General features: G+C 67.5%; 55 protein-coding genes and 2 tRNA genes (2 of these 57 running past the window's edge). 52 read left to right on the top strand and 5 right to left on the bottom strand.

All coding sequences use genetic code 11. The features are described from left to right. The 4 genes from KF709_00820 to KF709_00805 form a co-directional block, all read right to left on the bottom strand. A protein-coding gene (locus tag KF709_00820; GenBank protein ID MBX3172930.1) for a protein kinase crosses the window boundary here: on the bottom strand, positions 1-299 show its beginning. It extends 2,074 nt beyond the left edge of the window; only the first 299 of its 2,373 coding nucleotides appear in the window; its start codon is at positions 297-299; the stop codon falls past the left edge of the window. A 142-nt stretch (positions 300-441) separates the two neighbouring features. Next, a tRNA-Leu gene (locus KF709_00815) sits at positions 442-526 on the bottom strand. Between the two features lie 88 nt (positions 527-614). Beyond that, a tRNA-Gly gene (locus tag KF709_00810) sits at positions 615-687 on the bottom strand. A 98-nt stretch (positions 688-785) separates the two neighbouring features. Then, the gene (locus tag KF709_00805; protein MBX3172929.1) at positions 786-1,298 is read right to left on the bottom strand and encodes a hypothetical protein; all 513 of its coding nucleotides are present in this window, start codon (positions 1,296-1,298) and stop codon (positions 786-788) included. A 77-nt stretch (positions 1,299-1,375) separates the two neighbouring features. Between KF709_00805 and KF709_00800 the strand changes: the two genes are divergently transcribed. From KF709_00800 to KF709_00755, 10 genes are all read left to right on the top strand, one after another. Next, positions 1,376-2,377, top strand: a complete 1,002-nt coding sequence (locus KF709_00800) for a M20/M25/M40 family metallo-hydrolase (protein ID MBX3172928.1) — start codon at positions 1,376-1,378, stop codon at positions 2,375-2,377. Continuing rightward, positions 2,374-3,450, top strand: coding sequence for an aspartate-semialdehyde dehydrogenase (gene asd, locus KF709_00795; GenBank protein ID MBX3172927.1), 1,077 nt, complete (start codon positions 2,374-2,376; stop codon positions 3,448-3,450). The genes KF709_00800 and asd overlap by 4 nt, the downstream gene beginning before the upstream one ends. Further along, on the top strand, positions 3,447-4,817 hold the full coding sequence (gene lysC, locus KF709_00790; protein MBX3172926.1) for a lysine-sensitive aspartokinase 3: 1,371 nt from the start codon (positions 3,447-3,449) through the stop codon (positions 4,815-4,817). Before asd ends, lysC begins: the two co-directional genes overlap by 4 nt. A 38-nt stretch (positions 4,818-4,855) precedes the next feature. Next, positions 4,856-5,548 carry a hypothetical protein gene (locus KF709_00785; GenBank protein ID MBX3172925.1) on the top strand — a complete coding sequence of 231 codons (693 nt, stop codon included), beginning with the start codon at positions 4,856-4,858 and terminating at the stop codon, positions 5,546-5,548. Further along, entirely contained in the window at positions 5,548-6,435 is an 888-nt protein-coding gene (gene dapA / locus KF709_00780; GenBank protein ID MBX3172924.1) for a 4-hydroxy-tetrahydrodipicolinate synthase, read from the top strand. The genes KF709_00785 and dapA overlap by 1 nt, the downstream gene beginning before the upstream one ends. After that, positions 6,432-7,286 carry a 2,3,4,5-tetrahydropyridine-2,6-dicarboxylate N-succinyltransferase gene (locus KF709_00775; protein ID MBX3172923.1) on the top strand — a complete coding sequence of 285 codons (855 nt, stop codon included), beginning with the start codon at positions 6,432-6,434 and terminating at the stop codon, positions 7,284-7,286. The genes dapA and KF709_00775 overlap by 4 nt, the downstream gene beginning before the upstream one ends. A 41-nt stretch (positions 7,287-7,327) precedes the next feature. After that, a complete protein-coding gene (aroA, locus tag KF709_00770) occupies positions 7,328-8,617 on the top strand; it encodes a 3-phosphoshikimate 1-carboxyvinyltransferase (protein ID MBX3172922.1) in 1,290 nt (429 codons plus the stop codon). Between the two features lie 20 nt (positions 8,618-8,637). Next, positions 8,638-9,336: a (d)CMP kinase gene (cmk, locus tag KF709_00765; protein ID MBX3172921.1), complete on the top strand. Its 699-nt coding sequence runs from the start codon at positions 8,638-8,640 to the stop codon at positions 9,334-9,336. Between the two features lie 106 nt (positions 9,337-9,442). Then, a complete protein-coding gene (locus KF709_00760) occupies positions 9,443-9,835 on the top strand; it encodes a hypothetical protein (protein ID MBX3172920.1) in 393 nt (130 codons plus the stop codon). Continuing rightward, positions 9,832-10,965: a hypothetical protein gene (locus tag KF709_00755; protein MBX3172919.1), complete on the top strand. Its 1,134-nt coding sequence runs from the start codon at positions 9,832-9,834 to the stop codon at positions 10,963-10,965. Before KF709_00760 ends, KF709_00755 begins: the two co-directional genes overlap by 4 nt. Before the next feature lie 20 nt (positions 10,966-10,985). On the opposite strand, the gene KF709_00750 is transcribed toward KF709_00755, so the two are convergent. Further along, positions 10,986-12,332: a chloride channel protein gene (locus KF709_00750; protein ID MBX3172918.1), complete on the bottom strand. Its 1,347-nt coding sequence runs from the start codon at positions 12,330-12,332 to the stop codon at positions 10,986-10,988. A gap of 295 nt (positions 12,333-12,627) precedes the next feature. Between KF709_00750 and KF709_00745 the strand changes: the two genes are divergently transcribed. The 42 genes from KF709_00745 to hisS form a co-directional block, all read left to right on the top strand. Beyond that, positions 12,628-14,430, top strand: coding sequence for a 30S ribosomal protein S1 (locus tag KF709_00745; protein ID MBX3172917.1), 1,803 nt, complete (start codon positions 12,628-12,630; stop codon positions 14,428-14,430). Positions 14,431-14,605: 175 nt separating this feature from the next. Next, a complete protein-coding gene (locus tag KF709_00740) occupies positions 14,606-16,270 on the top strand; it encodes a S8 family peptidase (GenBank protein ID MBX3172916.1) in 1,665 nt (554 codons plus the stop codon). A gap of 28 nt (positions 16,271-16,298) precedes the next feature. Next, positions 16,299-18,236, top strand: coding sequence for a hypothetical protein (locus tag KF709_00735; protein ID MBX3172915.1), 1,938 nt, complete (start codon positions 16,299-16,301; stop codon positions 18,234-18,236). A 58-nt stretch (positions 18,237-18,294) separates the two neighbouring features. Then, a complete protein-coding gene (locus KF709_00730; GenBank protein ID MBX3172914.1) occupies positions 18,295-18,840 on the top strand; it encodes a hypothetical protein in 546 nt (181 codons plus the stop codon). 72 nt (positions 18,841-18,912) lie between these two features. Next, entirely contained in the window at positions 18,913-19,254 is a 342-nt protein-coding gene (locus KF709_00725; protein MBX3172913.1) for a PadR family transcriptional regulator, read from the top strand. Next, on the top strand, positions 19,254-21,950 hold the full coding sequence (locus KF709_00720; protein MBX3172912.1) for an ABC transporter permease: 2,697 nt from the start codon (positions 19,254-19,256) through the stop codon (positions 21,948-21,950). Before KF709_00725 ends, KF709_00720 begins: the two co-directional genes overlap by 1 nt. 114 nt (positions 21,951-22,064) lie before the next feature. Next, positions 22,065-23,615: an acyl-CoA carboxylase subunit beta gene (locus tag KF709_00715; protein ID MBX3172911.1), complete on the top strand. Its 1,551-nt coding sequence runs from the start codon at positions 22,065-22,067 to the stop codon at positions 23,613-23,615. Positions 23,616-23,623: 8 nt separating this feature from the next. Beyond that, the gene (locus KF709_00710) at positions 23,624-25,180 is read left to right on the top strand and encodes an acetyl-CoA carboxylase biotin carboxylase subunit (GenBank protein ID MBX3172910.1); all 1,557 of its coding nucleotides are present in this window, start codon (positions 23,624-23,626) and stop codon (positions 25,178-25,180) included. A 2-nt stretch (positions 25,181-25,182) separates the two neighbouring features. After that, positions 25,183-26,517 (top strand): class I SAM-dependent RNA methyltransferase, encoded by a 1,335-nt coding sequence (locus tag KF709_00705; protein ID MBX3172909.1) that lies wholly within the window; start codon positions 25,183-25,185, stop codon positions 26,515-26,517. A gap of 194 nt (positions 26,518-26,711) precedes the next feature. Further along, positions 26,712-26,969: a hypothetical protein gene (locus tag KF709_00700; GenBank protein MBX3172908.1), complete on the top strand. Its 258-nt coding sequence runs from the start codon at positions 26,712-26,714 to the stop codon at positions 26,967-26,969. Further along, positions 26,956-27,534: a hypothetical protein gene (locus KF709_00695; protein ID MBX3172907.1), complete on the top strand. Its 579-nt coding sequence runs from the start codon at positions 26,956-26,958 to the stop codon at positions 27,532-27,534. The genes KF709_00700 and KF709_00695 overlap by 14 nt, the downstream gene beginning before the upstream one ends. A gap of 56 nt (positions 27,535-27,590) precedes the next feature. Next, positions 27,591-28,241: a DsbA family protein gene (locus KF709_00690; GenBank protein ID MBX3172906.1), complete on the top strand. Its 651-nt coding sequence runs from the start codon at positions 27,591-27,593 to the stop codon at positions 28,239-28,241. An 11-nt stretch (positions 28,242-28,252) separates the two neighbouring features. Beyond that, a complete protein-coding gene (locus KF709_00685; protein ID MBX3172905.1) occupies positions 28,253-29,407 on the top strand; it encodes a hypothetical protein in 1,155 nt (384 codons plus the stop codon). A 60-nt stretch (positions 29,408-29,467) separates the two neighbouring features. Next, positions 29,468-29,845, top strand: a complete 378-nt coding sequence (locus tag KF709_00680; protein ID MBX3172904.1) for a hypothetical protein — start codon at positions 29,468-29,470, stop codon at positions 29,843-29,845. Between the two features lie 93 nt (positions 29,846-29,938). After that, on the top strand, positions 29,939-30,439 hold the full coding sequence (locus KF709_00675; protein MBX3172903.1) for a hypothetical protein: 501 nt from the start codon (positions 29,939-29,941) through the stop codon (positions 30,437-30,439). A gap of 132 nt (positions 30,440-30,571) precedes the next feature. After that, positions 30,572-31,687 carry a hypothetical protein gene (locus KF709_00670; protein MBX3172902.1) on the top strand — a complete coding sequence of 372 codons (1,116 nt, stop codon included), beginning with the start codon at positions 30,572-30,574 and terminating at the stop codon, positions 31,685-31,687. Between the two features lie 238 nt (positions 31,688-31,925). Continuing rightward, complete coding sequence (rplM, locus tag KF709_00665) at positions 31,926-32,378, top strand: 50S ribosomal protein L13 (GenBank protein MBX3172901.1); 453 nt, start codon at positions 31,926-31,928, stop codon at positions 32,376-32,378. Positions 32,379-32,381: 3 nt separating this feature from the next. After that, positions 32,382-32,774 (top strand): 30S ribosomal protein S9, encoded by a 393-nt coding sequence (gene rpsI / locus KF709_00660; GenBank protein MBX3172900.1) that lies wholly within the window; start codon positions 32,382-32,384, stop codon positions 32,772-32,774. Between the two features lie 196 nt (positions 32,775-32,970). Next, a complete protein-coding gene (gene rpsB, locus KF709_00655; GenBank protein ID MBX3172899.1) occupies positions 32,971-33,879 on the top strand; it encodes a 30S ribosomal protein S2 in 909 nt (302 codons plus the stop codon). Between the two features lie 122 nt (positions 33,880-34,001). Next, positions 34,002-34,901: a translation elongation factor Ts gene (gene tsf, locus KF709_00650; GenBank protein MBX3172898.1), complete on the top strand. Its 900-nt coding sequence runs from the start codon at positions 34,002-34,004 to the stop codon at positions 34,899-34,901. Positions 34,902-34,915: 14 nt separating this feature from the next. After that, on the top strand, positions 34,916-35,626 hold the full coding sequence (pyrH, locus tag KF709_00645; protein MBX3172897.1) for a UMP kinase: 711 nt from the start codon (positions 34,916-34,918) through the stop codon (positions 35,624-35,626). Beyond that, positions 35,623-36,177 carry a ribosome recycling factor gene (frr, locus tag KF709_00640; GenBank protein ID MBX3172896.1) on the top strand — a complete coding sequence of 185 codons (555 nt, stop codon included), beginning with the start codon at positions 35,623-35,625 and terminating at the stop codon, positions 36,175-36,177. The genes pyrH and frr overlap by 4 nt, the downstream gene beginning before the upstream one ends. 22 nt (positions 36,178-36,199) lie before the next feature. Beyond that, positions 36,200-36,943, top strand: coding sequence for an isoprenyl transferase (locus KF709_00635; GenBank protein MBX3172895.1), 744 nt, complete (start codon positions 36,200-36,202; stop codon positions 36,941-36,943). A gap of 10 nt (positions 36,944-36,953) precedes the next feature. Beyond that, positions 36,954-37,808 (top strand): phosphatidate cytidylyltransferase, encoded by an 855-nt coding sequence (locus tag KF709_00630; protein ID MBX3172894.1) that lies wholly within the window; start codon positions 36,954-36,956, stop codon positions 37,806-37,808. Continuing rightward, complete coding sequence (gene dxr, locus KF709_00625) at positions 37,805-39,046, top strand: 1-deoxy-D-xylulose-5-phosphate reductoisomerase (GenBank protein ID MBX3172893.1); 1,242 nt, start codon at positions 37,805-37,807, stop codon at positions 39,044-39,046. The genes KF709_00630 and dxr overlap by 4 nt, the downstream gene beginning before the upstream one ends. Then, positions 39,046-40,221, top strand: a complete 1,176-nt coding sequence (rseP, locus tag KF709_00620) for an RIP metalloprotease RseP (protein MBX3172892.1) — start codon at positions 39,046-39,048, stop codon at positions 40,219-40,221. Before dxr ends, rseP begins: the two co-directional genes overlap by 1 nt. A gap of 150 nt (positions 40,222-40,371) precedes the next feature. Then, positions 40,372-42,081 (top strand): FG-GAP repeat protein, encoded by a 1,710-nt coding sequence (locus KF709_00615; GenBank protein ID MBX3172891.1) that lies wholly within the window; start codon positions 40,372-40,374, stop codon positions 42,079-42,081. A 181-nt stretch (positions 42,082-42,262) separates the two neighbouring features. Further along, entirely contained in the window at positions 42,263-43,102 is an 840-nt protein-coding gene (locus tag KF709_00610) for a helix-turn-helix transcriptional regulator (protein MBX3172890.1), read from the top strand. 75 nt (positions 43,103-43,177) lie between these two features. Further along, positions 43,178-43,384 carry an AbrB/MazE/SpoVT family DNA-binding domain-containing protein gene (locus KF709_00605; protein ID MBX3172889.1) on the top strand — a complete coding sequence of 69 codons (207 nt, stop codon included), beginning with the start codon at positions 43,178-43,180 and terminating at the stop codon, positions 43,382-43,384. Beyond that, positions 43,381-43,755 carry a type II toxin-antitoxin system VapC family toxin gene (locus tag KF709_00600; GenBank protein ID MBX3172888.1) on the top strand — a complete coding sequence of 125 codons (375 nt, stop codon included), beginning with the start codon at positions 43,381-43,383 and terminating at the stop codon, positions 43,753-43,755. Before KF709_00605 ends, KF709_00600 begins: the two co-directional genes overlap by 4 nt. A 144-nt stretch (positions 43,756-43,899) precedes the next feature. Continuing rightward, positions 43,900-44,160 carry a 30S ribosomal protein S15 gene (gene rpsO, locus KF709_00595; protein ID MBX3172887.1) on the top strand — a complete coding sequence of 87 codons (261 nt, stop codon included), beginning with the start codon at positions 43,900-43,902 and terminating at the stop codon, positions 44,158-44,160. A gap of 78 nt (positions 44,161-44,238) precedes the next feature. Continuing rightward, a complete protein-coding gene (locus KF709_00590; GenBank protein ID MBX3172886.1) occupies positions 44,239-46,464 on the top strand; it encodes a polyribonucleotide nucleotidyltransferase in 2,226 nt (741 codons plus the stop codon). Between the two features lie 11 nt (positions 46,465-46,475). Further along, the gene (locus KF709_00585) at positions 46,476-47,729 is read left to right on the top strand and encodes an insulinase family protein (protein ID MBX3172885.1); all 1,254 of its coding nucleotides are present in this window, start codon (positions 46,476-46,478) and stop codon (positions 47,727-47,729) included. 147 nt (positions 47,730-47,876) lie between these two features. Then, a complete protein-coding gene (ald, locus tag KF709_00580) occupies positions 47,877-48,992 on the top strand; it encodes an alanine dehydrogenase (protein MBX3172884.1) in 1,116 nt (371 codons plus the stop codon). 350 nt (positions 48,993-49,342) lie between these two features. After that, entirely contained in the window at positions 49,343-50,347 is a 1,005-nt protein-coding gene (locus KF709_00575; protein MBX3172883.1) for a rod shape-determining protein, read from the top strand. Positions 50,348-50,362: 15 nt separating this feature from the next. Then, entirely contained in the window at positions 50,363-51,376 is a 1,014-nt protein-coding gene (locus tag KF709_00570; GenBank protein ID MBX3172882.1) for a rod shape-determining protein MreC, read from the top strand. After that, positions 51,373-51,864, top strand: coding sequence for a rod shape-determining protein MreD (gene mreD, locus KF709_00565; protein ID MBX3172881.1), 492 nt, complete (start codon positions 51,373-51,375; stop codon positions 51,862-51,864). The genes KF709_00570 and mreD overlap by 4 nt, the downstream gene beginning before the upstream one ends. Beyond that, complete coding sequence (gene mrdA, locus KF709_00560; GenBank protein ID MBX3172880.1) at positions 51,861-53,636, top strand: penicillin-binding protein 2; 1,776 nt, start codon at positions 51,861-51,863, stop codon at positions 53,634-53,636. Before mreD ends, mrdA begins: the two co-directional genes overlap by 4 nt. Further along, positions 53,636-54,910 carry a rod shape-determining protein RodA gene (gene rodA / locus KF709_00555; GenBank protein MBX3172879.1) on the top strand — a complete coding sequence of 425 codons (1,275 nt, stop codon included), beginning with the start codon at positions 53,636-53,638 and terminating at the stop codon, positions 54,908-54,910. The genes mrdA and rodA overlap by 1 nt, the downstream gene beginning before the upstream one ends. Before the next feature lie 24 nt (positions 54,911-54,934). Further along, entirely contained in the window at positions 54,935-55,798 is an 864-nt protein-coding gene (accD, locus tag KF709_00550) for an acetyl-CoA carboxylase, carboxyltransferase subunit beta (GenBank protein MBX3172878.1), read from the top strand. Positions 55,799-55,805: 7 nt separating this feature from the next. Then, complete coding sequence (locus KF709_00545) at positions 55,806-57,089, top strand: bifunctional folylpolyglutamate synthase/dihydrofolate synthase (GenBank protein ID MBX3172877.1); 1,284 nt, start codon at positions 55,806-55,808, stop codon at positions 57,087-57,089. An 8-nt stretch (positions 57,090-57,097) separates the two neighbouring features. Then, a protein-coding gene (gene hisS, locus KF709_00540) for a histidine--tRNA ligase (protein ID MBX3172876.1) crosses the window boundary here: on the top strand, positions 57,098-57,671 show its 5' end (the start). 794 nt of this gene lie beyond the right edge of the window; the window shows 574 of its 1,368 coding nt (coding positions 1-574); the start codon lies at positions 57,098-57,100; its stop codon lies beyond the right edge, outside the window.

Here is a 57,671-nt window from a genome sequence, read left to right as displayed (position 1 = left end):
AGCGACTCGCCCGCGATGTACGGCATCACGTAGTAGCGGAGGTCGCCGGCCGCGCCCGCGGCATACACCGGCACGACCTGCGGATGCTGCAGCAGCGCCGAGGTCTGGATCTCCTGCTGGAAGCGCTCGGCGTCGATGTCGCGTCCGAGTTCGGGGGCCAGCACCTTGATCACGACCTGCCGGTTGAGCGAGCGCTCGATGGCGAGGAACACGCGCGACATCCCGCCGCCGCCCAGCTCGCGCTGGATGTCGTAGCGGTCGCCAAGGTGTGAGGCGAGTTGCTCCCGGACGTCGCTCACCGGCAGGGGGTCGAGGGGTGGGACACGGCCATATCCACTATGACCGACTTTCGGGGGCGAGAGTTTCGTGGTCCGGGACGAATCGTGCCGTGGGCGACGTGGTCCGCGTGTCGGCCGCGCCCGCGCGCTGGATGAGCTGCGATGCCGGGGGTGGGAATCGAACCCACACGGGGTTGCCCCCAAGGGATTTTAAGTCCCTCGCGTCTCGCCACTTTCGCCACCCCGGCCCAACACTACGACGACTCACCCACCAAGAAACGCAAACGGGAGTGGCCGTCTAGGCCACTCCCGTAATGCTACTGCCGGTGCATCCAGAGCGGGAAACGGGACTCGAACCCGCGACCCCAACCTTGGCAAGGTTGTGCTCTACCAACTGAGCTATTCCCGCGTGACACGAAGGTTAGGCAGGGCAGGCGGTCGGAGCAAGCGGCGGCCGGCCGTCGCGGGCACCTGAATCGCGCCAGCGGTACCGACGCCAGCGACACGCTACAGGTAGCGCGCGACCGCCATCCCCAAGGTTGCCAGTACCAAGAGACCGACCGCGCCCGTCGTGGCCCAGGCCGCGCGCTGCTGCAAGCCCTTGAGCCGCTCCCGCGCCGCCGCCTGCGCGCTGGCCTCGAGGCCGCCGATGGTCGCCGCCAGTTGCGCCGCGGCAACCGACGCCGGCCGCGAGATGAACATCGCCAACAGAAACCCGATCACGCTGGCGATCGCCGCCACGAGGTAGGTCGCACCCATCGGCCGAGCGAAGTAGGCCGGGTCGAAACCGCCGGAGACGATCTGCAGCATCCGAAGACCGGTCAGCATCGTGATCAGCGCGGCCAGCGGCAGAACGGTGAACAGCTTCCGCCGCTGCAGCTCGGCCATGATCGGTCCCGCTGCCGGCCCGGCAACGGCGAGGGACGGCATCACGAAGACGGTCGAATAGATCCCGCCGCCGACCCAGAACACGCCGGCGAGGATGTGGAGACTGCGGAGGACGAGGAGTTCGGCGGCCACGGGGAGTTGGCAGGAGGAGACGGCGTCGGCGGGGGACCGCTCTGCAAGACGCTCTATGGTGGCGCTAAGTTTCTGGAATGTCCACGCCCGTTGACGTCGTCGCCCTTGCCGCCGAACTGCTTGCCATCCACTCCACCACCCGCGACGAAGGCGCGGCCGTGGACTTCGTCGCGCGCTGGCTGGTGCAGCGCGACTGGAATGTGATGGTGCAGGAAGTCACACCGGGCCGCGGCAATGTGTGGGCATCGCGAAAGGGCGGGGGCGTCACCCTCTCGACGCATCTCGACACTGTGCCGCCCTACGTGCCACCTCGGCGCGAGAACGGCCGCCTCTACGGTCGCGGCGCCTGCGACGCCAAGGGCATCGCCGCCGCGATGATGGTCGCCGGTGACCAGCTCGTGCAAATGGGCGAGGAGCGCGTGGATCTGCTCTTCGTCGTCGGCGAGGAGCGCGGATCCGATGGCGCGCGCATGGCCAACCAGCTACCGGCCACGAGCAAGTGGCTGATCAACGGCGAGCCCACGGAGAGCGTGCTGGCCTCGGGTTGCAAGGGCGCGCTGCGCGTCATCGCCCGCACCAAGGGCAAGGAAGCCCATTCGGCCTACCCACAGCTCGGTGAGTCGGCGATCACGCCGATGCTCACGCTGCTGCAGGAGTTGCAGCAGCTAAAGCTGCCGGTGGACAAGGTGCTGGGGCCCAGCACGGTGAACGTCGGGCTGATCAAGGGCGGCACCGAGGCGAATATCATCCCAGGCGCCTGCGAGGCGGAGATGATGCTGCGCCTCGTCGGTGACGTCGGCGACGTGAAGCGGATCCTCGACCGCTGGGCCAAGGGCCGCGCCGAGCTCGAGTACGGCTCAATGATCCCCGCGCAGCACTTCCACACCGTGCCGGGCTTCAAGACCGCGCCGATGGCCTACACCAGCGACATCCCGCTGCTCACCAACTGGGGCAAGCCGCTGCTTTTCGGGCCTGGCTCAATCCACGTCGCGCACACGCCCGACGAGTACATCGAGGAAGCCGAGCTGCGCGCCAGCGTGGACTCCTACATCACGATGGTGCAGGGGCTGCTCGCGTGAAGCTCCCGGTTGCCATCCTGGGCGCCACGGGCGCCGTTGGACAGACCTTCATTCGCCTCCTCGCCGACCACCCTTGGTTCCGCGTGGCCGAAGTCGCCGCCTCCGACCGCTCGGCGGGCAAGCGCTACGCCGACGCCACGAAGTGGATCGAAGGCGCGATGCCCGAGTCCGTGAAGGACCTGGTCGTCACCACCTGCGATCCGTCGCAGGTGCAGTCCAAGGTTGTGTTCAGCGCAATGGACGCGGCGGCGTCGGAGGAGATCGAGCCCGCGTTCGCCAAGGCCGGCCGCTTCGTGCTCTCAAACACGAAGACGTTCCGGATGACGGACGACGTGCCCTTGGTGATTCCGGAGGTGAACGCCAGCCATCTCGCGTTGCTCGACGCGCAGAAGGCCAAGGGCTGGAGCGGCGGCGTGATCACCAATGCGAACTGCGCGGCCACGGTGGCGGCGATGGCCTTGGCGCCGCTGCACGAGCGCTTCGGCCTCACCGAGTTGTTCATGGCCACGATGCAGGCCGTCAGCGGCGCGGGATATCCGGGCGTGCCGTCGCTCGACATCCTCGGCAACGTCGTGCCCTACATCGGCGACGAGGAGCCCAAGCTCGAGCGCGAGATGCAGAAGATGCTCGGCACGGTCGAGGGCAAGCACATCGCGTTTGCGCCGTTCGTGGTCAGCGCGCACGCCAACCGCGTGGCGGTGGAGCACGGGCACACGGTCGTGATCTCCGCCAAGTTCCGCTCGAGGCCCAGCGTTGCCGAGGCGCTGGCGACGCTACGTGGTTGGACGGGTGATCCCATCGTGCGCGGACTGCCCAGCGCACCCGCACAGCCGCTGGTCGTGACCGAGGATCCCGCACGTCCGCAGCCGCGCCGTGATGTGATGGCGGGGAATGGGATGACGGTCACCGTCGGCCGCGTGCGCGAGGACTCGATCTTCCATCTCAAGCTCGTGGCGATGGGGCACAACACGATCCGCGGCGCCGCGGGCGGCTCAGTGCTCAACGCCGAGGTGCTGGTCGCCACGGGCCGCCTCGGTTGGATGCCCCCCAGCCTGCAGGTCGCGCGCGGATGATCGTCGTCAAGTTCGGCGGGACGTCGGTTCAGGACTCGGAGGCGATCGCGCGCACGGCGGCGATCATCCAGGGTCGCCTGGAGCGGCAGCCCGTGGTCGTCGTCTCCGCGCTCGCCGGCACGACAAACCGCTTGATCGAGATCGCCGAGCACTCGGCGAAGGGCGAGCTGATTGTCGCGCTTGCCATTCTCGAGGAGCTGCGCACGCGGCACTTCGCGACGATCAGCGAGTTGCTCGGTGGGCACGAGACGGAATCCGATGTCGCCGCCGAGGTGGGCGCGATGTTCGACGAACTCGCGCATCTCGCCGAGGCGCTGTCGGTGCTCGGCGACCTCACCAATCGTTCGCACGATGCCGTGGCCTCAATGGGCGAGCGGCTCTCGGCGCCGATCGTCACGGCGGCGATGCAGCGCGCCGGGCTGCCGGCCGAGTTCGTGGATTCGCGCGACGTGATGATCACCGGCGACGACTACGGTCGCGCCACGCCGCTGCCCGACGACATCGCGATCGCCTGCCGCGAGCATCTCGCGCCGCTGCTGCGTGAGGGCAAGGTGCCGGTGATGGGCGGATACATCGGCTCCACGCGCGGAGGCGTGACCACCACGCTTGGGCGCGGTGGATCGGACTTCTCGGCATCGCTCTTTGGTGCGGCGATGGAAGCCGAGGCCATCGAGATCTGGACGGACGTGGATGGCATGCTCACCGCCGATCCGCGCGTCGTGCCCGACGCGCAGCTGATCGGACACATCCGCTTCGACGAGGCGGCCGAGCTCGCGAACTTCGGCGCCAAGGTGCTGCACCCCAGCACCATCACGCCGGCCGTGAAGCGCGGGATTCCCGTGTTCATCTTCAACTCGCGGCGCCCGGAAGGCACGGGCACGCGGATCACCTTCGATGCGCCGCGCGCGCCGGTGCGCGCCATCGCGGGCAAGACGCGCACGGTGGTGGTGAAGATCCGCTCGCCGCGGATGCTGGCGACACCTGGCGCCCTGCGCGCCATCTTCGAGGTGTTCGAGCGCAACCGAACCTCGGTGGACGTGGTGGCGACCTCGGAAGTCAGCGTGAGCGTCACGCTGGATGACGACCAGCATCTCGAGGCGGTGGTCGCGCAACTCTCCACCTTCGGCGATGTCTCGGTGGAGCGGCATCGCGGCATCGTCGCGCTGGTTGGTGCGGGGCTTGGCGAAAGCACGGAGACGATGGCGCGCGCGCTCAAGGCGCTCGGCGAGCTCAGGCTCTACATGGTCTCGCTCTCGGCCACCGGCATCAACCTCACGCTGATCGTCGATGGCGACCAGGTGAACGAAGCGATGCGCCGACTGCACACGGAATTCTTCGGCGCGGCCGCCGCCGTCAGCGCCGCGTAAGCGATGACACTCGCGACCCTACCACTTGGAGCCAGGCGTTGACCCGTATCGCGATTCTCGGTGCAGGGAAGATGGGCTCGTTGCTTGCCTCGTTGGCGCCAAGCAGCGGTTGCGAGGTCGTGGCCCAGTTGGACGCGCCCGACACCGCGCAGGGCCTCAACCGCGAGCAGCTGAAGGGCGCCGAGGTGGCCATTGAGTTCACCGTTCCGAAGGCGGCGGCCGCGCTGGTGCGCGGCTGCGCCGAGCTCGGCGTGCCGGTGGTGAGCGGGACCACGGGCTGGGACGCCGAACGCGCGATCGTCGAGACCTTCGTGCGTAGCTCGAATGGTGCGCTTCTCTGGGCGCCGAACTTTGCCTTGGGCGTGCACCTGTTCGCCAAGGTGGTGGAGGAGGCTGCGCGTCGGTTCGCGCACGAGCGGGCGGGCTTCGACGCGGCGCTGGTCGAGACCCATCACAAGCAGAAGCTCGACGCGCCAAGTGGCACCGGACGGCTGCTGGCGGACATCGCGCAGCGTGCGCGTGGGAAGGAGGTGCCCGTGACGAGCATCCGCACCGGCCACGTGCCGGGCACGCACGAGTTGGTGTTCGACGCCGCCTTCGAGCAGGTGCGCCTAGTGCACGAGGCGCGCGACCGCCGCGTGTTCGCCGCGGGCGCGCTGGCCGCCGCCCGCTGGCTGGCCGGCAAGCGCGGCGTTTTCACGCTGGATGACTTCCTGGGAGACGTGACCTGATGACTGCGATGCTCAAGGGTGCCATCACCGCCATCGTCACGCCGTTCAAGGCGGACGGCTCGGTGGACGAGGCCGCGCTGGGCGCCTTCGTCGACTGGCAGATCGCTGAGGGGATTCACGGCATCGTGCCGGTGGGCTCGACGGGCGAGGCCGTGACGCTGTCGCCGGCTGAGCGCGAGCGCGTGGTGCGAGTCACGGCGGAGCGCGCAAACGGTCGCGTGCCGGTGATCGCCGGCGCGGGCTCGAACGACACGGCGGCCGCCATTGAGGCCTCGATACTGCTGGGCAAGGCGGGCGCCACGCACCTGCTGCACGTCTCGCCGATGTACAACAAGCCTCCACAGCGCGGCATCGTGGCGCACTTCACGGCCATCGCCGACGCGTCGCCGCTGCCGGTGGTCCTCTACAACGTGCCGGGCCGAACGGGCAGCAACATGACGGCCGAGACGACGTTGGAGCTGGCTGAGCACCCGAACATCGTGGCGATGAAGGAGGCCTCGGGGAACACGGGGCAGATCGACGCGATTCTGCGCGGACGGCCCGAAGGCTTCAGCGTACTGTCCGGCGACGACGGACTCACGCTCGCCGTGATGGCTGCGGGCGGCGATGGCGTGATCTCCGTGATCTCGAATGCGGTGCCGGGGTTGATCGCGCAGCTGACGGATGCGCTGGCCAAGAGCGATCTTAAGACCGCCGGGCTGATCCATCACCGGCTCTCGCCGCTGGTGGACGCGGCGTTCATCGAGAGCAACCCGATCCCCATCAAGGCGGCGATGTCGATGATGGGCAAGATGCAGAACGTGCTGCGCCTGCCGTTGGTGGCGATGGACAGCAAGCACGAGGCGCGGATGAGCGCTGCGCTGCGCATCGCGGGGGTGTCGCTGTGAGCGCGGTGACGGCGCAACAGTTGGAGCAGCAGGTCGAGCAGCTGTTCGCGATGCCGGCGGATCAGCTCCCGAAGGACGCCGAGGCTACGGTGACGAGCCTGCTCGAGGCCTTGGAAGCTGGCGAAGTCCGCTCCGCCGTGCGCGGCGAGGACGGTCAGTGGCGCGCCGTGCCCTGGGTGAAGCGCGGCATCCTGCTCGGCTTCCGTGTCGGCAAGCTGGTCGAGATGTCGGGCAAGGACTCGCCCTTCCAGTTCTTCGACAAGCACACGTATCCCACGCAACGCTTCGACACGGGGCGCAACCTGCGCATCGTGCCCGGTGGGTCATCAATCCGTCGAGGGGCTTACATCGCGCCTGGCGTGGTCGTGATGCCGCCGGCCTACGTGAATGTCGGCACCTGGGTCGGTGCGGGCACAATGATTGACTCGCACGCGCTGGTGGGCTCCTGCGCGCAGATCGGCGCGCGCGTGCACCTGAGCGCGGCGGCACAGATCGGTGGGGTGCTGGAGCCCATCCATGCCTCGCCTGTGGTCATCGAGGACGACGTGATCGTAGGCGGCAACTGCGGCGTGTACGAAGGCACCGTGGTGCGTGAGAAGGCCGTGCTGGCGGCGGGGCTGGTGCTCACGCGCGGCACGCCGGTCTTCGACCTCGTACAGGAGCGCGTGATTCGTGGCAACGCCGAGCAGCCGTTGGAGATTCCGGCGGGCGCGGTGGTGGTGCCGGGCGCGCGGGCGGTGAAGGGCGGCTTCGGCGAGTCGCAGGGGCTGTCGCTGCAGACGCCAGTGATCGTGAAGTACCGCGACGAGAAGACCGATCTGGCCACGGCGCTCGAGTCGTGGTTGCGCTGACGCAGGCTTCGCGGCGCTAGCCCGATCGCCGCGTGCCGTCGATGCGAGTCCCGGGCGACAAGTCCATCTCCCACCGCGCGCTGATGCTTGCGGCGCTGGGGCGCGGGCATTCGCGCGTGCGCGGCCTGCTGCAAAGCGCCGACGTGCACTCAACTGCTGCAGTGCTTCGCGCGATGGGCGTGTCGATCCCCGACCTGGACGGGCCCGAACTCGTAATTGAAGGCGTCGGTCTGCGCGGGCTCACGCAACCGCACGCCGACCTCGACTGCGGCAATAGCGGCACCACGGCGCGATTGATGTCCGGCATCGTCGCCGGTGCTCAAGTCGAGGCGCGGTTCATCGGTGACGATAGCCTGAGCCGTCGGCCGATGCGCCGTGTCGCGGCGCCGCTGTCTGCGATGGGTGCGCAGGTTGACCTGCCGGAACACGGCGGCCTCCCGATGACCATCCGCGGCGCTTCGTTGCAGGGCATCACCTGGCACGCCGAGGTGGCCAGCGCGCAGGTGAAGAGCGCCATCCTGCTCGCCGGGCTTGTCGGCGATGTGCCGGTGGAGGTGCACGAGCCAGCTGCCACGCGTGATCACACGGAGCGTATGCTGCGGGCGCGAGGTGTCGACCTGCGCACGGAAGGCAACGTGGTGTCGCTCAACCCGTCGGCGCGTCTTGACGCGCTCGACACCGAGGTGCCGGGCGATCCCTCGTCAGCAGCGTTCGTGGCGGGGCTCGTTGCTATCGGTGGAGCCGTCAGCGGCAACGCTGGCGGCGCTTCGGCCGGCGGCAGGGACGCGTCTCTCGTTCGCGTCGAAAACGTCGGTATCAACCCAGCACGCATCGGCGCCTTCCAGGTGCTCCGTCGCATGGGTGCGGCCATCGAGTTCGCCAACGTCGCGGATCAGGGCGGCGAACCTGTCGCCATGATCGTGTGTCGTGCGGGCGAGCTGCGAGGCGTGACGGTATCGCCTGATGAAGTCCCAAGCCTCATCGACGAGTTGCCGTTGATTGCCTGCGTCGCGACGCGCGCCGTCGGCGAGACGCGCGTCACCGGCGCTGCCGAGCTGCGCGTGAAGGAAAGCGATCGCATCCGGGCGGTGGTCGAGAACCTTCGTGCGATCGGAGCCGAGGCCGAGGAACTGCCAGATGGGTTCGTGGTGCAGGGCAGCGATCGACCGCTCAAGGGTCGTGTGGTGACGCACGGCGACCATCGCATCGCGATGGCCTTTGGCGTGCTCGGCGCGTTGGGTGGCAACGCAATCGAGATCGATGACCCTTCGTGTTGCGCCGTCAGTTGGCCAAGTTTCTGGGATGACCTGCGCTCCTTGTCCCGTGGCTGACCGTTTCCGTTGGAGCGGCGATGCCGAGTGATCGTCGTCGACCGCTGGTGGTGGCCATCGACGGCCCCGCCGCGTCAGGAAAATCGTCGACCGCCAAGTGGGTCGCGCGAGAGCTCGGCTTGCGACACGTGGACTCCGGTTCGCTGTATCGCGCGGCGACGGCGGCGATGTTGCGGCGCGACGCCGACGCCGGGGCTTGGACCGAGAAGGAAGTGCTCGATGCCTCGGGTGAGATTCATCTCGAACCAGGCGACACCACCTTCCATCCGTACCTCGGCGGCACCGACCTTGAGGAAGAGCTGCGAGGCAAGGCGGTCACGGCCAACGTGTCGCTGGTCGCGAAGATGCCGAAGGTTCGGGCCTGGGTGAACGCGCAGGTGCAGAAAGCCGCCGAGGGCCATCCCATCGTCGTTGATGGTCGCGACATGGGTACCGCCGTGTTTCCCAAGGCGCGCGTGAAGGTCTTCCTGATCGCGGATTCCTGGGAACGCGCGCGGCGCCGATTGATCCAGCGCCTGCAGCGCGCGCCGGAGGATGCGGAGATCGCGGCCGAGGTGGACGCGTTAGTGCAACGCGACCTCAAGGACGAGGCACAGACCCAGCAGGCGCCGGATGCGGTGCTGATCGACACGACGTACTTGACGCAGGAAGAACAGGTCGAGCGTATCGTCGCCCTGGCGCGGCAGGCGTTGGGGGGGCGGCGGTCGAAGGATCGCTAGGCCGCCCTAGGCTCAGACTGACTTCATCACCATTTAATGTGCCGTCCACACGCTTCTAATGCGTGTGCGCGACAATGGACGCCTCGCTCTCCAACGAGGTCAATCAATGCGCTCGCGTGTGCTCGTCTCAGTTGTCGCCATTGCGTGGATTGGGTTCATGATGCCGGGTATCGCAATGGGGCAGGGTGTCGTGCGGCGAGTGGACAACCCTCCACCCATCGAGGAGGTCTCCGCATCGCTCTTGAAGCGACTCTTCGATGGAATCACGCTCTCGCCTGAGCAGCAGCGGCGTGCGCTCGCGATCATCGTCGAGGAGCACACGGCGCAACGTGCCCTCAAGGCCGGCGACCCAGAGATCTGGAACAAGCGGAAGCGCCTCAACTTCGTTCGCGATTCGACGCTTCGGATGTTGTTGACCACGCCCGCTGATCGCGAACGATTCGAACGGCAGGCTGCTCCTCTGCGCCCCCAAGGCGACCTGCCGAGGCGAAACCCGTGAGTCATCGTCTCCCGGTGGCGCGGCGCCGTCACGTGCGAATGGGGATTGCGCTTCTGGTGCCGACCCTGTGGGCCTGCGCGGACGCTCCCGGAGATCCGAACGCGCTGAACGTACAGGCGGTCGACGGCCCACTCGCGGCCGCTCCTCGCCTCTCGCTCGAGCTCCATCCGCTTCAACGCTTCGGCGGCCTGCGCGACGATCCTGACCGCGAACTCAATGCGCGGAACGGGATGCTCGAGGGGTTGCTCACACGCAATGGAGGCCTGGTGGCCATCGACGGACACCGCCTCTTCCGCTTTGAACCGGATGGCTCCCTGCGCTCCGTGAACGGCGTGCTCGGCAGCGGTCCCGGCGAGAGCCGCCTACTGAGCGCCGTGTGCCTCGTTCGAGGCGACTCCGTTCTGACGTTCGACGTCGCGCTGCGACGCGCCAGCGTCACGGGACCAGATGGAGGGCCAGCGCGTCAGTTCTCGGCTCCGGCGCGTGGAATCATGCCGAAGGGGGGCTGTCTGACCGATGGGAGCTTTCTCGTCGCGATCGTTGGAAGTGACCCTGCGGCCCCTGGGGCCGGCCACCTGCGCCGCCTGTCCCTGGAGGGAGACTCGCTTGGCGACTCGGAGGCGTTCCCTTTGATGTCGCCCGTCGCCAGCACCAGCATTGCGGTCGCGGGCACTCGCTACTGGATCGCAAATCCGCAGTCGCGTGACATCGGGCGATACACCGCGACTGGTGAACTCGACCTCTCGCTCCGGCTGGCGGAAGAGCTCATGCCGATGGATGCACAGGAGGCCGAGGCGTCGCAGGTGGTGGTGCCGGCGCAGGGCAGTCCTGCGAAGCGCACATCGCCCCTCGGCACCGGGCAGCCCGCACCGCTATTTCAGCGTGCTCTCGCGGATGGGCCCGAGCGACTATGGCTGCAGTTGGCGACGGGTGACTGGCGACTGCCGGAGCGGTGGGTCGCCGTGAGTGCGAGTGGCACGCTGACTGGCCAACTGGAACTCCCCCCGTCGGAGGGATATGCACCGCGGCGCGCACTGCAGTTTCAGGGAGATCGCGTGCTTGTGCTCGATCGAGACGCCGAAGGTGTCGCGTGGTTCGAGGTCTACCGAATCATCGGACTCCGTCCATAGCCGGCGCAGTGACGGTTGCGCTACGCAATCTCCTCGCGATTCAAATCGAGGTCGTGGCGCCTGAGCCAGCCCGAGTACAGCGAGTCCTTCTCATAGCGCCGCATCACAAGCTTGGTCATCACCACCGCCAGCATCAGCGGTAGCACGAGCTCAAAGTCGTGCGTCATCTCGAACACGAGCAGGATGCCGGTGATCGGCGCACCAGTCGCGCCGGCAACCATCGCGCCCATACCGGCGAGTGAGTAGAGCGCCGGGTCGATCTGCGCCCCCGGCACCGCCGCCTGCACGAGCGCGCCGTACGCACCACCCGTCGCCGCGCCGACGAACAGCGCGGGCGTGAACACGCCGCCCGATCCACCCGTGGTCAGCGTCAGCGATGTCGCGAAGATCTTCCCAGCCGCCAGCGCGATCAGGATCCACCAGGGCAGTCGTCCGAACAGATCCAACGGCGCGTTGAGATGCCCATCGCCCGCCACGGCGCCTTGCGTGGCGAAGACAATCAGCCCCACCATCGCCCCGCCGATCCACGGCGTCCACTTGGGATTCAAGCGGCCGCTGCGCACGATGCCTTCGAGCCCGAAGTAGGTGCGCACGAACAGCGTCGCCATAAGCGCGCAGACAACGCCGAGCGCGGGAATGAGCACGGCCGCTTCGAAGCCGCTCAGCTCACCGAGTTCACCGGGCACGGGGAAGGCGGGGCCGCTGCCGAAGAGACCGCGCGCGACAACCGCGGCCACGACCGCGGCGACAACCACGGGCGAGAAGTAGCCGCCGGCGAAGGTGCCGAGGATTTCCTCCAGCGCGAAGAAGGCACCCGCAAGCGGCGCATTGAACGCGGCGGCGATCGCGCCCGCGGCACCGCAGGCAACGAGCGTACGCAGTCGGCCGGGCCGGAAGCGGAACATGCGGCCGAGCCAGGAGCCCAGTGTCGCGCCGATCACGACCACCGGTCCCTCGGCGCCCGCCGATCCGCCGCCGCCGATGGTGACCGCGCTGGCTAGCGTGCGCCCGAGGGCCGGGCGGGGCGGAATCCGCCCCCCGCGGTGCTCCACGGCGGCCTGGATGTCGGGAACGTTCATCCCATCGTGGTCGCGCCCAATCACGCGCATCGTCCACGAGGCGGCGGCGAAGGTCACGCCGGTGACTATCGGGCGGAACGCCAGCAGCCCCATCTCGGGCAGTAGGAGGGCAGGGTAGGTGACCAGCGCCGCGTGGGCGAGCGCCACGCCCTTGTAGAACCCGAGCACCCCAAGCGCCGACCCGACGCCGATGACCACCGCGAAGCCCACCAGCGTCGGCTCGGCGCCGATCCGCAGGGCCAGAAACTGGTCGACGAGAAAGTCCCGGCCGGAGCGCAGCAGGTGCATGAACCCGCGGATCGAGACCCGCCGGCGGCGGCCGCGAATCCTGATGGTGGCACGGGGTGTGGGCCGACTCGGCCTCACCTGGGGGGGAGGTGGCGGAGGCTGCTCGGGCTCGGCGGTCGGCGTACCCATCGCGGAGCAATCTAACCCATTGCTGGACAATCCCTTCCAGTTGACCGGAAGCCCCGATTCCCCTATCCTTAAAGGCTCCCCCGCACCGCTGGGGAGTTTTCGTCCTTCGTCCTACCACCTTTATCCTCGCTCGCGGCGAGCCGAACCCCCCGCGAACCCACTGCAGATGACCGTCGCTGAACAGGAATCTACCGAGCTGACCCCAGAGGAAATCGCGCGCCAGAAGCGCGATGCCCAGCGCGCGCAGCTCCGCCCGCTCGCCAACCGCCGCCCGGAGCTCTACGACGAGGATGAACTCTCGTCCGACGAGTTCGAGGCGATGATGGAGATGTACAACGGGACCCTCGCCTCGATCGAAGAGGGCGAGATCGTCAAGTCCACCGTCCTTGAGATTCGCGAGAACCTCGTCGTCCTCGACATCGGCTTCAAGTCCGAGGGCACGATCCCGCTCGAAGAGTTCAAGGACATGCCGGAGCTCAAGGTCGGGGACGAGGTCGAAGTCCTGCTTGAGCACCTCGAGGACTCCGAAGGCTCCGTTGTCCTGTCGAAGAAGAAGGCCGACTTCATGCGCGTGTGGGAGCGGATCCGCGTCGCGTACGAGTCCGACCAGCCGGTCACCGGCACGCTCGTCAAGAAGATCAAGGGCGGCGTGGTCGTCGACCTCATGGGCGTCGACGCCTTCCTCCCGGGTTCGCAGATCGCGCTGCGTCGCGTCCCGAACATCGACGAGCTCCTGGGCCAGACCTACGAGTTCAAGATCATCAAGCTCAACAAGCGCCGCCGCAACATCGTCGTGTCTCGCCGCGTGATCCTCGAGACCGAGCGTGCCGGCAAGCGCGAGAAGCTGATGAAGGAGCTCAACAAGGACCAGGTGCGGAAGGGCGTGGTGAAGAACATCACGGACTTCGGCGCCTTCATCGACCTCGGCGGCGTGGACGGCCTGCTCCACATCACCGACATGTCCTGGGGCCGCATCTCGCATCCGAGCGAGATGGTCCAGATCGGCATGGAGCTCGAGGTCAAGGTCCTGGACATCGATTGGGAGCGCGAGCGCATCTCGCTCGGCCTCAAGCAGCTCCAGGCCTACCCGTGGAAGGATGTCGCCGAGAAGTTCCCGGTCGGCACCCGCGTCTCGGGCAAGGTCGTCAGCATCACGAACTACGGCGCCTTCATCGAGCTCGAGCCGGGCATCGAGGGCCTCGTGCACATCTCCGAGATGAGCTGGACGCGCAACGTCCGTCATCCCTCGAAGCTCGTCTCCATCGGCGAGTCGATCGAGGCGGTGGTGCTCAAGGTCGATCCGAACGAGGAGAAGATCTCACTCGGAATGAAGCAGACCGAGCAGGATCCGTGGATGGTGCTGCCGCTCAAGTACCCGGTGGGCACGCGCCTCAACGGGAAGGTCCGCAACCTGACCTCGTTCGGCGCGTTTGTTGAGATCGAGCCGGGCATCGACGGCCTCATCCACATCTCCGATATGTCCTGGACCAAGCGCGTCCAGCACCCGTCGGAGGTCGTGAAGAAGGGCGACGCGGTGGACGTGGTGATCCTCAACATCGACGCCGAGAACAAGCGCATCTCGCTGGGCCTCAAGCAGGCGTCCGAGGATCCCTGGCTGCGCATCGGCGAGACCTTCCCCGTGGGCACGGAGCTCCCGGGCAAGGTGGCCCGCCTGATGGACAAGGGCGTGGTCGTGGACATCGGCAACGACATCGAGGGCTTCGTGCCGCTCTCGCATCTCAACCTGACCGGCCAGCAGGTGAACAGCTCGGCTGACGTGGCCTGGGAAGGGATGGCGATGAACGTGCGCATCCTCGAGGTGGACCCGATTCACCGTCGCATCGTGCTCGGCGTGGTGGACATCCCCGAGGGCCAGGAGCGCCCGGCGGAGCCGTCCAAGGTGCACACCGAGGAGGAAGAGAACGCGCCGATCCCGGCGGACCTCGATTCGATGGCGGACGAGGAGTAAGGCTGGGACGGAGGGTGTAGGACGAAGGATGGAAGTGAACGGCGCCCCGGTCGAGCTTGGCTCGGCCGGGGCGCTGTGCATCCGGGTGTGGTTGAACGCCGCCCTCGCCCTCGGGTTGCGAACGGCGGTTCCGGGCGATTGCGTACACGGACGCCACCCTTCTTCCCAAGGTCCGATGCCTTCCAGGTCCGCTGCCGCCCGGCTGTCCACGCTCTTCGCTGCGTTCCTCCTCAGTGCCTGCGCGGGCTCCGCCGCCTCCACGGCGACGACCGCACCGCGCCCGGAAGCCGCTGCGCCCATCGCAGCTGACGTTCCGAGCTTCGCCGGTGAGACGCCGCCCGACTCATGGCACCTTCTCGACCTAGAGGCGGACGGCGTCGCGGGCATCAGCGCGAACCGCGCCGTCCGCGAACTGCTGGCGAACCGCCGCCCGAGCCGCGAGATCGTCGTCGCCATCATCGACGGCGGCGTCGACACCGCGCACGCCGCGCTCGCGCCGGCGCTGTGGCGGAACGCGCGCGAGACCGCCCGCAACGCCCGCGATGACGACCGGAACGGCTACACGGACGACATCAACGGCTGGAACTTCATCGGCGGGGCCGACGGGCAGAACGTGCACCGCGACACCTACGAGGCCGTTCGCGTCGACGTCAGCTGCCGCCGCCGTGCCGCTGCGGGGAGCGCATCGGCGCTGTCGTCCGCCGAGCGGGCCGAGTGCACGCGCGCCGCAGAGTACGTACAGAAGGAACGGCAGGAGATGACGCAGTACCAGCGCACCGTGCAGCAGGCCGATCAGGTGCTGACGATGGCGGTCGGGGCGCTGAAGACGGCCTTGGGCACCGACTCCCTCACCGACGCGGCGGTCGCGGGCCTGCAGCCAGCGACGCCGGAGGTCGCGCGGGCCCGTTCGATCTATCAGCAGCTCGCCGCGCAGGGCATCACGCCCGAGGTGATCAAGAAGGCGAAGAACGACGTCAGCAGCCGCCTCAACTTCGGCCTGGACTCGGCGTTCAACCCGCGGCCGATCGTCGGCGACGACACGCTGAATCTCACGGAGCGCGGCTACGGCAACCCGGATGTGACCGGACCCGACGCCTCGCACGGCACGCACGTGGCCGGTATCGTGGCGGCGCGGCGCAGCGGGGAGCACGCGGCGGGCGTCTCGCCGGCGCGGCTGATGGTCATTCGCGCCGTGCCCGATGGCGACGAGCGTGACAAGGACATCGCCAACGCGATCCGCTATGCGGTCGACAACGGCGCGCAGATCATCAATATGAGCTTTGGCAAGTCGTTCTCGCCGCACAAGGCGGTGGTGGACGCCGCCGTGCGCTACGCCGACGAGAAGGGTGTGCTGATGGTGCACGCGGCCGGCAACGATGGGGCCAACAACGACAGCAGCACGAACTATCCCTCGCCGGAGTACGTGGGTGGCGGCCGTCCGAATCTGTGGATTGAGGTGGGTGCCTCGTCGTGGAAGGGCGGCAACGCGCTTGCGGCCGCGTTCTCGAACTACGGCAGTCGCACGGTGGACCTCTTTGCGCCCGGCGTGGCGATCCTCTCCACGGTGCCGGGCGGCACGTACGAGCGGAACGACGGCACGAGCATGGCGGCACCCGTGGTGTCTGGCACGGCCGCACTGTTGATGGCGTACTGCAGCCAACTCAGCGCGCGTGAGGTGAAGGAGATCCTGCTCACATCGGCGATTCGTCGGCCCAACCAGCGCGTCACGGAGCCGGGTGGCGAACGCGAGGTGGCCTTCGGGTCGCTCTCGACGACTGGTGGCATCGTGAACGCCTACGCGGCAGTCCGGTTGGCGCAGCAGCGAGGACGCTGTCCGTAGGGCTTGCCCGCAGCCTAGCTTGCTGCGCATGCGATCCCGCCCTCTCCTCGCGGCGCTCCTCCTCGCCGCCTGCGTCCAGCCCACCCGCCTCGTGCGTTCCGACGCCGAGCGCGCGCTCGCCAACGTCACGCTCGGCGCGCCGAACCCGGCCGAGCGTGGCCGCTACGAGGTTGCCGCGTTCACCTACGGCAGCGGCACGGATCGGCGCCGCCGCGCCTTCCGGGATTCCGTCACGGTCCGCACGCGTTCGGTAAACGGCACGGTGTTCCTGCGCGGCCTCGACGCCGAGGCCGCCAAGAAGCGCTGGAAGTACTGGGGATTCAACGCTGCCAACCTGCCGATCAACGGACGCGTCTGGCATCCGGTGGGCGACGGCCCGTTCGCGCTCGTGCTCATCGTGCACGGCAACCACGACATGAAGGAGTACTCGGACCCCGGCTACGAGTACCTCGGCCGCCACCTCGCCAGTCGCGGCTTCATCGCCGTGTCGGTAGACCAGAACTTCATCAATGGCGGCATCCGCACCGAGAACGACGCGCGCGGCTGGCTGTTGCTCAAGCACATCGAGGCCTGGCGGTCGATGGCGGCCGACTCGACCAGCCCGCTGCGTGGCAAGGTGGACTTCACGCGGATCGCGCTGATGGGGCACTCGCGGGGCGGGGAAGCGGTGGCGGTCGCCGCGGGCTTCAATCGCCTGTCGCACTACCCTGACGATGCGCGCGTGCGCTTCGACTTCGGCTACGACATTCGCAGTGTGATCGCGATTGCGCCGGTGGACGGGCAGTATCGCCCGGCGGACCGGCGGCCACCGCTTTCGGGCGTGAACTACTTCGTGATCCACGGCTCGCACGACGCGGACGTGTCCGTGTTCGATGGCCAGCGCACGTACCTGCGCGCGGACGTGAGCGACACGGGCCTCGTGAAGGCCTCGCTCTACGTGTATCGCGCCAATCACGGGCAGTTCAACACCGTTTGGGGCGACAACGACGTCGGCCCTGCGGGTTGGCTGCTCAACAAGCGTTCACTGCTCACGGGCGATGAGCAGCGGCGCGTAGGCCTCGTGTTCTTCACCGGCTTCCTGGAGATGACGCTGCAGGGCCGGCGAGAGTACGAACCAATGTTCCGTGACTACCGCACGGTCGGCGGCTGGCTGCCGCCGACGATGTACGTCTCGGCATTCGCCGACGGGCACGAGCGCGTGCTTGCGGATTTTGAGGAGGATGTGGACGTGACGACGGCGTCCACTGCGGGCGCGACGATCGCCACGCAGTCGCTGGCGACCTGGCGCGAGCAGGCGATGCGCGGGCGCTCGTGGGGCAACGTCTCGTATGAGACCCATACGGCCGTGATCGGATGGACGGGGCAGAACGACAGCACGCCGGACTCGCTGCGTGCGTGGTACGCCGTGCGACTGCCTGGCAACGCCGCCACGGCGCTCGGGCTCGCCCAGCGCTCGGCGCTCACGTTTGGCATCGTGGACCTCGGCCAGCGGCCTTCGCTCCTGGCTGCAGCGGATACGGCGGCGCCCCTGCCGCCCGGCGCACCGAAGCCTGCCGCGGACTCGGCGAAGCGCGAGGGCTCGGGTAGCAGCCGGCGTACGTCTCGACGCGATCGGAGCAAGCCTGCGGAGCCGAAGGATCTACCCGCCGACTCGATCCGCGTGGACCTCAGCGTGGCGCTCGAACTCGCGGATGGTCGAGTGGCCGCGCTGCCGCTCTCGGCAGTCGCCACGCTGCGGCCGCCGTTGCGCATTCGCCTCTACAAGTACGCGTGGGTGGAGAAGCAACTCACCGGAGAGCCGCGCGACTTCGAGTATGTGTTGCAGCGCGTGGAGATTCCGCTGGCGCGATTCGCCGAGGTGTTGCCCGGCTTCGTGCCTGAGCAGGTGACGGGCATCCGCTTCACCTTTGACAAGTCGCCGGCGGGAACGATCCTGCTGGACGACGTGGGGTTCACGATTCGCTAGCCGACGCCCTCAGACGCGGGCGCTTCGGGCGGGTCGCTGCGGTGTCCGAGGTTGAGGCGTGACGCGCCGTCGCGTCGCCGGGTACAGCGCGAGGAACCGCCATCGACAGGAGCGCGACGTGTATTGGCAGCATCCGCTGGGCCGGCGCCTATTCGCTGGACTTGTCGCGGCACTCGCGCTCGGTGGCTGTGCGGGACTCTTTGAGCCATCAAAGGATGAAATCCAGGTCTTCCTCAACCCGGACGGCCGCAAGCTCGAGTCGCCTGTTCTCGTGCGCGCGGAGAATCGGACGCGCGCGACGTGGTTCTGGTGCGGCTCGATTCTTCGGCGGCACACTCCAGACGGTTGGGCCCAGGTGCATGTCAATTTGTTGTGCCTTGAGCCGACGAGCGCTGCCCTGCTTGTCGAACCCGTCTCGGCGGAGCTTAGCGCAATCGATGTCGAACTTGATCCTGGCGGGCACTTGGACATGTACCTCTCGATTCCAGACGGCACAGGGCCGGGCCATTATCGCTTCGACCTCGAGTTCTACAGCCCAAGCCTCGATCGTTCGCTCACACTTCGTACGTTGGTCTTCGAACTCACGGAGGCGGTGAGCCGATAGCGCAGACTTGGGACTTGCCCGTGGCCCCCGTGCCGCGTACTTATATGGGTAACCCATAGAAAGGACGCGCGCGTGACGGACCGCCTGCAGGTCCCGCCGGGCACACTGGCCCTGATGGTGCTCAAGACCCTGGATGTCCTCGGCCCCTTGCACGGCTACGGCATCGCCCGGCGCGTCGAGGAGACGAGCGGGAACCGCGTGAGCCTCAACTACGGCACGCTCTACCCGGCGCTGCTGAAGCTCGAACAGGAGGGCTACGTCGCGAGCGAGTGGCGCCAGAGCGAGAACAACCGCCGCGCCAAGTACTACCGACTCACGGCGAGCGGGCGCCGGCGGCTCGAGCGCGAGACGCGTGAGTGGTACGCGACAGCCGATCTCATCGCCGCGTTCCTGCGGCCGGTGGCGGAGTCCTGATGGGGCGCCTGCGTGGTGTGCTTGCGCGCCTGATTGGCCTCGGCAGTGGCCGCCGCGCCGAGGCTGAACTCCGAGAGGAACTGGAGGCGCACCTTGAGTTCGAGGTCGAGGAGAACATCCGTCGCGGAATGGCTCCGGACGAGGCGCGGCGTGCGGCTCTGGCGGCGTCTGGCGGGCTGACGCAGGCCGCCGAGTCGGTGCGCCGACAGCGGGGCATTCCGTTGATCGAACACGCCGTCTCCGACCTGCGCTACGCGGTCCGCTCACTGCTGCGCAGCCCGGCGTACACTACGGCCTCGGTGCTCACCCTCGCCTTGGGCATCGGCGCAAGCGCCGCTGTGTTCAGCGTCGTGAATCGCGTGCTGCTGCATCCCGCGCCGTTCCGCGACGTGGAGCAACTGGCGGTCGTGTGGCAGACGGATCGCGACGCCGGCAACGCGCACGAGCCGGCATCGATTCCGGACTTCGTCGATTTCCGTCTCCGAAGCCGAAGCTTCCAGCGCCTGGAGGCCTTCACGCCCTCTGAGCCGAGCCTTCAGGTCGGTGCTGGCGATCCAGAGCGCGTGGCAGCGCTCGGCGTGACCGATGGGTGGTTCAGCACGCTCGACGCCCCGTTGCGACTCGGGCGCGGCTTCACTGATGAAGAGGGCAGGGTCGACGGGCCGCGCCGCGTAGTGATCAGTGAGGCGTTGTGGCTCTCGCACTTCGACCAGCGCGCGGACGTGCTCGGCCGCACGCTTCGCCTCAACGACATCGAATGGGAGATCATCGGCGTCGCGGCGCAGGGGGCGGACTTCGGCGCGCTGCAGTTGCTGCGTACGGCGAACTACCAGCGGGGCTTCGCTGACCGCGGGGGCCGGCCGCGCGTGGACGTTTGGGTCCCACTTCGGCTGAGCCCGCAGGCCTCGCGCGAGAACCATCCGATCTTCGTGCTCGGACGCCTTCAGGTCGGCGCCACGCTCGCTGCCGCGAAGTTGGAGATGGAACAGATTGGCGCCGACCTCGAGCGCGAGTATCCGCATTCCAACAACGCCCGCGGCGCCAATGTCGAGGCCTTTGGCGACGTCGTGTTCGCCGAAGCTCGGCAGCCGCTTTGGCTGCTCGTGGTCGCCGTGTGCTTGGTGCTGCTGGTGGCCTGCGTGAACGTGACGAATCTCGCGTTGGCGCGTGCGACGAACCGCGCCCGCGAGGTTACGGTGCGTACGGCACTCGGCGCGACCGCGGGTCGGTTGACGGCGCAGTTCATCGCTGAGGGCGCCGTGTTGGTTGGCGCGGGCCTCGGTCTTGGCGTGCTGCTGGCATCCGGCACAGTGAGCTTCCTGCGCGGTGTCGCTCCCGCCTCGTTGCCGCGCGTGGGCGAGCTTCGCCTCGATCTCTCCGTCCTTGCAATCAGCGCCGGCATCGCGGCCGTGATCGGCATCTGCATCGGGTTGCTGCCTGCGTTGCACGCGCGCCGCGCGAACCTTGCGTCGGCGTTGCAGGCGGGCGGCCGCGCGTCGTCAGGCAGCCGCAGGCAGCGCAGCGCACGCTCTGCGCTCGTCATCACGGAACTGGCGATGGCGACGGCGCTGACGGTCGGCGCCGCGCTGCTCATCCGCAGCCTGTGGGAGCTGCAGAGTGTGGACCCAGGCTTCGAGGCCTCGCAGGTCCTCAAGGCGGAGTTCCAGCTGCCGCCGTCGCGGTATCCACAGAACTTCGCCGTGTTCCCGAACTGGCCCGAGCGCCTGCGGTTCATCGAGGACGTGCGTTCGCGCGTCGGGGCGCTGCCTGGCGTCGAGGCTGTCGCGCTCGCGACCGCGAATCCAATGGATGCGGGCTTCACCAGCTCAATCGTGGTCGTCGGGCGCGAAGCAGAAGCGGAGCGCTGGCCGGAGCCGAGTATCCGCACCGTGAGCGCGGGATACTTCGAGGCGCTTCGTGTGCCGCTGGTCGAAGGCCGCAGCTTCACCGACGGCGACGACGGCTCGTCCGCACCCGTCGTGATCCTCAACGAGAGTGCGCGGCGCACCTTCTTCGATGGACGCGACGCCCTCAATGCCTCGTTGCGGCTCTGGGGCTTCGAGCGGCGGGTGGTCGGCATCATCGAGGGCGAGCGCATTCACGGGTTGGCGCGCGAGGCGCCGCCGGCCGTGTACCTCCCACTGGGGCAGGCGCCGACGCCAAGCGCCATCCTCGTGCGCACGACCGGCGAGCCAAGCACGCAGATCGCTGCGTTGCGTCAAGCCGTGCGTGATGTGGACCCGCAGCTCGCCCTGTTCGGCATCGAGCCGCTCGAGGACACCATCTCGGGTTCGCTCGCGCAACGCCGCTTCACGATGCTGCTGCTCGCCACCTTCGCGGGACTAGCGCTCGCACTCGCGGTGGTTGGCGTGCACGGCGTCCTGAGCTACTCCGTCGCGCAGCGTAGCCGGGAGATCGGCATTCGGGTCGCGCTCGGCGCGGACCTGCAGAACGTGCGGCGGCTGGTGGTGCTCGAAGGAATGCGCCTCGCGGTCTTCGGCATCCTGGCCGGGTTGGCCGGCGCGCTCGCCCTCTCGCGAGGCATGCAGTCGCTGCTCTTTGGGGTGCAGGCCTTCGACGCGGGCACATTCGCGCTGGTCTCGACGGCGCTGGCGGCCGTTGCGCTGCTCGCCTGCTGGTCGCCCGCAAGCCGCGCGGCGCGGGTGGACCCGATGGAGGTGCTGCGAGGGGAGTAGCCGGCCGGAGGCGCCGGACGCGCCCGATTCCACGCAATCGCTGGGTCGTCGTGGAGGCGGTCTCGGCACCCGGCGTGCATCGCTGGCCTCGGGGTTGCTGGCTAAGTTTCCGCCATGTCCCAACGCGAGAAACTCGACCTCCTGGCCCAGCGCCGCGCCGAGTCCGAACTTGGCGGCGGTGCGGCCCGACTGAAGGCCCAGCACGACAAGGGCAAACTTTCCGCGCGTGAGCGCCTCGACGTGCTGCTCGACGACGGCTCCTTCGTGGAGATGGACCGCTTCGTCACGCATCGCAGCACGGACTTCGGCCTCGACGCCCAGAAGCCCTACGGAGACGGCGTCGTCACGGGCTACGGCCGCATCGATGGCCGCCTCGTGTACGTGTTCTCGCAGGATTTCACCGTCTTTGGCGGCTCGCTGTCGGAAGCCCACGCCTCGAAGATCTGCAAGGTGATGGACTTGGCGATGCAGAACGGCGCGCCGGTGATTGGCCTCAACGACTCCGGTGGCGCGCGCATCCAGGAGGGCGTGGTGTCGCTGGGCGGCTATGCCGACATCTTCCTGCGCAACACGCTGGCCTCGGGCGTGGTCCCGCAGATCAGCGCCATCCTCGGTCCCTGCGCGGGCGGGGCGGTGTACTCGCCGGCCATCACCGACTTCGTGTGGATGGTGCGCAATACGTCCTACATGTTCGTCACCGGCCCCAACGTGGTGAAGACGGTCACTCACGAGGACGTGACGATGGAGCAGTTGGGCGGCGCCGACACGCACGGCGGCACCAGCGGTGTATCGCATTTCACGGCGGCCACGGAACTCGAGTGCCTCGAGGGCATCCGCCAGCTGATGCGCTTCATCCCCAGCAACAACGTGGACTCTGCACCGCGCGGCACGGGCACCGACCCGCGAGACCGGCGTGACGAGGCACTGCTGGACGTTATTCCCGACAACGCCAACAAGCCCTACGACATCCACGATGTGATCGGTCGCATCGTGGATGACGGCGAGATGCTCGAGGTGCAGAAGGACTTCGCGCAGAACATCGTCTGCTCGTTTGCGCACTTGGGCGGACACTCTGTGGGCATCATCGCAAACCAGCCGGCGGTGCTGGCCGGCGTGCTGGACATCAATGCCAGCGTAAAGGCGGCGCGCTTCATCCGCTTCTGCGATGCCTTCAACATTCCGATCGTCACTTTCGAGGACGTACCGGGCTTCCTGCCGGGCGTGGCGCAGGAACACGGCGGCATCATCAAGCACGGCGCCAAGCTGCTCTACGCCTACTGCGAGGCCACGGTGCCCAAACTCACGGTGATCACGCGCAAAGCGTACGGCGGCGCGTACGACGTGATGAGCTCCAAGCACATTCGCGGCGACGTGAATCTGGCCTGGCCAACCGCTGAGATTGCGGTGATGGGGCCAAAGGGCGCGGTGGAGATTCTCTTCAAGAAGGAGATCGCGGACGCGAAGGATCCGCAGGCAGCGATGGATGCGCGCGTGGCGGAGTACACGGAGAAGTTCGCTAACCCATATGTGGCGGCGAGCCGTGGCTATGTGGATGACATCATCGACCCGCGCGATACGCGGCCGCGATTGATCGACGCGCTGGACGTGCTGCAGGGCAAGCGCCAGTCGAATCCGCCCAAGAAGCACGGGTGCATCCCGCTGTGAGCGCGAGAGTGATTAAGAAGGTCCTCATCGCCAACCGCGGCGAGATCGCGCTGCGAATCGTGCGCGCCTGCCGTGAACTCGGCATCCGCTCGGTGGCCGTGTACTCGGATGCCGATGGCGCTGCGCCACACGTGCGCGCCGCCGACGAGGCTGTCCACATCGGACCCGCTGCCGCGAGCGAGAGCTATCTGCGCGGCGACCATCTCATCGAAGTCGCCAAGCAGGTCGGTGCCGACGCCATCCACCCCGGCTACGGCTTTCTCTCCGAACGCGAGTGGTTCGCGAAGGCTGTGCGCGAAGCCGGCCTGATCTGGATCGGCCCGCCAGCGGAGGCCATTGCCGCGATGGGCTCCAAGACCGCGGCGCGCACGCTGGCAATCTCGGCCGGCACGCCGGTGGTGCCGGGCACCACCAAGGCACTCAAGGATGCCGCCGAGGCGAAGAAGCTCGCGCAGCAGTTCGGCTTGCCGGTGCTGCTCAAGGCCGCGGCCGGCGGTGGCGGCAAGGGCATGCGCGTGGTGCGCGAGCTCACGGAGATCGAAGGCGCACTTGGCGCCGCGCAGCGCGAGTCGAAGAACGCTTTTGGCGATGACGCGGTCTACATCGAGAAGTACATCGAAGGCCCACGGCACGTGGAGATCCAGGTGCTCGCCGACATGCACGGCAACTGCATCTCGTTGGGCGAGCGCGAATGCAGCATCCAGCGCCGGCACCAGAAGATGATCGAGGAGGCGCCGAGCGTTGCCGTGTCGCCCGCGCTGCGCAAGAAGATGGGCGACGCGGCTGTCGCCGCGGCGAAGGCCGCCGGCTACGTGAACGCCGGCACCTGCGAGTTTCTGCTCGACAAGAACGGGGATTTCTACTTCCTCGAGATGAACACGCGGATCCAGGTCGAGCATCCCGTGACCGAGCTCGTGATGGGGATCGACCTGGTGCAATGGCAACTGCGCATCGCGCAGGGCGAGAAGCTGCCGATCACCGAGACGCCGGAGCCACAGGGCTGGGCTATCGAGTGCCGTATCACCTCGGAGGATCCGGCCAATGGATTCCTGCCGAGCACGGGGCGCATCACGCACCTGCAGTTGCCGGCGGGGCCTGGCGTGCGCTGGGATGGTGGCATCACTACGGGCTCCGAGGTCGGACTCTCCTATGATCCGATGCTCGCCAAGCTCATCGTGCACGCGCCGTCGCGGGAACTGGCGATCGCGCGGATGGAGCGCGCATTGCGCGAGTTGGTGATCTTTGGCGTCGAGACGTCGCGCGAGTTCCATCTGCGGATGATGGCCGATCCCGACTATCGCAGCGGGAACGTCACCATCCAGTGGCTCGAGCAGAAGCTACCGGAGATCCTCGCGCTGCGACCGTCTGCCGATTCGCAGCGGGCCTTGGCGATCGCCGCCGCGCTGCTTGCAGAAGCCGACCGTGGCTCCAAGCCGCAGATGGGCGCGCCTACGACTGCCGGAGCCGCGCCGCAGGGTGGGGCTGGTATCCCAGGTCCCGGCGGTGTGCCGAGCACCACGCGCACTGCCTGGACCGACCTCGCGCGTCGCGAAGGGCTACGCTAGCGATGCCTCGCGGGCATCGGAGCAGGAGGCCGTCGTCGCGTGCCAAGGGGCAGTCGGCGACGCGCGAGCTGCCCGCAGCTCCGCCACAACTGCTGACGCTGGAGATCGAGTCCGTGGCCGCCGGTGGCGACGGCGTCGCGCGGCACGAGGGGCTGGTGGTCTTCACTCCGCGTGTCGCACCGGGAGACCGCGTGCGCGCCGAGGTGCAGGTCACGGGCCGTGTGGGGCGTGGTCGCGTGCTCGAGCTGGTAGAGGCGGGACCGGATCGCGTGCCGCCGGGGTGTGCGCACTTCGAGGCGCCGGACCGTTGCGGCGGCTGCCAGTGGCAGCAGGTCTCGCTCGAGGCTCAGCGCGAGGCGAAGCGCAGGATGCTGCGTGACGCGTTCCAGCGCATCGCGAAGCGGGAGATCGCGTTGCCGCCGATTCACGCGGGCGAGGGTTGGCGGTATCGTCGATCGCTCACGCTGGCGTTGCGTCGCAGCACCGGCGGCCTTGCTGGCGGCGCGAGCGAGTGGCGCGCCGGACTCCGCGCCTTCGACGATCCAGAGGCGGTATTCGCCCTGGACGACTGCCTGATCACCGCGCCTGAGGTATTGGCCGCCTGGCGTCACGTGCTCGCGGCATCCGAACACCTGCCTGACGAGTCGCGCCTGCGCGGGACAGTCCGCGTGATCGGCGAGCGCGCGCATTTCGTGCTCGAGGGCGGACACGCGTGGGACGCCTTGCCCGAGTTCCTCGACGCGCTGCCGGATCTGTCCGCGGTTTGGTGGCAGGCCGAGGGCAAGCGACGCCAACTCGTCGCCGACCGACGTCCAGCGGGCGAACCCGGCGCCAGCTTCGCGCAGGTGAATCCGGAGATGGCCAATCGCTTGCACGCAGCCGTCGTGGCGCGCGCGATGGCGCAGACGCCGCGCAGGGTCGTGGACGCCTTCAGCGGAACGGGCGACACGGCCTGCGCAATCGCCGAGCGAGGCGTCAGCGTCGTGGCCATCGAGATGGACGAGGAGGCCACGCGCTACGCGGCCGAGCGATTGCCGAACGGCTCACGCGCCGTCGCGGCGCGCGTGGAGGACGTGTTGGCGTCGCATCTGCCGGCTGATGTGGTGATCCTCAACCCGCCACGCAGTGGCGTGGATGCGAAGGTGACAAGTCTGCTCGCTGCGGCATCGCCCGCGCCGAAGGCCATCATCTATGTGAGCTGTGATCCCGCGACGCTGGCGCGCGACGTGGCGCGCCTGCCGGGCTGGCGAGTGCACGAGATCGAGTGTTTCGACCTGTTCCCGCAGACGGCGCACTTGGAGACGCTGTGCGAACTGCGACCGGAGCCGGCTCCGTAGACGGTGCGTCGCGCTGGGTAGCGAATTTTTTTGGCGCCGTATGCCGCGTGTGGATACGGAAGCGGCCAATCAGAATAGAAGCACAGAGGTGGCGCAATGGAATGTATATCTGTGCAGAATGGGCCCTAGGCTTCGTTGACAGGTCAGGAAACGAGATTTATCATCGGCGTTCACTCTTCCTCAAGGAGCAGCGAATGTCCGCACACCAGAAGGGCTGGTTCTACCGACTCGCAATCGTGGCGCTCGTCGCGGCGAACCTCGGGTTCTCAGTTGGTCCGACGACAGAGTCGGCGAGCGCGCTGTCGCTGGACTACGCGTGCGAGGAATACGAGGTCGGGAAGTGCCGGTGCACCGACGAGTTTGCCCTCAACGAATGTCAGCTGTCGGGCTCTGCGCAAACGTGCGCCGATCTCTACCCGCAGGTGTGCCGCAACGGTGGTGATGACGAGTAAGTCGCTGGCCAGAGTCACTGTCGCGCTCTTGGCCGCCGGGTTGGTGGCACAGGTGCTGATGCAGCGCGCAGATGCGGACGTCAGCTCGGAGTCGAGGCGCGCAGCGATTGCGCGTCTTGACTCCGGCATTCCCCTCCCGGCGTCGCGGCTAGCCGTACTGGCCTCACTGCACGAGCGGAACGCCGTGCGCACTGCGGCGCCCTCCGCTGCGGCATCCGATGTGTTTGGCACCGGCTGCCACCTGCTGATCTTCTTTCACTCGAACTGCGAGTATTGTCGGTCAATGGCGCCGAAGTGGGCCGGCATCGACTCGTTGCTGCTTGGCGCCCACCCGGCAGCCGTGAGTTGGATCTCGGTAACGCCTGCGGACACCGGTGCTCTGGCGTACCTGCAGCGGTACTCGTTGGCGGGGTCCTCATTCGGTTTCACGTCGAGGAGTGAGAGCAGGTCCTTTGGGGTCATGGGTTGGCCGATGGTCGTACTCGTGGCCGAGGGTCGAATCGTCGTGCCTGAGGGGGAATGGGCACCTCGCGACCTGCAGCAGGCCGGACACGCCTGCCCATGACAGCGACCCGCGAATCAGGTGGACTGCGGAGACTGCGACATCGCGCCGTGTCTGCGATGGATGCGGTGCTTCTCGTCGGCGGCTGCACAGCCGCCGTGCTTGCGCTGTGGTGGCAACTCGAGTCCAAGCTGGAAGGTCGGCGCGCGGCGCGAGAGACCCTCTCCACAAGGGAGTTTGCGGAAGTCTATGATGGCGCAACTGAGCTCTGGGCTGCCGCAGGTCAAGGCGGTGGTGGCCCGTCGAAAGGCGTCCGCGTCGTCATCTTCACTGACTTCCAGTGCCCATTCTGCGCCCTGCTTCACAAGGACCTGACGCGGCTCCATGAGTCCGACTCACTTCGCGGTGTGGCGGTCTCCATTCGTCACGCTCCGGCTTCCCGCCGGCACCCGCTTGCCTGGCGCATCGCCCTTGGCGCGGAGTGTGCGTCGCTCAACGGACGAGCCAAGGCATATGCGGATTCTGCGTTCGGCTGGCAACTTGACATCGCCGATCATCTGGACTCGCTGGCAGGCATCGGCGGCCGGGGGGACGGCGTGAGGTGGCGCAGCTGTCTCGAGTCGGAGCGCACGCGCATGAGGCTGCAAAGCGATACACTCTTGGCGCGCAAGTACGGCGTCAGGGGAACTCCCACGATGTTCGTCAATGGCCAGCGCGTCACTGGCGCCGTGCCCTCCGACAGCCTCCTCCGGCTGCTGTCCACCCTCTAGCCGTACGCGGAATGAAGTCGATGTTGCTTCTGGCATTGTCAATCGCACTGTCGTTCCCCATTGGGTCGGTCGACCCGCAGGCGTTGACGGTGGCGCTAAACGCTCCCGAGACCGAGTTCGTCCGGCTGTCCGACGACCGCTACCCGGTGCTGCGCGACGCGGACGACATACCGGAGCGGGCATTCGCCCGACTCGTATCGGCAGTGCGGCTTGGAGATGGATCGCTCGTGCTGGCCGAGGCACAGTCGCGCGAGCTTCGCCACTTCGCGCCGTCCGGTGCGTTCCTCGCCACACTTGCAAAACGCGGGCGCGGGCCCGGGGAGTTTGAGGGCTTCGCCTGGGTCAGCCGACTCGCGCGCGACACGCTGGTGGTCTACGACCGCACGCAACGCAGGGTGTCGCTGCTCACGTCCGGAGGCGTGGGGCGACAGTGGTCATTGAGCGATCTCGGCCAATTCGACACACCAGTCGATGCGGTGGGTTTCGGTGCCAAGGGCGAATTGGTGTTGCGGCGAACACTTAGCACTCCCACAGCCAGTGGTGCCGCACGATCCGAGGATGAGCTCTTCGCAATCCAGCTTGCGTCGGGGCAGCGGCGCGTCATTGCCGCAATCCGTGGCGACGAGGTCTTCTCAAGGGCATCATCACAAGGACGGCGCGTACTTGCATCGCCGCCCTTTAGGCGTCAGACGTTCGTGGCTGTAGCGTCCGCAGGCATCGCGATTGGAGATTCGGAAACGGGTGCACTCACCCTGTCACCGGCCGCCGCGTCCTCGACTCGCGACATTCTAGTGAGTGATGGCGACCGATCGCTGACGGAAGTAGGCGTGCGGGCCCGACTGGATTTCCTCTGGGGTGACCGAGCGAGCGACAGGCGTGCGGATTGGGAGCTTCTGCAGCGCGAGATGCTCGATGGCGCCTTGTTTCCTGCATTCGCAGGTCTATATCTGACTGATGATGGCGAAGTGTGGGTCCGCCATTTTGAACGCACTCTGGTGCATCGCCAGCGGTGGACCGTCCTCGACCAGCGTGGTCGAATCCGAGGGCGGTTCGAGTTGCCAGGGCGATGCATCCTCACACAGGTGGCGGATCAGACCGTTACCTGCGTCGGAGAGTCTGACGAAGGCCGGGTGTTCGTGCGTAGTTTGCGCCTACCGTCACCCTAGCCGGCACTATCTCTTCCTGAGGCTAGAATGCAAAACGTACTGATGCGAAGGGTCGCAGTGATGGGCGCTCTCCTCTGGCTGCTGTGCGCGCCCCTCGCGTTCGGCACGCTGACCCCGGATTCGACCGGACGGGCTGACGTCTCGGGAGAATGGCGGCTCCGCGTCGTGGATCGTGGAGGGCTGGGCGATGCCGGACTTACTCTGCGGCAGCATGGCGATTCGATACTCGGCGACTACGTGTCACACGGCGGCAACGTCGCCGGGCTGCGGGGAGCCATCAGCCGAACGGAAGTGCGAGCGGAGATCGACACCCGCATCGGCATACGTGAGGAGCGGTTGCAGATCGTCGGAGTTCTCGTGACGTCAGATAGTATTGCGGGCACGATTGCCCTCGGTTCGAACCCGCCGGCGAGATTCGTGTCCTGGCGCGTACGGTAAGCAGCCGGTCCTGCCGATGGCGATGAAGGTATTATTGGACGATCGCGCGGTGGACGTGGTGTCCTTGGCGCTGCCTTCATTGGAGTCAAATCTGTGATCTTCGTAGTCGACATTGATGGGTCACGGCACGAGGTGATGCTCGCTGACGGCGCCGCAGTGCTTGGGGGAGCAGCCAGCACGGCCTCGATGACCGAGGTGCCGGGCAGTCCCGTGCGTGTCGTGACCATCGATGGCCTGCGCTATCAGGTCGTGGCGCGTCGCGAAGGTCCCAAGGGTCGCTACGTGATCTGGATGGACGGCTGGCGTGTGGAAGCCGAGGCGCTGGACGAGCGCCAGCGCGCCATCCGCGACCTTCGGGCAGCGAACGCTGCAGCGGCGGGGCCGGCGCCGGTTATTGCACCGATGCCGGGGTTGATCGTGCGGGTGCACGTCGAGGTCGGCGCGCAGGTGGAGGCGGGGCAGCCGGTGGTCGTGATGGAAGCGATGAAGATGGAGAACGAGCTGCGCGCGCCAGCGGCGGGGACCGTGAAGGCGATCCTCGTGAAACCAGGGCAGGCGGTGGAGAAGGGCACGACGCTGGTGGAGATGGCCTAGCGCGCTCTTGGCTGCGGGCCCCCGCGCACTGCTTGACGTCGGACGCGCCGAGAGCGAGCGTCGTGCGCAGGAGCACTGATGGTCCGGTGGTGATCTGGACGCGAAACGAGCTACCTCGGGAGTCCCAAGACCGTGCGCCACCTCATCGCATTCGGCTCGCTCGGGATTGCGGCGCTCACCCGGCCACTCGGCGCCCAGGCCATCCGCGGACCCGACGCCATCCTCCTCCAGCGCGCGGCCTGCGGCGCGGCGCTCCCCGAGGAACAGGGACTGATCTTCGGCGTCGTCCGCGGCGCGGACCTCGAGCCACGCGCCGGCATCCAAGTGGCGGCTCTGTGGAACGAGGTCGTGGTCACCAGGCAGCGGAGCGAGACGGTGCTGCGCGCAACCGTGGACACGACAAAGTCGGACGGCTCCTACGCGCTCTGCGGCGTGCCCTTCCTCACGGAGGTTGCCGTGCGCGCCGACGGCGACACGGAAGGCAGCGGACAGCTGCTCCTGGACATCGGTGACGCTCCGGCGGTCGAGCGCTCGCTGGTGGTCGGCGCGCGCTCACCCACCGCGACGGTGCTGGGCCGTCTCGTGTCGCTCGCCGGCAACCCGTTGCGCGGCAGCATCGAGGTCCTGGGCGACTCATTGGGCCCAGTCTCGACCGACAGCAGCGGCGTCTTCCGCCTCGACGGCATCCCGCGACGCACGGCTCAGCTCCGACTTCGGGTTATCGGTTACGTGCCGCACGTGGTTGGCATCTCCCCCGACGGTCCGCTCGTCGACCTCGGCGAGGTCGAGATGCCGCGCCCGGTGCAAGAGCTGAATCGGGTGCTGATCGAGGAGACGTTCATGACGGCCGAGCGCCGCGGCTTCGAGGATCGCAAGAAGAGCGGGGTCGGGATCTTCCTCGACGATGCCTACTTCAAGCGCTGGGCCATCCCGTCGGCGAACACCATCAAGCTGGCCTCGACACGCATTCGGGGCTCCTCTGGGCCGCGCGGGGACATCCTGACCCTGCGCTATCTCTCCGGGATCACGGGCAATGGCAGTTGCTATCCACTCGTGTTCCTGGATGGCGCCAACATCGGGCGGCAGGGTCCGGCGCCGAACTCGAACTTTCCTGGCGGGGTGTACCCGGACCAGATGCGGAACCTCCTCCAAATGGCCAAGCGGATGGAGATCTACGAGGCCAGTCTGGCCCCGGCGGAGTACGCAGATTTCGCCGGCTGCGGCTCGATTCTGATCTGGACGCGCTGAGGCCCCTGCATCCCGAATTGGCGGCCGGAATTCGGGCGCCACGCGGGTCAGGCAGCGGGTACAGAGCCACCCCGAAACCACTCCCCCGCCGGGACCTCTAATCTCGGTCCGCCCAGTTGACGTAAGTCCCTGTCCCCCTTACCCTTCAAGACTGTCCGAAAACACCCGCAAGGGGGCCGAGACCCGGGTTGCATCCCGCACCGGTGAGGCGTAGCACCTCTCTAGTTGGTCAACCACGATGCGTAGCACGTACACGGCCACCCCGGCCGACCTTGAGCCCAAGTGGTTCATCGTCGACGCCGAGGGACTGGTCCTCGGTCGCCTCGCGACCGAAGTCGCGCGGATCATCCGCGGCAAGCACAAGCCGATGTTCACGCCCCACATGGATACCGGGGACAACGTGATCGTCATCAACGCGGCGAAGATCCGCGTCACCGGTCGCAAGGCCGAGCAGAAGAACTACTTCAAGCACACGGGCTACATGGGCCACGAGGGCTTCACGCCGCTGGCGTCGATGCTCTCGAAGCACCCGGAGCGCGTGATCGAGAAGGCCGTCTACGGCATGCTGCCGAAGAACGCCCTCGGTCGGCAGAAGCTGCGGCTCAAGCTGCGCGTCTACGCCGATGCGAAGCACCCGCACGCTGCCCAGAAGCCCGAGACGCTGACCTTCCCGAAGGCGGAGGCCAAGTAAGCCATGGCTGAGAACACGATCCACACCATCGGCCGCCGCAAGGAAGCCATCTGCCGCGTCTATCTCACCCCCGGCACGGGCAAGTGGGACCTGAACGGCCGCACCTTGGGCGACTACTTCCCGCGCCCGGCCCTCGTGACGGCGATCCAGCAGCCGTTCACGGCGACCGACACGCTCGGCTCGTATGACGTGAAGGCGAACCTCACCGGCGGCGGCCAGACCGGCCAGGCCGGTGCGCTGCGCCTCGCCATCTCCCGCGCCCTCGTGAAGATCGACGAGGAGCACCGCCGGAAGCTCCGCGACCTGGGCCTGCTCACGCGCGATGCGCGTGCGGTGGAGCGCAAGAAGCCGGGTCGTCCGAAGGCGCGTAAGCGGTTCCAGTTCAGCAAGCGATAGTCAAACGGCAGTTATGAGTTGTGAGTTGTGAGTCGTAAGTGAAACGCCACACACCTCACAACTCATGACTCACCACTGCAGTTGTAGTTGTAGTCCAAATCTCACAGCCAAGCCGAGCTCCCCTTCGGTGCTGCGCCATCCGAGCGCAGTGAAGGACGAGCGTTGAAGCGCGGCAACGTCCAAACCAACACGAAAAATGTCTACTCCCTCGCTCGACGAACTCCTCAAGGCCGGTGTCCACTTCGGCCACCAGACCCGCCGTTGGAACCCCAAGATGCGCCGCTTCATCTTCGCGGAGCGCAACGGGATCCACATCATCGACCTGCAGAAGACGGTCGCCCAGATCGAGAAGGCCAAGGAACTCGCCCGCGCCGTCGTCATGCGCGGTGAGCAGGTCCTCTTCGTCTGCACCAAGCAGCAGCTCGCCGCCATCGTCTCGTCCGAGGCGGAGCGTTCGGGCTCGATGCACATCACCGAGCGCTGGCTCGGCGGCCTGCTGACCAACTTCGCCACGGTCAAGAAGCAGATCCGCAAGCTCAAGGAGCTCGAGGCCGGCTCGCAGGAAGGCGGCGCCTTCGAGAACTACACGAAGAAGGAACAGCTGATGATGTCCCGTCAGCGCGACAAGCTCTCGAAGAACCTCGCGGGCATCAAGTCGCTCGGCCGTCTGCCGGGCCTGATGTTCGTCGTGGACGCCAAGAAGGAGCGCATCGCGGTGGACGAGGCCAACAAGCTTGGCATCCCGATCATCGCCATCTGCGACACCAACTCGGACCCGGACCTCATCTCGGTCCCGATCGCCGGCAACGACGACGCCATCCGCTCCGTGGAGCTGATCACGCGCGCCCTGGCCGACACCATCGCCGAGGCCCGTCGCGAGGCGCCGACCCGTCCCGAGGTCGAGGAGTCGGGTGAGGCCACCACGTGGTCGTCCGAGCGCGGCACCGAGCGTGACCGCAGCGGCGACGACGAGCGCGGCCGCAAGCGCCGTCCGCGGCGCCGTCGGGCCAAGCCGGAAGCCATCGCGGCCCGCCTCAAGGGCGGCGCGGAGGCCGGTGAGGCCGCCGAGGGTGGCGACGCTGAAGGGGAAGCATCGGCAGAGTAACCGGCACCCGCGCGCTGTAGTCCAAGCCCGCGTCCAGCAGTACCTTTCGTTCGCCGCCGGTCGAGTCGCAGCAGGCTCCCGGCGGCGATTCCACACACATACGCAACACACCTGAGAGACATATGGCTGCCACGCAGATCAGTGCCAAGGACGTCGCCGAGCTCCGGGCCCGCACGGGCGCGGGGATGATGGATTGCAAGAAGGCCCTCGAGGAGGCCAACGGCGACATGAACGCCGCCGTGGACATCCTGCGCAAGAAGGGCATCGCCAAGGCCGACAAGCGCGCCGACCGCGCCGCCTCCGAGGGCCAGATCGTGATCTGGAACTCGCCGGACGGCAAGACGGCCGCGATGATCGAGCTCAACTGCGAGACGGACTTCGTGGGCCGCAACGACGAGTTCGTCGCGCTGTCCAAGCAGATGGCCCAGCACGTCGGGCAGGACGCCTCCGTGGACGGCCTCGTGACCGTCGGCGCCGACGGCGCCTACCTCGGCACCAACTGGTCGCTCGAGGCTGGTCGCACCGTCGGTGACATCGTGAAGGCCGCCTCCGCCAAGACCGGCGAGAAGGTGGAGCTGCGCCGCGTGGCGCGCTTCACCACGGCCGGCACGGTGGGCAGCTACCTGCACTTCAACGGCAAGGCCGGCGTGATCGCGGAGATCGTCGGCGGCGATGGCGAGCAGGCCAAGGAGCTGGGCAAGTCGGTGGCCGAGCACGTGGCCGCGGGCGTGCCGACGGTGGCGCTTGCGGTCGACAAGGATGGCGTCAGCGCCGACTACCTGGCCAAGGAGCGCGAGATCTTCGTGGCCCAGGCCGTCGAGAGCGGCAAGCCGCAGGCGATCGCCGAGAAGATGGTCGAGGGCCGCATCGCCAAGCTGCTCGGCGAGATCACGCTGCTCGGTCAGCCCTGGGTGCGCGACGACAAGCAGACCATCGGCGATCTGGTGGCATCGACGGCGAAGGCGGCGGGTCAGCCGCTGGCCGTGAAGCGCTTCGCGCGCTTCAAGATGGGCGAGGCCTGAGCCTCGCCCACGCGATGACGCTCAAGTATCCCAGAGTCCTCCTCAAGCTCTCCGGCGAGGCCCTCGCCGGAGAGCGCGGCTTCGGTTTCGACTTCGAGACCATCCGCGAGTTCGCGCGCCAAGTAAAGGCCATCAGCGACCTCGGCGCGCAGGTGGGGATGGTGATCGGCGGCGGCAACATCGTCCGCGGGTCGCAGATCTCGAAGATGGGGATGGACCGCGTCTCCGCGGATTACATGGGCATGCTCGGCACGGTGATCAACGCCCTCGCCTTCCAGGACGTGCTGGAGCGCGAAGGGCTCGACACCCGTGTGATGACGGCGATCCGGATGGAAGAGGTCGCCGAGCCGTTCATCCGCCGCCGCGCCATGCGGCACCTGGAGAAGGGGCGCGCCGTGATCTTCGCGGCCGGCACCGGCAACCCGTATTTCTCGACGGACACCGCCGCCGTGCTGCGCGCCATCCAGATGAAGGCCGACGTCATCATCAAGGCGACCAGCGTGGACGGCGTCTACAGCGCCGACCCCAAGCAGGATCCCAACGCCAAGAAGTTCGATCAAATCTCCCATATGGACGTCGTGAGCAAGGAGCTCAAGGTGATGGACCACACGGCCATCACGCTCTGCAAGGAGAACAACCTCCCGCTCATCGTCCTGAACATCCACACAAAGGGCGTCGTCGCCGCCGCGTTGCGGGGCGAGGCCGTGGGGACTCTCGTACAATGAGCGATACCGCAACGATCCTGAAGGACGCCCGCAGCGGCATGGAGAAGGGCGTCGAGGCCGCCAAGCGCGAGTTCTCGTCCGTGCGTTCCGGCAAGGCCAGCCCGGCCATGCTCGACACGGTGAAGGTCGAGATGTACGGCCAGTTGATGCAGATGAACCAGGTGGCCAACGTCTCGGCGCCGGAGCCGCGCCTGCTGCTCGTCACGCCCTTCGACAAGGGCCAGGTGAAGGCGGTGGAGAAGGCGATCCGCGAGTCGAACCTCGGCCTGGACCCGGCGGTGCAGGGTCACCAGATCCGCGTGCCGCTGCCGGCGATGAACGAGCAGCGTCGCAAAGAATTGGCAAAGATGCTGCACAAGTACGCCGAGGACGGTCGCATTGCGGTGCGTCACGCGCGCACGCATGCGCGCGACCTGCTCAAGAAGCTGAGCGGCGTGTCCGAGGACGAGGTGAAGCACGCCGAGAAGGACCTGCAGAAGCTGCACGACGAGGAGATCGCGAAGATCGACGCGGTGATGAAGGCGAAGGAAGCGGAGATTATGGAGGTCTGAGGGCGCGCCCTCGGAACAGGCCATGAGCCCCGCCGACCTACTCGCCAAGATCCGCCTGCACGGCGTGGTCCCCCGGCACGTGGCCATCATCATGGATGGCAACGGGCGCTGGGCGCGCGAGCGGATGCTGCCGCGGCCCATCGGCCACCGGAATGGCATGAAGGCGGTGCGCGAGGTGGTGGAAGGCGCGCTGGAAGTCGGGCTCGAGGCGCTCTCGCTGTTCGCGTTCTCGCAGGAGAACTGGCAGCGCCCCGCTGGCGAAGTGACGGCGCTGATGTCGCTGCTGGAGGAGTACATCCAGCGCGAAGCCGACGAGTTGGAGCGTCAGGGCGTGCGCGTGCAGGTCATCGGCGAGCTCGAGCGCCTGGTACCCGCGGCGCGTGCCGCCGTGGACCGCGTGGTGTCGCAGACGGCGGGCAACACGAAGCTCACGCTCAACCTGTTCATCTCGTACGGCTCGCGCGCCGAACTGACGCGCGCGGCGCAGAAGATCGCCGAGCAGGTGGCGGCGGGTGCGCTGAAGCCGGAGCAGGTGGACCAGGAGTTGTTCGCCTCGCAGCTGTTGACGGTGGGCTGCCCGGATCCGGACCTGTTGATCCGCACCTCGGGCGAGCAGCGCATCTCCAACTTCCTGCTCTGGCAGTTGGCCTACACCGAGCTGTTCATCTCGCCGGTGCTGTGGCCTGACTTCTCGCGCGCCAACCTGTACGAGGCCATCCTCGACTTCCAACAGCGCGACCGGCGGTTCGGCAAGGTCGCGGTCTGAGGACCGACGCGTGAGCGAGTTCGCCAAGCGAGTCGCGTTCGCGGTCGCTGCGATCCCGGTCGTGGCGTGGTGTGTATGGGCGGGCGGCGCGCCGCTGACCGTGCTCCTCTCCATTGCAGCCGCGCTGGGCGCCTGGGAGTATGCGCGCCTGGCCGAGGCTGCGGGCACGAGGCCGATGTCGAAGTGGACGATCGTGCTCTCGGCGCTGATTCCTATCATGCTGCACGCGGTGCGGTTGGGATACGCCGTGCCGGGCATTGCCTGGATCGCGATGCTGGTGCCGGTGCTGCTCTCGATGGCGCTGTGGCGCCGTGGGAGCGAGGGGCGGCCCATCGAGGCCGTGGCGACGACGCTGTTTGGCGTCTGGTACACGGGCGGCATGCTCGCCTTTGTGTACGCGCTGCGCTATCACCGCTTCGCCGTGACGGCGCTGGCGGGCTCGCTGCTGGTGGCGTTGCCGGTGGTGCTGACCTGGCTCAACGACAGCGGGGCGTTCTTCTTCGGCAAGCGCTTCGGCAAGAAGAAGCTCATGCCCAGTGTGAGCCCCGGAAAGACCTGGGCGGGAGCCTGGGGCGCGCTTGGCACCACTGTGGTCGCGACCTGGGCCATCGTCCAGTTCGTGCTCGTGCCCTTCGCGGGACTCGGCATGCGCCTCTGGGGCGTGCTGGTGTTCGGCATCGCGATGAGCGTGGCGGCGCAGGTCGGCGATCTCGTGGAGTCGATGCTCAAGCGGCAGGCCGGCGTGAAGGACTCCTCGGCGTTGATTCCCGGGCACGGCGGCGTGTTGGACCGCGTGGACTCGCTGCTGTTCACCGTGCCCATCGCGTATGTGATGCTTGAAGTCCTGCTCGTGGTGGCGGCGTGAGTCGCGCTGGGCAGGACGCGCGGCGAGCCGACGCCGCGCCGCAGGGCATCGCGCTCCTGGGCGCTACGGGCAGCATCGGCGAGACGGCGCAGCGGGTGGTGGCACGGCATCCCGAGCGCTTCCGATTCGTAGCGATGACGGCGCACGGCAACGCGGACGCACTCGCCACGGCGGTCGAGCGCTGGCGGCCGGCGTTCGTCGGATTGGTGGAGCCGCGGGGTCGTGGGCTGCCGAGCGGGTGGTGCTCGGGGAGCGACTGTCTCGTCGAGGCGGCGCAGCATCCCGAAGCGAACATCGTGCTCAACGCCGTTGTTGGTGCGGCGGGGCTTGAGGCTACTCTCGCAGCGCTCAACGCCGGCAAGCGCGTGGCCTTGGCGAACAAGGAGTCGCTGGTGGTTGGCGGTGCGCTGGTGCAACGCGCCCAGCACGAGCACGGCGGTGCCGTGATTCCCGTAGACTCGGAACACTCGGCGCTGCTCCAGTGCCTCGCCGGGCGCGTGGGCGCCGCGGCGGCGGGCGCTACCGGTGCCGTCGCTTCCTCAGAAGGCGAAACCGATCACGCGCTGCTCCCCGTACAGGGTGTGAAGCGGTTCGTGATCACCGCCTCAGGCGGTCCTTTCCGTACCTGGGAGACTGAGCGTATCCGTGCAGCGAAGGTCACGGATGCCTTGAACCACCCCACCTGGGCGATGGGCAAGAAGATCACTATCGACTCGGCGTCCTTGGCCAACAAGGCGCTGGAAGTGATCGAAGCACACGTGTTGTTCGGCATTCCGTATTCGAAGGTCGAGGTCGTGGTGCACCCGCAGAGCATCGTGCACTCGATGGTCGAGTTCGAGGACGGGAGCGTGCTGGCGCAGTTGGGGGTTCCTTCGATGGAGCTTCCCGTGTTGTACGCAATGACCTACCCGGAACGGCTCGTCGACGCGGGCGTACCACGCTTCGATCCCATCGCGTCGTCGCCGCTGACGTTTGAGGCGGTGCGACACGATGCGTTTCCGACGCTTGGCTTGGGTATCGCGGCGGGCGCAAAGGGCGGGGCAGCACCGGCGGTGTTCAACGCCGCCAATGAGGCGGCGGTGGCGCGGGTGATTGCCGGCTCGCTGGACTTTGTGAAGATCCCGTCGGCCATCGATGCGGCGCTCACACGCCACGCGGGCCTGCCGGGCGATACACTGGAGCAGTTGCGCGCCGCCGATGCGGCGGCGCGTTTCACCGTTGAGGAGTTCAGGGACTGATGCTCAGCTGGCTGGCACCGCTACTCGTCTTGGGGCTCGTGATCTTCGTGCACGAGCTGGGACATTTTCTCGCGGCCAAGTGGGCCGGCGTGTACGCGCCACGCTTCTCGCTGGGCTGGGGCAAGCCGGTGTGGAGCTTCCGCCGCGGCGAGACGGAGTACGCCATCAGCGCACTACCGATCGGCGGCTACGTGCGCATGGCCTCGCGTGAGGACGAGCAGGCCTCGGCGCTTGAGGGCGGGCCCGAGCTGCGCGACGAGCAGCCGGTGGAGCGGTCCAAGCACTGGGATGAGCACTCGATGATCCCGCACGGTCCGCTGCCGATCCCCGAGGACCGCTGGTTCGAGAGCAAGCCGCTGTACAAGCGGCTGGTCATCATGCTGGCGGGCGTCTTCATGAACGTTGTGCTCGCGCTGATCGTGTCGATCGGTATCTTCGCTTGGTACGGGCAGGGCTACCTGCCGCCTGTGGTTGATCAGGTCGTCGAGGATCGACCTGCCGCGCTCGCTGGGATGATGACCGGTGACAGCGTCACCGCCATCGATGGCGTCGCCATCGACCGCTGGGACGAGTTGCTGGCCGCGGTGTCGGCGGCGCCGGGCCGTGAGATCGAACTGACGGTCACGCGCGGCGGTGAGAAGCTCACCTTCCGCATGACGCCGGAGTCTGCGGAGGTGCCGAGTACAATCACTGGCGCGCCGGAGACGGTGGGGCGCATCGGAATCGGTGTGCGCGCGACACCCGCGCGCGAGCGGATCGCCATTGATCGGGCGGTGGTGGCTGGCTGGAATGCCACCTGGGCGATGGGTGGCAGCGTCATCCAAGTGTTGGGCGGACTGTTCCGCGGCAGCGTGTCAGTGACACAGCTCGGCGGGCCGGTGGAGATTGCGCGGGCCAGTGTGTCAGCGGCGCAGTCCGGCGGGCTTGAGAACGTGTGGGCGCTTGTGGCGTTCCTCAGTATCAACCTCGCGATCCTCAACCTGCTGCCGATCCCGCTGCTGGACGGCGGGCAGATCGTGCTGAACGTGGTCGAGGGCGCGATCCGGCGTCCGCTGCCGGAGATGGTCCGCGAGTGGTACGCGCGGATTGGGTTGGTGGCGATTCTGGCGCTGTTCGTGACGGTGACGTTCAACGATCTGAAGCGGCTCGTGATGGGGTGGTTCGGCGGGGAGTAGGCGGGCGGGCGCTCAGCCCGGCTCTCCGTTGGAATCAGCAGGAACTACCACCGCGCGTGAGAGCAATCTGGTGATAGCGAGGCTCTGGGCCGCCCCATAGGCTGCGGGGACGCCCCGCTGCCTCTCTCAACCATCAGGCTGAGTCTGCCCATGCGATTGAACTTTGCTGCGCCCACCATCACCGCCTGGACCACGGGGCTGGCGACGCTAGCACTGGTTGCGAGCACATCCCAGCTTGCGGCGCAGGCTGCGGGCGGTGCGCCACCTGAGATCCAGCGCGCGCAGGCGCTGCTGCAGGCGGGTCACGCGGACAGCGTCGTGCTCATCCTCGAGCCCTTCCTCGCGCGTAGCCCCAACGCGCCACAGGCCCAGCTTCTCCTCGGCGACGCCTATCGCACATCCGGTGACGCCGACAAGGCAGTTGCGACCTACGCGCAGGTGCGCAGCCCGCAGCCGTTTCGGCTCGCCGCACGATTCCGCGCCGCGTGGGTGGAGGCCGGCCGCGGCCGCTCAGACGCGGCCTTCGCGTTGATCGACACCCTCCGTGCCAGCGGGGCCTTCGACATCGACAACGTCCTCAACGCGCCGCAGCTCGAGTCGCTCAAGGCCGATGCGCGCTGGGCGCGCCTCCCCTGGCGCGCCGAGGAGTTCGAGCGCCCCTTCGTGGAACCGGCGCGCATCATCCACGAGTGGGCGGGTGAGGCGAAGGGCGACCAGTTCAGTTGGATCGCACGCGGCATTGGTGACGCGGATGGCGATGGAGTGAGTGAGATCGTGACCTCCGCGCCGACCAACGGCGCCACCGGTCCGGGGCAGGCGCCGGGCCGCATCTACGTGTACTCGGGCCGGAGCGGTCGACTGCTCTGGCAGGCTAGCGGCAAGGGCAACGAGCAGTTGGGCACCGGACTCGAAGGCGCCGGCGACGTGAACGGCGATGGCATTCCCGACGTGATCGCGGGTGCGCCCGGTGGGAATCGGGCCTACGTCTACTCGGGGCGCGATGGGCGGTTGCTCCACACACTCGCGCCTACGGATTCGGGTGGAAACTTTGGCCAGAGTGCCGCAGGGGCGGGCGACCAGGACGGCGACGGCGTTGACGACCTGGTGGTGGGAGCGCCGGCGACCACTAGCAGCGCGCCGGGTGCCGGGCGCGTGCACGTGTTTAGCGGGCGCAGCGGCGCGCTGCTCTACACTCTTGATGGCGAAGCGGCTGGTGATGCCTTCGGAAGCATCGTGGCGGGGAAGAAGGGGGGGCGCTCCACGCCGTTGCTCGTCGGCGCGCCAGGTGCAGGTGCAAACAACACGGGCCGCGTCTACGTGTACGCGGCGGCGGCGCGTTCGCCACGCTTCACCATCGACGCCGACTCCACGGGTGCCGCGCTCGGCGCGATGTTCACGTCCGTTGTCGGCGACGTGGACCGTGACGGCACACCCGACATCTATGCCAGCGACTTTCCCAACTCTGCGCTGGGTCCTTCGACGGGACGCATCTACGTGCACTCGGGTGCGGACGGTCGGCGCTTGCGCACCATCACCGGCGAGGCGGCGGGCAGCGGCTTCGGCATCGGCTCCGCGGACATTGGTGACGTGAACGGCGACGGCTACGATGATCTGGTGATCGGTGCTTGGCAGTACGCCGGAGCGGCGCCTTCGGGTGGTCGGATCTATTTGTATTCCGGTCGTGACGGCTCGCTGCTGCGCACCATCACCGGCCGCGTCCCGGGCGAGACCCTTGGCTTCGATGCCACGGGCGTCGGCGACGTCGATGGCGATGGCAGCATCGACCTGCTCGTCACATCGAGTTGGAGCAACATCAATGGGTTTCGCTCGGGGCGGATGTACGTGATCAGCGGACGCTGAGGCGACCGCCAAGAGCGCTTTGAAACAGCGGGGCCGGCACGTGGGGTAGTGTGGGGGCGTGACTGCCTTCTCGATGCCCCGCGCGGCCACAGGGCCGCGGACCCGTACTCCGCGGACGGACTCAGCGGTCAACGTCGATGTCGAACCCGGCTGTGAGACGGTACGGTTCGCTTCCGACGTCGTGCTGCTCGGAGAGTTCCGCTGCCCGCCCGAGTTCCCGGGCTTTCGCGACGCGGGTCGCATCAGGAATCACGTCGTGGCGTTCCCGCGCAGCGCCGTGTGGATCGAGCGGGATGGGGAGCGACCGTTCGTCTCGGACTCCACGCAGGCCGTGCTCCACACGCCGGGCCGCGAGTACAGTCGCGGTGCCGTGTCTTCGGCCGGCGACGTCACCGACTGGATTGCGTTGCCCGAACACGTGGCGCGCGAGATCGTCGGCGAGCACTCGGTGACCGATGCCGGAGCGGCACGCGCGTTTCGTCACGGTCGTGCGAGTGTGCCAGGCTCACTGTACCGCGCGCAGCGTGCACTCTTTGCACGCGCGGCCTCTGGCGAAGCGGAGGCGATGGAACTCGAGGAGACGGCCTTGCGCCTCGTCGGCGAGACGCTCGCGCTCACATACCGGGCGACCGCGACCCCCGCAGACGTGGGGGCTCGATCAGAAGACGGGACGCGGTCGGCGGATGGGTCGACGGGGAAGGCGAGGCAGCGTGATCTCGCCGAAGCAGCCAAGGCGGTGTTGGCGAAGCATCTCGAGCAGAATCAGGGCATCGCCCAGTTGGCCGAGCGACTCGACGTCTCGTCCTTCCACCTCTGTCGGACGTTCCGGCGCGCGACGGGCACAACCGTCCACGGGTACCGGCGTGCATTGCGGCTGCGGGAGGCCCTGCATCGACTCGCCGAGTACCGCGGTGATCTCTCGTCTCTGGCGCTGGACCTGGGATTCAGTAGCCACGCGCATCTGACGTCGGCCTTTCGCGGAGCGTTTGGGGTTCCGCCCTCCCAGGTCGCGTTGCGTTGATTCGATGGGGATTGCAGAACGGCGTATTGCGATAGTGCCATCGATAGCATTATCGTAATACGACCCGGAGGACCGATGTCCGTCGTTACCGTTTCCCCGAAGTTCCAGGTCGTCATCCCTCGTGAGATCCGCGAGTCGCTCGGGCTCGAGCCAGGGCAGAAGATCCAGGCCTTCGAGTACGAGGGGCGGGTGGAGCTCGTCCCGCAGCGGGCGCCGAAGGAGCTGCGCGGCTTCCTGAAGGGCATTTCGACTGATGTTCCGCGGGACCGGGACCGCGTGTGAACGTCGTCGACTCGTCGGGCTGGCTGGAGTACTTCGCCGACGGCCCAGGCGCCGATTTCTTCGCCCCGGCGATTCAGCGGCTCGACGCCTTGGTGGTGCCCTCGCTGACGCTGTACGAGGTGTTCCGGCGGGTCCTGCAGCAGCGCGGGAAGGGGGAGGCGCTGCAGGCGGTCGCGCTTATGCAACGGGGCCTCGTTGTCGACCTCGACTCCACGCTGGCACTCTCGGCTGCGACCGTTGGCGTGGAGCGGCGGCTTCCGCTGGCCGACAGCGTGATCTACGCCACCGCCCAGGCGCACGATGCCACGCTCTGGACCCAAGATGCCGATTTCAAGGACCTCCCCGGGGTCCGGTATCGCCGGGCCAGCTGAGTGCCGGTGCCCTCCGGGGGGAAGGCGGCAGCCTGATTTGGCCAGCATGTCCCCCCTTTACAGCCCCGCCCAGCAACCCTAAGTTTCTGTGCTACCAAGGATTTAGGCTTACACAGCACTGCGCAGCGCAGGCAAGGATTTCTGATGGCGTTCGTCAAGACGGCGGTGATCGAGAAGCACCGCCAGCACGAGACCGACACGGGCTCGGCCCAGGTGCAGATCGCGGTCCTCACTGAGCGTATCAACTACCTCACGGAGCACTTCCGCGCGCACCACAAGGACCATCACGGCCGTCGCGGCCTCCTCAAGATGGTCGGCAAGCGCCGCCGCCTCCTCGACTATCTCAAGAAGACCAACGTCGAAGAGTACCGCCGCATCGTCGCGGACCTCGGCCTGCGCTACTAGCGCATCACCCCCACGAGCGCGCGACCGCAATACGGCGGTCGCGCGCTTCGTGCACAGCAGAGAGAAAAAACAGAAATGATGCATCGTATCGAGCGGACCTTCGCTGGCCGCCCCCTCACCATTGAGACCGGGCGCATGGCCAAGCAGGCCGCCGGGTCCGCCCTCGTGACCTACGGCGAGACCGTCCTGCTCGCCAGCGTCACCGTGAGCAACAAGAAGAGCCCGCTGCCCTTCTTCCCGCTCACCGTCGAGTACAAGGAAAAGATGTACGCCTCGGGCAAGATCCCCGGTGGCTTCATCAAGCGCGAAGGCCGGCCCCGCGACGAGGAGATCCTCTCCTGCCGCATCATCGACCGGTCCATCCGCCCGCTGTTCCCGGAAGGCTTCCAGAACGAAGTCCAGGTCGTCATCTACGTCCTGTCCGCGGACCAGGAGAATGACCACGACGTGCTCGGCCTGATCGCCACGTCCTACGCGCTGGCCTCGAGCCACATCCCCTGGGCCGGCCCGATCGCCGGCGTCCGCGTGGGCCGCGTTGAGGGCAAGTGGGTGCTCAACCCGACCTTCCAGGCGCTCGAGTTCTCCGACATCGACATGGTGGTCGCCGGCTCGGCCGACTCGATCATGATGGTCGAGGGCGGCGCGCTCGAGGTCTCCGAGGACGACGTCGTCGAGGCCCTCAAGGTCGCCCAGAAGGGCATCGGCGAGATCGTCGCCATGCAGGAGGAGCTCCTCAAGAAGGCCGGCACGAAGGACAAGATGGAGTGGGCCGGCACGGAGATCCCCGACGACGTGCGCAAGACGGTCACGAAGGCCGCCGAGAAGCGCATCGAGGCCGCGATCAACCAGAAGGACAAGGCCACGCGCATCCAGGCCGTCGAGAAGGTGAAGGACGAGGTGAAGGCGGAGATGGTCGAGGTCCTCGACCCCGCGCACCACGGCCTCGTCGGCAACATCGTCGGCGACATCGAGTACAACGCGCTGCGCGCGCAGGTGCTCGACACCGGCCTCCGTGTCGACGGCCGCAAGCCGAACGTCGTGCGCGACATCTCGATCGACACCTCGGTCCTGCCGCGTACCCACGGCTCCGCGCTCTTCACGCGCGGCCAGACGCAGGCCCTCGTCGTCGCCACCCTCGGCACCGCCAATGACGTCCAGCGCATGGACAACATCGACGACGCCAAGGAGACGACCAAGTCGTTCATGCTGCACTACAACTTCCCGCCGTTCTCCACGGGCGAGGCCAAGCCGATGCGCGGCACCGGCCGTCGCGAGATCGGTCACGGTGCGCTCGCCGAGCGCGCCATCCAGGGCGTGTTGCCGGCCTTTGAGGAGTTCCCGTACACGATCCGCATCGTGTCCGAGATCCTCGAGTCGAACGGCAGCTCCTCGATGGCCTCCATCTGCGGTGGTTCGCTGGCCTGCTTCGACGCCGGCATCCCGCTCAAGGCGCCGGTGGCCGGCGTGGCGATGGGCCTGATCAAGGAAGGCAAGAAGTACGCGATCCTCACGGACATCCTGGGCACCGAGGACCACCTCGGCGACATGGACTTCAAGGTCGCGGGCACCGAGACCGGCATCACGTCCATCCAGATGGACATCAAGATCCAGGGTCTCGACCTCAAGATCATGACCGAGGCGTTGGCGCAGGCGCGTGAAGGCCGCCTGCACATCCTCGGTGAGATGAACAAGGCGCTGCCGACGGTCCGTCCGGACCTGTCGCCGTGGGCGCCGCGCATCGTCACGATGACGATCAACCCCGAGAAGATCGGCGACCTGATCGGTCCGAAGGGCAAGACGATCCGCGGAATCCAGGACGAGACGGGCGCCGAGCTCACGGTGGACGACTCGGGTCTGGTCACGATCGCCGCCGTGGGCGGCGAGGCGATGGAGCGTGCGCGCCAGATGGTGCAGGCCATCACGGCCGAGCCGGTGGTGGGCGAGACCTACCAGGGCACGGTGAAGTCGGTGACGGCCTTCGGTGCCTTCATCGAGATCATGCCGGGCACCGAGGCCCTGCTGCACGTCTCCGAGATGCGCCACCACCGCGTCGAGAAGCCGGAGGACATCGTCAAGAAGGGCGAGTCCGTCACGGTGAAGCTGATCGACCGCGACGAGCGTGGCCGTCTGCGCCTGTCCATGAAGGCGCTGATGCCGAAGCCGGAGGGCGCGGAGGCTGCTGCCGAGGGCGAGGCCTCGTCGGGCAACGGCGAGGGTGGCGAGCGCAGCGAACGTCCGCGTAGCGACCGTCCCCGTGGCGATCGCGGTGGGCGTGGCGGCCGCGGAGGTCGCGGGCGCGAGTGAGCGAGGCGTCCGTGGCAGTCGCCCCTGAGCGGGGCGTGCAGCGGACCGTCCTCCCGAACGGACTGACCGTACTCTCGGAGTTCATGCCGGGAGTACGGTCGGTTGCGTTGGGGGCCTGGGTGCGTGCGGCCTCGCTGCACGAGTCGCGCGAGAAGATGGGCGTGTCCCATTTCCTTGAGCACATGGTGTTCAAGGGCAGCGAACGCCGTTCGGCCAAGGACATCGCGCTGGCGCTGGAGTCGCTGGGCGGCTCGCTCGACGCGTACACGGCGCGCGAGCACACGTCCTACCAGGCGCGGGTGCTCGACGAGCACCTGCCGCAGGCCGCCGACGTGATGTTCGACCTGATGTTCCGGCCTCAGTTGCGCGAGAGCGATTTGGAGCTGGAGCGCGGGGTGATCCTCGAGGAAATCTCGATGGTCGAGGACACGCCGGACGACATCGTCTTCGAGATCCACGGCGAGACGATGTGGGGCTCGCATCCGTATGGGTACTCCATCCTGGGCACACCGGACACGGTGGAGCAGCTCACGGTGGATGACCTGCGCGCGCTGCATCGCCGGGCCTACCGTCCGGAGCGCGTGGTGGTGGCCGCGGCGGGGCACGTGACGCACGACCAGTTGCTGGCCGTGCTCGCCTCGGCCGGCTGGGCGGACCTGAAGGGCGAGGGTGCGCTGGAGGCGATGCCGGTGCCGCACGCCATCACGCCAAGGCCCAGCGAGCGCGAGGAGATTCGCGACATCCACCAGACGCATCTGGTGATGGGCAACATCACCGTGCCGCACTCCGATGAGCGGCGGCACGCGCTGCAGTTGGTGAACACGCTGTTTGGTGGCGGAATGAGCTCACGGCTCTTCCAGAAAGTCCGCGAGGAGCTGGGCCTGGCCTACAGTGTGCACAGCTTCCAGAGCTACCACGTGACGGCGGGGTCCCAGGGCATCTATCTTGGATGCGCGCCGGAACGTGTGGACGATGCCGTTGAGGCGGTCCAGAGTGAGTTGGCGTTGCTGAACCTTGCCGGGTTGTCAGCCGAGGAGCTGGCGATGGGCAAGCAGCAGTTGAAGGGGCAGATCACGCTGTCCATGGAGAGCGTGGGGGCCCGGATGTACCGCGCGGCGGCGGTGGAGCTGTATGATGAGCCCTACAAGCCGTTGGATGCGGTGTTGGCGCGAGTGGATGCGATCACTGCCGGGGATGTGGCGGAGGTGTGCCAGGATTTCTACAGGCAGGATCTGCAGACGGTGGTTCGGCTTGGGCCAGGCTAGTTGTTGCTCTCAGCTTATGACCTACCACTTAGTACTTACAACTGCAGTTGTGAGTTGTGAGTTGTAAGTGGTGAGTGACACGGCGAATGCGGGAAGATGCGGGATGCGGGGACTTACAACTCATGACTTACAACTCATAACTGCCCTATGAAAATCGGCGTCCCGAAGGAAATCAAAACCAACGAGAACCGCGTCTCCCTGGTGCCGGCTGGCGCCGAGGCGCTCGTGGCGGCTGGCCATACCGTGTACGTGGAGCAGGGCGCGGGCCTTGGCTCGGGCTTTGACGACGCGCAGTATACGGCGGTCGGCGCGAAGATCCTCCCCACCGCCGACGAGACCTGGGCAGCGGCCGAGATGATCATCAAGGTCAAGGAGCCCATCAAGGTCGAGTGGCCGCGGATGAAGAAGGGGCAGACCATCTTCACCTACTTCCACTTCGCCGCCGATGAGGAGCTGACGAAGGCGCACATCGACTCGGGTGCGACCTGCATCGCCTACGAGACGGTGGAGCTCTCGACGCGCGAGCTGCCGCTGCTGACGCCGATGTCCGAGGTGGCGGGCCGCATGGCGGTGCAGGAAGGCGCCAAGTACCTCGAGAAACTCTATGGCGGCCGCGGCGTGCTGCTGGGTGGCGTGCCGGGCGTGGCGCCGGCGAAGGTGGTGGTCATCGGTGGCGGCGTGGTCGGTGTGAACGCGGCCAAGATGGCCGCCGGCATGGGCGCCAAGGTGATCATCCTCGACACCTCGCTGCCACGCCTGCGCTACCTAAACGACGTGATGCCGGCCAACGTGCAGACGATCTTCTCGAACCGCGCGAACATCCTCGAGGCCATCTCGACGGCCGACCTCGTGGTCGGCGGCGTGCTGCTGCCGGGTGCGAAGGCGCCCAAGCTGATTCGCCGCGAGGACCTCAAGCTTATGCAGCCGGGCTCGGTCATCGTCGACGTGGCCATCGACCAGGGTGGCTGTGTAGAGACCATCAAGGCCACCACGCACGAGAACCCGGTCTACACGGTGGACGGGATCATCCACTACGGCGTGGCCAACATGCCGGGCGGGGTGCCGCGCACCTCGACGCTGGCCCTGACCAATGCGACCTTCCCCTATGCCTTCCGCTTGGCCAACAAGGGCTGGAAGCAGGCGCTGAAGGAGGATCCGGCGCTGCTCAAGGGGCTGAATGTCGTGGAGGGGAAGGTGACCTACGCCGGCGTGGCCGAGGCGTTTGGGATGGAGTACCACGAGGCGTCCAAGTTCGTGAAATAACGGCGAGCTTGGGATGCGGGAACGGGGGCTCGACCTGTGGTCGGGCCCCCGTTTTGCGTTCTGGGCGGGGCTCGTCGCGAGGTTTCGGGAAGTCGTGAGTCGTGAGTTGTGAGTCGTGAGAAACGGCACTCATGACTCACCACTCACAACTCACGGCTGCTGTTGAAGCCCCCCCCCGCAGCCCGAATCCCGCATCCTAAAGGGTCCGCCTTGTAGCCCCCCTCTCCCCGAACTAACTTCCGCTCTGATAAGTAGTTGCCTCCTCCCGCCTCAGGCGTCTTCCGTATCCCCGGACGCGCGAGAATCCGACATTGCCTCTGAAGTGGCCGTTCTTCCAAAGCGGTGGTTTTTTGCCGGCGAATGCCATCGCCGTCGACTTGGGAACGGCGAACACGCTCATCTACGTGAAGGGCGAAGGCATTGTCCTGAATGAGCCCAGCGTCGTCGCGATCGATCGCGAGACGAAGAAGATCAAAGGCGTCGGTTTGGAAGCGAAGCGCATGCTCGGCCGCACGCCGGAAGGCGTGATCGCCGTGCGCCCGATGAAGGACGGCGTGATCGCCGACTTCGATGTCACCGAGAAGATGCTGCGCTTCTTCCTTGAGCTCATCATCAAGAACCACGTGTTCAAGGTGAAGCCACGCGTCATCGTGTGCGTGCCCTCGGGCATTACCGAGGTGGAGAAGCGCGCCGTGCGTGACTCGGCGCTGGGCGCGGGCGCGAAGGAAGTCTTCATGGTCGCCGAGCCGATGGCGGCGGCGATCGGTGTCGGCCTGCCGGTGGAGACGCCGACGGGCAACATGGTGATCGACATCGGTGGCGGCACGACGGAGATCGCGGTGATCGCGCTCTCGGGCATCGTGTCCGACACGTCGATCCGCACGGGCGGCGACGAGCTCGACGCGAGCATTGTGCAGTTCATGCGCAAGAGCTACAACCTGCTGATCGGCGAGCCGACGGCGGAGCAGATCAAGATCCAGATCGGATCGGCCGCGCCGCTTGGCGAGGAGCGCGAGATGGAAGTGAAGGGCCGCGACCTCGTCTCGGGCATCCCGAAGACGGTGCGCGTGCACTCGGCGGAGATCCGCGAGGCGGTGCAGGAGCCGATCCAGCAGATCGTGAACGCGGTGCGCCGTGCGCTGGAGATCACGCCGCCGGAGCTGGCGTCGGATATCGTGGACCGCGGCATCGTGATGACGGGCGGTGGCGCGCTGATCCGCGGGCTGGACGTGCTGCTCACGCAGGAGACCGGCCTGCCGATCCACGTGGACGAGGACCCGCTGACCTGCGTGGTGCGCGGCACGGGGCGGATCCTCGACGACGAGGCGAAGTACTGGTCGGTGCTCAGCACCTGATGACGGGCCGGTAGCGTGCCGCGCGGGGCTCGGGCGGATTCCGCCACCGATACCATCGTCGCTGCCGCCTGCGTCGTCGCTGCGCTGGTCCTGCTCGTGCTGCCGCCGGCGCCGCGTGATGCCGTGGCGGGCACAATCCGCCGCAATCTCGTGGGCCCGCTGGCCATGCTGCAGGAGCGCGCCTCGGTGGCCAAGCGCGCGCTGGCCACGAACGACTCGTTGCGCGTCGTGGCCGATAGCGTCGCCGAGCGCGCGATGCGATTGAGTGCCGTCGAGGCGGAGAACTCGCGACTCCGCGAGCTCCTTGGCCTGGGCCGTGCGCTCCGCTGGGGCTATACGCCCGCCGAGGCATTGGCCATCCGCGGCCTGGGTGATGACCACACGCTGCTGCTCTCCGCGGGTGCGGCGCAGGGTGTCGAGCGGCTGAGCGCCGTGGTCGCCGCCGATGGCATCGTCGGCATGATTGAGACGGTGGATGAGCGCACGAGCGTGGCCCTTGTCTGGCCGCACCCGGAATTCCGGGTCAGCGCCACGACGCTCGACGGCAACGCGTTTGGCTTGATCAGCGCGCACGAGGGTGACGGGGCGGAGCAATGGCTGCTGGAGCTGCACGGCGTCTCGTCGCGGGCGCCGCTGCGCGCCGGGACGCCAGTGGTGAGTTCCGGCCTCGGTGGGATCTTCCCGCGTGGCGTGATGATCGGCACGATCCTACGGCCGCTGCAGACGGGCCGGCCCTGGGCGCGTAGCTATCTCGTGCGGCCGGCGGTACGGCCGTCGGACATCACCTCGGTGATGGTGCTCTCGCGCGAGCGCATCGGCGAGGAAGTCGAGAGCGTGTGGCGGCCTGAGGCCGAGGCGCTGCAGCGGCGCGTGCGTGCGGCGGCGGACAGCGTGGCGGCGCAGCGGGCGCGCAGCGCGCAGCCGTCACCGGCGGCCGCGGATACGCTGCCGCCGGCATCCGCCGCTGCCTCTGACTCCTCCAGCGCCGCATCGCCCGTGCCAACACCTATCGGCCGGGAGCAGCCGTGAACTGGTCCCGCGGCATCCTCGTCGCCGTCGTGCTCGTGCTGATGGTCGCGCTGCACTTCACGCTGCGCCCGTTGCTCGATTGGCGCGCGGGTGTGGACTTCCTCGTCATCGGCGTGCTGCTGGTGGCGGTGCGCGCGCGGCCGGCCGTGGCCTCGGTGGTGGGCTTCTGCGTCGGCCTCGTCCTCGATGCGATGACGCCGGAAGCCCTCGGCGCGGGTGCCCTGGCGATGACGCTGATGGCATTTGGCGCCTCGCGGCTCAAGGCCGCCTTCTTCGTGGACGACCTGGCGCTGACCGCCGTGTTCGTCTTCCTCGGCAAGCTGGCCTTTGACCTGATCTCGATTGTGGCCGAGCAGCGGCTCGGTGGCAGCGCACTGGTGTGGCAGCTGGTGGCCTGGACGCCGGCGTCGGCGTTGGCCACCGCCTTGGTGGGCTTGGTGGTCGCGGCGGTGCTTCGGCCCGCCCTCGACCAACGGAGGACGCGATGAGCTTCCATCCCAACGCGGTTCAGGAACGTGGACGCATCGCCTCGGCACTGCTGCTGTTGGTCTTTCTCGTCATCGCCTCGGCGTTCTTCCGCACGCAGGTGCTGCAGGGCTCGCGCTTCTATCTCAAGGCCGAGGAGAATCGCCTGCGCGAGCTGCCGGTGCCGGCGCCGCGCGGCAACATCCTCGACCGCACGGGGCGCGTCATTGCGGAGAACATCCCCGGCTACGCCATCTCGGTACTGGTGCGCAACGAGGACTCGCTGCGCGTGATGATGCGCCGGATCGGCGACGTGGTGCCGGTGACGCCCGAGCAGGTGGGGGCGGCGGTGCGTCGCTATCGGCGCGAGCCGGTTCGCCCGGTGGTGCTGTTTCCCGACGCGTCGTTTGAGCTGGTGAGCGCGCTGGAGGAACGGCGCGTCGAGTTCCCGGGCCTGATCATCCAGTCGGCGCCCAAGCGCTACTATCCCGACGGACCCGCGGTGTCCGCGTTGGTCGGCTACACGGGCGAGATCAGCGAGACGGAGCTGGGGCAGGAGCGCTACGCCGAGTACAAGGCGGGGCAGCAGGTGGGCAAGGACGGGATCGAGCGGCAGTACGAGGATCGCCTGCGCGGGCGCGAGGGTGCTCGTTTCGTGGAAGTGGACGCGCGCGGACGCATCGTGCGGGAGGAGGCGCGGCCGGACCTCGAGCCCGAGGCGCCGCCGCCGCTGTACACGAACATCGACCTCGACCTGCAGCGCTTCGTGTACCGCCTCTTCGGCGATTCGTTGATCGGCGGCGTCGTGGCGATGGAGCCGCGCTCGGGCGAGGTGCTCGCGCTGCACTCTGCGCCGACGTTCGACCCCAACCAGTTCATCGGCGGCATCCCGCAGGCGTATTGGACGCAGTTGCAGGAGGATCCGCGCAAGCCGCTGTACAACAAGGCGATCAAGGGCACGTATCCGCCTGGCTCAGTGTGGAAGCTGCAGACCGCCATCATCGCGATGGAGCGGGGGCTGGTGGAGATCGACGACCACATGGAGGTCCCGTGCACCGGCGGTCTCCAGTTCGGGAATCGCTTCTTCCGCTGCCACAAGCCGGATGGCCACGGCAACGTAGACCTCGCGGGCGCCATCGAAGGATCCTGCGACGTCTACTTCTACCAGCTTGGGCAGAAGATCGGGCTGCAGGAGCTGGTGGCGGGCGGCATCCGGCTGGGCTCGCGTGAGCGCTCGGGCATCGACTTGCCGGCCGAGACGCGGCCCCTGTTCCCCACGGATCCGGCGCGGCAGTACTACGACCGACTGTTCGGTCCGCAAGGGTGGTCGCAGGGTGTGATCCTGAACCTGTCGATTGGCCAGGGCGAGAATTCGCAGACCGTGGCGAACATGGCCCGGTTCTACACGGCGCTGGCCACGGACGGCGAGGCCGCGCGGCCCGAGGTGGTCCGAGGGGAGGTGCAGCGCGACCGCCTGTTCTCATTGCGTCCAGAGCAGCTGCAGGGCCTGCAGCAGGCGCTCACGGATGTGGTCGGTCGGGGTACGGCGCGCGGGTCACGGTTGGACGGCATTGTCGTGGCGGGCAAGACCGGCACCGCGCAGAACGCGCAGGATGCGATCAACGACCACGCCTGGTTCGTCGGCTACGCCCCTGCCGAGGATCCCAAGATCGTCGTGGCCCTGATGCTTGAGTTCGGTGGCCACGGGTCGCGCGCCGCTCGGCTCGCGTCGCGGATCATGGAGCACTACCTCAAGGTGACGGTGGTCTCCCTGCCGCCGACGGACGGCGATTGATGCGCCACACGGGTTCGTTCCGCTCGGGGCAGGGCGTGGTGCCCACCGACTGGCCCTTGGTGGCCCTCGCTTGCGCACTCACGGCGCTGGGCATCGCCATGGTCTACTCGGCCGGCCAGACCGACGTGCCGAACTTCGTCTCGGGCCTGTGGCGCACGCAGCTGGTGTGGGCGGGGCTTGGGCTCGGGGTGATGTGGGGGATGTCCCGGCTCTCCGTTCGCGCATTGGAGTGGGCCTCCCTGCCGCTGTACCTCGCCGCGCTGGTGATGTTGCTCCTGCTGCTGGTCATCGGCACGGGCGCGGGCACGGCCGCTAGCACGAAGAGCTGGTTGGCCATCGGTGGTGTGCGCATTGGCCAGCCAGCCGAGATCGCGAAGATCGCCACGGTCCTGATGATGGCCCGCGTGCTCTCTGCGCAGCGCGTGGCGGCCGCGAGCCTGTTTGGCCTGTGGCGGCCCGCGCTGATCGTTGGCATTCCCTGGCTCCTGGTGATGGCGCAGCCGGACCTCGGCACGGGCCTCGTGTTCATCGGCATCTTCTTCGCGATGCTCTACTGGAGTGGCGTGAGCTGGCCGCTGCTGCTGATGGCGGCGAGTCCCGGCGTCTCGCTGGTGCTGGCGTTCAGCACGGGGGTGTGGGGAGCGTGGTTCCTGTTGCTGCTGGCGCTGGTGGCGTGGAAGCGGCCGTCGTGGATCGAGAGCTCTGCGCTGGTCGGCGCGAACGTGGTGATGGGCGTATTCGCGCCCATTCTCTGGGACAAGCTCAACCCGTACCAGCAGCGGCGACTACTCGTGTTTCTCGATCCGTCGAGTGATCCGCGCAACTCCGGCTACCACCTGATCCAATCGCAGGTGGCCATCGGGTCCGGTGGGTTCTTCGGCAAGGGCTTCACCGACGGCACACAAAAGCGCCTCGCTTTCCTCCCCGAGCAGCACACGGACTTCATCTATGCCGTGGTGGGCGAGGAGTTTGGGTTCTTCGGCGTGGCGCTGGTGCTTTCGCTGTTCGCTGTGTTCCTGCTGCGCACCATCCGCATCGCGGGCCGCGCCGCCAATCCCTTCGCCTCACTGGCCGCTTTCGGCGTGACGGCGGCCCTGTTCACGCACATCCTCGTGAACGTGGGGATGACCATCGGGCTGATGCCCATCACCGGCATCCCGCTGCCGTTCTTCTCCTACGGCGGCTCCTTCATGCTGTCCTGCTGGCTCAGCGTGGGCATCCTGGTGCTGGTCTCAGCCGAGGGCCGGGGCCGGGCCGACGGGCTGGTGATATAGGTCACGGGTCGACAGTTTTCCTGAATGGCCTGGTTCCGCAAGGAGAAGAAGCCCCGTCCGCCGCGCGCCGCGCGCCTCGAGATCCCGCCCGATGCCTGGGAGAAGTGCGAGGCCTGCGACCACACGGACATCCGCGAGAAGTTCGTGCGCAACCACAACGTGTGCCCCAATTGCGACTACCACCGTCGCATTCGGGCTCACGAGTACGTGGCGTTGCTGCTCGATGAGGGGTCGATCGACGAGAAGGAGGCTGACCTCAAGTCGGTGGACCCGCTCGGCTTCCCCGAGTATCCCGGGCGCCTGAAGAAGGCCCTCGACAAGGCGGGCGAAAGCGACGCCCTTCTCGCCGTCGGTGGCCTGATGGACGGGATGCCCGTGAACCTAGGTGTGATGGACTTCGCCTTCATGGGCGGGTCGATGGGCTCCGTGGTCGGCGAGAAGATCGCACGGCTCGGCCAGCGCTCGCTGGAGAAGAAGTGGCCGTTGATCATCATCTCGGCCTCTGGCGGCGCGCGCATGCAGGAAGGCGTGCTCTCCTTGATGCAGATGGCCAAGAGCTCGGCCGTGCTCGCGCAGCTGGGTGAGCGCAGCATCCCGTATGTGTCTATCCTGACAAACCCCACCACGGGTGGCGTGAGTGCCTCCTACGCGATGCTGGGCGATGCCATCCTCGCCGAGCCCGGTGCGGTCATTGGCTTCGCGGGGCCTCGCGTGATCAAGCAGACGCTCGGCCAGGACCTGCCCGAGGGATTCCAGACGGCGGAGTTCCTGCTCACGCACGGCATGGTGGACCGCGTGGTGCATCGCCATCAGCTCAAGCGCACGGTGGGCCAACTGCTGCGCCATATGAGCGGCAAGCCGGCGGCGGTCGGCTGGTCCTCGAACTGAGCCTGCGATGACCGACGCGGCCTACCAGGCCGCGCTCGACGCGCTGTTTGCGCGCACGACGGGTCAATGGAAGCTGGGGCTCGAGCGCGTCACTGCGTTTCTCGCCGAGTGCGGGAACCCGCAGCATCGCTTGCGCGTGCTGCATATCGCCGGCACCAATGGGAAGGGTAGTGTCTGCGCGCTGCTGGAGGGCGCGCTGCGCGCGCGGGGGCTTCGCGTGGCCAAGTACACGTCGCCGCATCTGGTCCACTTCCGCGAGCGCTTCGTGGTGGACGGGCGACCGGTCGAGGACGCGCTGATCAAGGCGTGGCTCGAGCGCTGGACGCCGACGGTTGACCGTCTGGGCGTGACGTTCTTCGAGGCGACCACGGCGATGGGATTCCAGCTCTTTGCCGATGCGGGCGTCGACGTGGCGGTGATCGAGACCGGGCTCGGCGGGCGGCTCGACGCGACGAACGTGGTGCATCCGTTGGTGGCGGGCGTGTCGGGCATTGGCATCGACCACACCGAGTGGCTGGGCACGACGCGCGAGACCATCGCGCCGGAGAAGGCCGGGATCTACAAGCAGGGTGCGCCGGCGGTGGTGGGGGAGCCGGATCCGGAGATTCGCGCCTTGCTGGCCTCCGAGGCCGCCCGGCGCGGGGCCGCACCGGTTCGGATTGTCGCCGACGAGGGCTCGGCGGCGGCCATCGAGGTCACGGCTGTGGGGACCCGGTTTACGTGGATGCGAGGCGCTGAGTCGTTCGAGGTCGTGACGGGCCTGCCTGGGCGCCATCAGGCGCAGAACGCGATGACCGCCCTCACGATGCTCGATGCCTTGCCGGGGGACCTCCGCCGACCGATCGCAGAGGACGTCCCGGCGTTCCGCGACGTGACCCTGCCTGGACGCTTCTCCCGCCACGGCGCCTGGATCTTCGACGTGGCGCACAATCCCGATGGTTCCGCCGTGACCGCGCTGACCCTGCGTGCCGTGGCCCCGCCGAGGCCCGTCGTAGCACTCGTGAGCGTCCTTGGCGACAAGGACTGGCGGGGGATGCTCTCGGCCCTCGCGGGCGAGGTGGACCACTTCGTGCTCACGGACGCGCCGACGGCGCCCGCCAGCCGGGCCTGGGTCAGCAGCGAGGTGTTGGAGTACGCGCGCTCACGGGGCTGGAGCGCCGAGGTCGAGCGCGATTTCGAGCGGGCGCTGGCCGTGGCCCCTTCCCGAGGGGCGACCGTGCTCGTGACGGGCAGTTTCCACACCGTGGGCGATGCGCTGGCTCGGTTGCAGGTGTCTCCGGCCCCCCGATAAATTGCGGGATGAGTAGCAAGGCCCTCCCCGGGTTCCGCGATTTCTATCCTGAAGACCTGGCCCGTCGGACGCACATCTTCCGCGCCTGGCGGGCCGTTGCGCGCCGGTACGGGTTTGTGGAGTACGACGGGCCGCCGCTGGAGCCGCTGGACCTGTACACGAAGAAGTCTGGCGAGGAGATCGTCGGGCAGCTCTACAACTTCACGGACAAGGGCGGCCGCGAGGTCTCGCTGCGGCCGGAGATGACGCCGACCTTTGCGCGGATGGTGGGGGCCAAGGCTTCGGCCCTGCGGAAGCCCGTGCGCTGGTTCTCGATTCCGCAGTTGTTCCGCTACGAGCGGGCCCAGCGTGGGCGGTTGCGTGAGCACTTCCAGCTGAACGTGGACATCGTGGGGGAGCCCACTGAGGTCGCGGATGCGGAGCTGCTCGCCGTGGCGGTGGGGATCATGCAGGAGCTGGGGCTCACGCACGAGGACGTGCGGGCACGGGTGAGTGATCGGCGGATGTTGAATGCCGTGCTCGATGCGATGGGTGTGACCGAAACCCAGCGGCCGGCTGTGTATGGCGTCGTGGACAAGATCG

The sequence above is a fragment of the Gemmatimonadaceae bacterium genome (assembly GCA_019637445.1).
Taxonomy (GTDB): domain Bacteria; phylum Gemmatimonadota; class Gemmatimonadetes; order Gemmatimonadales; family Gemmatimonadaceae; genus Pseudogemmatithrix.
The sequence above is the reverse complement of the archived record's forward strand: the minus strand, read 5'-3'. Positions and strand labels throughout refer to the sequence as shown.

What these genes read in the sequence shown, in the direction of transcription:
- KF709_00800 (MBX3172928.1), top strand. Translation starts at nt 1,376, where the DNA reads ATGTCCACGCCCGTTGACGTCGTCGCCCTTGCCGCCGAACTGCTTGCC.
- lysC (MBX3172926.1), top strand. Translation starts at nt 3,447, where the DNA reads ATGATCGTCGTCAAGTTCGGCGGGACGTCGGTTCAGGACTCGGAGGCG.
- dapA (MBX3172924.1), top strand. Translation starts at nt 5,548, where the DNA reads ATGACTGCGATGCTCAAGGGTGCCATCACCGCCATCGTCACGCCGTTC.
- aroA (MBX3172922.1), top strand. Translation starts at nt 7,328, where the DNA reads ATGCGAGTCCCGGGCGACAAGTCCATCTCCCACCGCGCGCTGATGCTT.
- cmk (MBX3172921.1), top strand. Translation starts at nt 8,638, where the DNA reads ATGCCGAGTGATCGTCGTCGACCGCTGGTGGTGGCCATCGACGGCCCC.
- KF709_00760 (MBX3172920.1), top strand. Translation starts at nt 9,443, where the DNA reads ATGCGCTCGCGTGTGCTCGTCTCAGTTGTCGCCATTGCGTGGATTGGG.
- KF709_00750 (MBX3172918.1), bottom strand. Translation starts at nt 12,332, where the DNA reads ATGCACCTGCTGCGCTCCGGCCGGGACTTTCTCGTCGACCAGTTTCTG.
- KF709_00745 (MBX3172917.1), top strand. Translation starts at nt 12,628, where the DNA reads ATGACCGTCGCTGAACAGGAATCTACCGAGCTGACCCCAGAGGAAATC.
- KF709_00740 (MBX3172916.1), top strand. Translation starts at nt 14,606, where the DNA reads ATGCCTTCCAGGTCCGCTGCCGCCCGGCTGTCCACGCTCTTCGCTGCG.
- KF709_00735 (MBX3172915.1), top strand. Translation starts at nt 16,299, where the DNA reads ATGCGATCCCGCCCTCTCCTCGCGGCGCTCCTCCTCGCCGCCTGCGTC.
- KF709_00720 (MBX3172912.1), top strand. Translation starts at nt 19,254, where the DNA reads ATGGGGCGCCTGCGTGGTGTGCTTGCGCGCCTGATTGGCCTCGGCAGT.
- KF709_00715 (MBX3172911.1), top strand. Translation starts at nt 22,065, where the DNA reads ATGTCCCAACGCGAGAAACTCGACCTCCTGGCCCAGCGCCGCGCCGAG.
- KF709_00705 (MBX3172909.1), top strand. Translation starts at nt 25,183, where the DNA reads ATGCCTCGCGGGCATCGGAGCAGGAGGCCGTCGTCGCGTGCCAAGGGG.
- KF709_00700 (MBX3172908.1), top strand. Translation starts at nt 26,712, where the DNA reads ATGTCCGCACACCAGAAGGGCTGGTTCTACCGACTCGCAATCGTGGCG.
- KF709_00690 (MBX3172906.1), top strand. Translation starts at nt 27,591, where the DNA reads ATGGATGCGGTGCTTCTCGTCGGCGGCTGCACAGCCGCCGTGCTTGCG.
- KF709_00685 (MBX3172905.1), top strand. Translation starts at nt 28,253, where the DNA reads ATGAAGTCGATGTTGCTTCTGGCATTGTCAATCGCACTGTCGTTCCCC.
- KF709_00680 (MBX3172904.1), top strand. Translation starts at nt 29,468, where the DNA reads ATGGGCGCTCTCCTCTGGCTGCTGTGCGCGCCCCTCGCGTTCGGCACG.
- rplM (MBX3172901.1), top strand. Translation starts at nt 31,926, where the DNA reads ATGCGTAGCACGTACACGGCCACCCCGGCCGACCTTGAGCCCAAGTGG.
- rpsI (MBX3172900.1), top strand. Translation starts at nt 32,382, where the DNA reads ATGGCTGAGAACACGATCCACACCATCGGCCGCCGCAAGGAAGCCATC.
- rpsB (MBX3172899.1), top strand. Translation starts at nt 32,971, where the DNA reads ATGTCTACTCCCTCGCTCGACGAACTCCTCAAGGCCGGTGTCCACTTC.
- tsf (MBX3172898.1), top strand. Translation starts at nt 34,002, where the DNA reads ATGGCTGCCACGCAGATCAGTGCCAAGGACGTCGCCGAGCTCCGGGCC.
- pyrH (MBX3172897.1), top strand. Translation starts at nt 34,916, where the DNA reads ATGACGCTCAAGTATCCCAGAGTCCTCCTCAAGCTCTCCGGCGAGGCC.
- frr (MBX3172896.1), top strand. Translation starts at nt 35,623, where the DNA reads ATGAGCGATACCGCAACGATCCTGAAGGACGCCCGCAGCGGCATGGAG.
- KF709_00635 (MBX3172895.1), top strand. Translation starts at nt 36,200, where the DNA reads ATGAGCCCCGCCGACCTACTCGCCAAGATCCGCCTGCACGGCGTGGTC.
- rseP (MBX3172892.1), top strand. Translation starts at nt 39,046, where the DNA reads ATGCTCAGCTGGCTGGCACCGCTACTCGTCTTGGGGCTCGTGATCTTC.
- KF709_00615 (MBX3172891.1), top strand. Translation starts at nt 40,372, where the DNA reads ATGCGATTGAACTTTGCTGCGCCCACCATCACCGCCTGGACCACGGGG.
- KF709_00605 (MBX3172889.1), top strand. Translation starts at nt 43,178, where the DNA reads ATGTCCGTCGTTACCGTTTCCCCGAAGTTCCAGGTCGTCATCCCTCGT.
- rpsO (MBX3172887.1), top strand. Translation starts at nt 43,900, where the DNA reads ATGGCGTTCGTCAAGACGGCGGTGATCGAGAAGCACCGCCAGCACGAG.
- KF709_00590 (MBX3172886.1), top strand. Translation starts at nt 44,239, where the DNA reads ATGCATCGTATCGAGCGGACCTTCGCTGGCCGCCCCCTCACCATTGAG.
- ald (MBX3172884.1), top strand. Translation starts at nt 47,877, where the DNA reads ATGAAAATCGGCGTCCCGAAGGAAATCAAAACCAACGAGAACCGCGTC.
- mrdA (MBX3172880.1), top strand. Translation starts at nt 51,861, where the DNA reads ATGAGCTTCCATCCCAACGCGGTTCAGGAACGTGGACGCATCGCCTCG.
- rodA (MBX3172879.1), top strand. Translation starts at nt 53,636, where the DNA reads ATGCGCCACACGGGTTCGTTCCGCTCGGGGCAGGGCGTGGTGCCCACC.
- accD (MBX3172878.1), top strand. Translation starts at nt 54,935, where the DNA reads ATGGCCTGGTTCCGCAAGGAGAAGAAGCCCCGTCCGCCGCGCGCCGCG.
- KF709_00545 (MBX3172877.1), top strand. Translation starts at nt 55,806, where the DNA reads ATGACCGACGCGGCCTACCAGGCCGCGCTCGACGCGCTGTTTGCGCGC.